The following is a 57,671-nucleotide window of genomic DNA, read 5'->3' on the forward strand; positions in this document are numbered from 1 at the left end:
CTCGCCGCTGGGTACACTGCACAACGGGTACGTTGAACAAAATTCCCCCATAGCGGCCAGAGGCCGCCCGATAGCGCACACTCGCCAGAGGCGAGCGAGGGAAGCTTCAGCAGGAGCGATCTTACACCCTATTCCCTTACCTTACTCTCCATTTCAGGGCTGTTTCATAAAAAAGAGGCTTAAAACAACTTGCTACCGGCAAGATAGGCCTGCCACCAGACACTTCTTCAATGCCGTGGCCAATCCTTTTATATAGAACTTTCCGTATAATGCACCTATGATCAAATTAACTTCCTCCCTCCTGCTGGGGTTGCTCCTGCTGGCTTCCTGTTCCAGAGACAACACCTCGCAGTATGAGACCAATCCGGTAGCCGAACAGGTGGTAGACGCGCCCTCAGTAGTTTCTTTTTCCAGCTTCGCGGAGGAACTGCCGGTTCTCTCCCTGCCGTTTACCGCTTCCTGTTCCTTTGACTATGCGGTGGGCGCCCGACTGGACACCACCGTGGCCGGCAGCTTCCTGCGTTCGCACGAGGTTCCGTACCGGCGATTTTCCGTCAGCAAAGAGGTAACGGCGCTGCTAGTGCTGTTCCCCACCGACCAGACACTGCCCAGGATCAGGACTTACAACCAGGCCGGAGTGATTCTGGACGAGCAGGACCTGAAGTTTAAGCCCTGCGGGGAAGAACCGGGCTTTGAGCATACCGAGCAGTACACCATTCAGAAAGACTTCACCATTGTGCACGTAGACAGTACCACCCGCTGGCAGGTAGACGCCCAGTACAATGAAGTCCCCAACACCAGAAAGGCCACCGTGACCCGCACGCGCTTCAAGATTAGGCCCACCGGCGAAATCTCTGAGGTAAAATAAGGAAAGGTGCCCGGCGCGGGCTTATCTTCACCCAAACGATGACCGCATGAAAGACTTTAAGAAATATTTCACCCTGCCGGCCACCCCGGAGGAGGTGTACATTGCCCTCACCAACCCCATTACCCTGGAGATCTGGACCGGCGACAAAGCCGAGATGTCTACCCAGCCGGGTTCTGAGTTCTCGCTCTGGGAGGGCAGTATTGTGGGCAAAAACCTGGAATTTGAGGAAAACAAGAAGATAGTGCAGCAGTGGTATTTTGAGGGCGAGCCCGAGGACTCCATTGTCACCATCAAGCTGCACCCGCACAAGCAGGGCTGCTCCATGGAGGTACGGCACACCAACATTCCGGACGAGGCCTACGAAGACATGGCCCAGGGCTGGGAAGAGCATTACGTGGGCTCCCTCATCGCGTTCTTTGACGAGCAGTAAGCCCCACGTTTCCGGGCCGATTTTCTTGAAACAGCCCTAAAACAGCAAAGGCCGGTGGAGTACCGGCCTTTGCTGTTTTAGAGACATATTCGCTCCCGCTAGTCTTTGTCCCACCAAACTTTGGAATACAGACCATCGGTGCCGCCCAGGCTTTGCAGGGCGTTTCTGTAGTTCTGGGTGTTGTTGGCGGCCTCGTTGGCGGGGTACATCAGCCTGAGGGGAATTGCCTTGCCGCCCGGCATGATCAGGTTGCTGGGGTAGCCGGTCCTTCTCCACTCGGCCCAGGCCTCGTACCCGTGCATAAACAGGTGCAGGTAGCGCTGGGTGGCAATCTGCTCCAGGCCACGGGCGGGGTCGTACGCCACCTCGGGCTTGGCCAGGAAGTCGGCCACGCCGGCGGTGCTTCCGGTCCACTGCTGGATGGATTGCCTGATGGCTTCCTCGTAGTTGGTCTTGGCTTCTGCGTCACCGCCGGCAATCCAGCCCAGTTTGGCAGCCTCGGCCTTGGCAAACAGGGCCTGGGCGTACGTTACCAGGTACACCGGGGCGTCTTGGCGCCAGATGTCTTCCCCAAGCATGGCATAGTCACCGGGCACGCCGCCCTCCAACTTACCGAAAGGCAGGCCCACGTACTCACCTTCCTCATTAGGGTCGGCAAACACGGGCAGGCGCGGATCTTCGGTGGGCTTCATGGTGTTCACCAGGGTTTCGCTCAGGGCCCACCAGAGACGTTGCTGCCTGCCTACCTGGCTGTACCAGTAGTTCTCGTTCACTTCCAGCTCCAGGTGCTTGAAGACCAGGTTGTCATTGTTAGAAGCCATGATGCCGGCGGCAAGCGCCTGGTTAAACTCGTCCTGCCCCTTGGTGGGGTTTACTTTAGACAAGCGCAGCGCCATAAGCAGGCGAATGGTGTTGCCCAGCCTTTTCCACTTGCCCATGTCCCCGGCGTAGACAATGTCATAGTCCCGGCTGATATCACCGGCCACGATCTGCGCATCGGCCTCCTTTAACAGGGCAAAGAGATTGTTGTAGATAGACTCCTGGGTGTCATAGACCGGGGTAAAATTGGCTTCGCCCTTCAGCGCCTCGGTGTAGGGTACATCGCCCCACCGGTCAGTGATGTTCCAGAAGTAATACGCCTTCAGGATCTTGGCAACGGCTTTCTGGTTCTGGATGGGGCCCTCGCTCCCGTCCAGGTCTTCGGCGTTGATCACCTCCTCCAGGTTCATGAGAGGACCCGTGTAGAGCCCGTAGAAGCTGGTGGCTCCCTCTGGGTAGAGCGAACCGCCCGGAAACTGGGTTTCTGACAGGTACTGGGCCATGAACTCGCCCTGCGGCGAGGAACTCAGGCCGGGCAGGGAGAGCATGGCGTTGGCCAGCAACTGCCCGCCAGAGGCCTCGCTGGGTTTGTTAGGGTTTACGTTTATATCGTCGTCAAACTCACAGCTTGCCAGGGCCAGGCAGGCGAGCAATAGTATATATAACTTCTTCATGTCTTCTCTCATTAAAAAGTGATGTTCAAGTTAACGCCGTATGAGCGGACCGTATTGAGGGCTCCGGTCTCCAGCCAGCTGAAGGAAGAGGCACCGGTGGCCAGCTCGGCGGGGTTCAGGCCGTCTGGGGCTTTCTGCCAGAGCATGGCGGGGTTGCGGGTGATAAACGCGATGCCAATGCGCTCCACGGGCAGTTTCCCCAGCTGGGCTTTGCCCAGGGTGTAGCCCAGGCGCACCTCGCGCAGCCTGATGTAAGACGCATCATACAGCCACTCTTCGTATACTCTGGTACCCAGGGTGGTTCTGTAGTACGCGCGGGCGTCTACGTAGCCGTTGAATTCCTGCCCGGCCAGCGGAGTGCCCGGACCATAGATGCCGTTGATCTTCACCCCGCCGCCCTCAGAAAGCGGGTCACGTACGTTCTTGCCGTTGTCGTTGAGCGCGGCAGTTTCCTCGGCCAAGCCGGCCTTCACGGCCAGCATGCGCGACCAGCTGAAGAACTGCCCGCCAAACTGGTAGTCAATCATGGCGCTCAGGTCAAACTGCCCAAACCGGAAGGTGTTCTGGAAACCACCGGTGGCGTCTGGGAGTACGCTCCCGAAGTTGTGGGTGGCGGTGGTGTACAGGGGCAGGTTGTTGGCCCCCAGCAAGATCTTGCCGGTGGCTTCATCGCGCTGGTAGGCCTGGCCCACCATTGTCCCGAAGGGCTGCCCCACGTTGGAGTACAGGTACACAGAAACGCCGCTGTAGGTGTTGGATTCAATCAGGCGCGACTCCAGGCCGGGATACAGCTCTTTCACCGTGCCCCGGTTTCTGGCCAGGTTAAGGGCTACATCCCAGGAGAAACGCTCGGTTTGGAGGGGCGTTCCCGTTAAGGCAAGCTCAATGCCCCGGTTCACGATGAGGCCGGCATTGATGAAGGAGGAATTGTACCCGCTGGCCCCCGACACGTTGAGCTCAATTACGTCGTTTTCGTTGCGCTGCTGGTAGTAGGTGAAGTCTGCCCCCAGGCGGCCGTTGAAGAACTTGAGGTCTACCCCCAGTTCATAGGATGTGGCGAAGGAAGGCTCAATGTTGGGGTTGTTCAGCACGTCTGGCACGTAGGAGGTATTGGTTGCGCCGTACAAGCCCCCCACCTCATAGTTGAGGGAAGTGGCATACACCGCCACATCATTCCCGGCCTTAGCGTAACTGGCCCGCAGCTTACCAAAGGAAAGCGGCTTCCAGTTCAGCAACTCACTGAACACGAACGAACCCGACACCGACGGATAATAGTAAGGATCTGGCAAGGTAGAGGAATGGTCTCTGCGCAACGACACATCAATAAAGTAGGTGTCTTTGTACCCAATGGTGGCCATCCCGTACACGCTTTGCAGCTGTTTTCTCAGAATATAGTTAGAAACGGTTGGCCGCTCACGGGAGCCCTCAATGTTGTAGAAGCCGGGGCTGGTGAGCCCGCCCACGGTGGCCTGCGACAGGTAGGTGTAGTCTCTGTCAAACAGGTTGGCCCCCAGGTTCACGTTGAAGGAGAAGTCGTTCCAGTCTTTGGTGTACTGGGCCAGGAACTCGTAGTTCATCTCCTTGTTCTGGTACTTGCCCACCGAGTAGGCATCGTCAAACCTGCCGCCGGCGGCCTCGCGGTGCTCAATGTTCTGCACGTAGATGTCTGAGCGCACAAAGCCGCTCAGCTTCAGCTCTGGCAGGACCTGGTAAGACAAGCCCACATCGCCGAAGAAACGGTCGCGGCTGTCGTTGTTGAGGTTCTCGTAGGCCTCAAAATAAGGGTTGTTCCAGTCAATGGGCTCGTAGTTGGTGATCACCCCGGCCGCGTTAGGCCGGTTGATGTTCCAGTGGTAGAAGGTGCCGTCTGGATATTTGTAGTTCTTCAGGCGGTTCATGTCCAGGTTGCGCTGGAACCACTGCGTGAAGTTGCGGGAACCTTCGTAGTACCCCTGGGCCGGACGCTGCGCCTCATTGGTGGCGTAGTTGATGTTGGTGGAAACGTTCCACTTCTCAGACAGGGCAAGGGAGGCGCTTAGCCCCAGGTTATTGCGCTTGAGCCAGGTATTGGGCTCCACCCCTTCAATGTAGGTGTTGTTGTAGCTCAACCGGAACGTGGTGTTCTCGTTCCCGCCCGATACGCTTACCCCGTTGTTGATGTTGAACCCGGTCTCAAAGAAGTCTTTGATGTTGTCTGGGTGCGCCACAAACGGCTCCAATTGTCCGTACATGGGGTCCTGCGGATAGAAGCTGTGCATGTGGCGCACGGGCGTGCCGTCCATTTTAGGTCCCCAGCTCTCATCGGTGCCGTCTACGTACTTCTCACCGTTCGCCAGCGTTCGCCAGGTCTGGCTTCCGCCGCCGCCGTACACGTTCTGCATGGGCATCAGGTTACCCACTCTTTCTACCGAGAAAGCTGAGTTGAGCTGCACGGTTACTTTTTTAGGGCCTTTGCTGCCTTTCTTGGTAGTAATCATGATAACCCCGTACTGGCCCCTGATGCCGTACAGCGCCGAGGCGGTTGGCCCCTTGAGCACGTTCACCGACTCAATGTCCTCGGGGTTGATGTCCTGCGCCAGGTTACCGTAGTCGGGTCCGTTACGGCCGGCGAAGTTGGCGTTTGAGATGGGCGTGCCGTCTATCACCACCAGGGGCTGCCCGCCGCCCGTCACCGAGTTCACGCCCCGGATCTGGATCTTCTGCGTACCGCCCATGCTGGCCCCCGAAGAGCCGGATACCTGCACCCCGGCCACTTTGCCGGCCAGCGAGCCAAGCACGTTCTGCTCTTTGGTGAAGGTGAGGTTCTCGCCGGTTACCTGCTGGGTGGAGTACCCCAGCGAGCGCTCACTCCGCTCAATGCCCAGGGCGGTCACCACCACTTCCTGTAGCTGCTGGTTGTCAGGCGAAAGCGGGATGTTGAACGAGGTTCGGTTGGCCACCGGCACCTCCTGGGACACGTAGCCCAGGTAACTGATCACCAGCACGGCCGTTTCATCTGGCACGCGCAGGCTGAAATTACCCTCCGCGTCGGTAGAGGTGCCGGTGGTAGATCCTTTGACCACCACACTCACGCCCGGCAGGGCGCTCCCATCGTCTGAGGAGGTGACTTTCCCGCTGATTTCGCGCTGCTGGGCATAGGCCATGCCCAACGCAGAAAGCAGCGTTAGTAAAAGAAGTAAGGTTTTTTTCATACTTTTTTGGTTAGTAGTTTGAGTTTGAAATAGACTATAGAGGGGGTAGACAGTACAGGCTTTACCCAAAGAAGTGCCGTTAAATATAAGGATTTCACTTTAAAGTAAAAGCCTAATATACGCTATTTTGCTAGCGGCCTGCCTCTGCAAGGCCGGGCTTACCCGAACAACGGCAAGCTGGCCACACAAAAACCGGGTAGTCCGTTTCAGGGCCGTTTTTGTTGAAAGAGCCCTGAAACAGACCACCCGGTCTGGCATACAGCAAAGTGATTTTTTATTGGTGGGTTCGCAGGAAAGGGCCTGGCGGCGAATGGTTAGAAGCCCCTCTGTGCCAAACCCGGTGGCAGTTCACCGGCCCGCCGCTCTTTGGGCATGGGGCACCGGACAGGCACAGATTGACCTTAAAACGTGTACGTTTGGAAAGGAGTGATCACGGCATCCAGGGTGAGGTCTTTGGCGTGCACATCGTCAATGCGCTCTACGGGCGGAAACAGGCTTACTCCCAGTTTCTGGCTTGTTTGGGGCAAAAGGGCCAGAAAACGGTCATAGTAGCCTTTGCCGTAACCTACCCGATGGCCCTGCAGGTCAAAGGCCAACAGCGGAACCAGCACCGTGGAGATCTCTGACTCGGGCAGCGGCAGGGCGTTCACCGGCTCGGGAATGCCCCATTTGTTTTCCTGCAGCTGGGTGTCTGGCGTGAACAGGAAATGCGCCATGGAAAAGTCTTCCACGTTGGCCACCGACACAGCCACCTGCACCTGCGGGTACTTCTCCCAAAGCTGTCGGATGATGGGCCAGGTGTTGATCTCCCCCTGGTGCAGGATGGGCAAAAAGGTATGCACCGTTTCGCCTGCGGTTGGCGCGAAGTCGGTGAAAAACCGCAGGGCAATCTGCTGGCTCATGCCGTCAATCTCCTGCTGGGTAAGGGCGCGCCGCTGCGCCAGAACCAGCTTACGCAAGTCTGCCTTCAACGCCATGCCTAGTCTTCCTGCAAGATGGTGAAGCGATAGGCGAACGGATCAAACGCGGCCACCAGTTCCTGGATGAAGTTGGGGTTATTGGTCTGGTAGGTAAGCAGGTTGTCTACCCGCTCCTGCAGCACGCCCGTGGGGAACAGCTTTTCCTTGAGGTTGGCCAATTGGTTGTAGGCCGTCTCGTTTTTGCTCTCAATGGCTTTGTTCAGTTTCTTTTCCAGCATCTGCAGGCTGTTCTGGGCTTTCTGCGCCTCTGCTCCTACCGCCTTCACCAACGTAGGGTCAATGGATTTAGCCAGTTCCTCCACCTGCCGGAACGCCTCTTCTACGGCAGTCCGTTGCTCTTGCAGGCTCAGTTCTTCCTGGTTCAGCAGCTCGGCCAGGCGTTTCTTGAGTTCGGGCAATTCTTTGAACATCTCCAGCACCGTAAAGCCCAGTTTCTCCATGCGCTGCCGGTTGGCTTTGTTGATGTACAAAGCCGAGTTCCGCAACATCACCGCCGGGTACGGCACGCCCAAGGCCTCAAACACGCCTTTCAGCTGGAACCAATAGGCCACTTCGGCCCCGCCGCCAATGTACGCCAGGTTAGGCAACACCAGTTCCTGGTACACCGGCCGCAGCACCACATTCGGGCTGATTTTCTCTGGTTGTTCCTGCACCAACTGCAAGATCTGCTCCTGAGTGAAATCCAGATCAGTGTTCAGCACTTTGTAGTGGTCACCCTCCTTCACGATGCGCTCGCGCAGGTTCTGGTCCAGGTAAAACAGGTTGATCTCGCGCACCATCACCTGTGGTTTGTAGTGTCTTTCCAACGCAGCGTTGGTTTGAGAAATAGCGTTGAAGCCTACTTGCTCGGTCAACTCACGCTGGGCCACCGGAACGAACGCCCGCTTCAAAGCCGGACTGTCTCCGTCCACGCACACCACCCCGTATTCGCCAAACAAGCCGTTCACAATCTGGCGCATGGCCTGGGCCAGGGTAGCACACTCGGTATAAGCCTGCTCAAACAGCGGATAATCCTCGGGCATCTCGTCCAGAAGCTCGTTCAAGCCGTCCGTGGCAAACCGCCCCACGGCACCTTTGGCATCGCTCTCCCAGGTATAGGTCTTCCCGAAAAGGGTGAAGTGGTTTACCTCGGCAAAGTCGTGGTCCTCGGTGGCCATCCAGTACACGGGGACAAACTTCTGGCTTGGGTAGGCTTTCTGCAGTTCCTGAGCGGTTTTAATTGCCGTCACAATCTTGTACACGAAGTACAACGGACCCGTGAACAGGCTGAGCTGATGCCCGGTAGTGATGGTGAAGGTATTTTCATCGGCTAGAGCCGCAATATTGGCCTGTACCGCCTCAGAAACCTCTAGGCTTCCATACTGCCGCTGCAGTTCCTCCACCAACGTCTGCCGCTGCTCCTGCGGAAAAGCGCGTTCTTTGATCAACGCCGGAAACGAGCTGATTTCAGGGAAATGGGCATAAAACGGCTGAAGCTTCGCATCCTTTCTAAGGTAATCCAACACGAGCGAAGAGAAGGCACCGGTGGCGCTATAGTCAATACAGGAAACGTTCATATCAAGGGCATGCCGGCGTTAAGCGCGCACGCCGTGCAAAGGTAAAATGTATTTTCAGAAATATACCGGTAGTACGTTCCTAAGCGCTTCAGGGATGGTGTAATGCAGGAAACTGCGCGGCTAAATTGGTTTTAGGGCTCTTTTCTGAAAAACTGGCAGGAACTGTGATTGGGAGCTTGAGGATAAACCCTCTATGGCGCGGAAGTTACCTCCGTGACTACCCTTCATAAGTCACGGAAGTAACTTATGAAGGGTAGTCACGGAGGTAACTTCCGCGCCATCATATGAAATAGGTTTTAAGGCTATTTTCTGAAAAGCGGCCAAAATAACAATGTTAATAAGAACCCCCTGGCGCGAGTCTCCATACTCGCGGCTCCGGATGACGGGTAGTCTCTGACTACCCTCGCTGCGCAGCAGCGAAACTACTTTGGCAGATTTCCCTGCCTGGCAGTAAACAGGTGCTTACCCAAGAACTCCATCTCATGGTTCCCGGCGAGTCTGGAGACTCGCATCATCCGGAGGCACGAGTTTGGAAACTCGCGCCAGTGATAGGAAGGAAGGCTGCACATAAAACAAGAAGACCTCACAGGTTTTGGAAACCTGTGAGGTCTTTAAAATGCTTCTGTTTTAAGCCGGATTTTGGGAAAAGAACCGAAAAACTGCTTAGTTCACGGCGGCGTCTTTGGCTACGGTGTGCTTGGTCTCGTAAGCATTTCCTACCACTTCGCCGTACAGGTCGAAGTCAGAGGAATCGGTGATTTTCACGTTGGCGAAATCGCCCAGGCGCACGTAGTTGGAATCGGCGGGAACTAACACTTCATTGTCTACCTCCGGGGAATCGTATTGGGTACGGCCCACGAAGTAACCGCTCTCCTTCCGGTCGAACAAGACTTTGTAGGTGTTGCCTACTCTCTCTTCGTTCAGCTCCAGGGAAATGCCTTGCTGCAGTTCCATGATGGCATCGGCGCGCTCTTGTTTCACCTCGTCCGGCACGTTGTCTTCCAAGGTGTGCGAGTGCGTATTTTCTTCGTGCGAGTAGGTGAAGATCCCCAGACGGTCGAAACGGGTTTCCTCTACCCAGCGGTACATCTCCTCAAAGTCCTGCTGCGTCTCACCGGGGTGACCGGCAATCAGCGTAGTGCGCAGAGCGATGTCTGGTACGCGCTGACGGATAGTGTCTACCAGTTCCAGCGTACGGCGTTTGGTGATGCCGCGGCGCATGGTCTTGAGCATGTTGTCTGAGATGTGCTGCAACGGCATATCCAGGTACTTGCAGATGTTCTCACGCTCTACCATTACGTCCAGAGCATCCATCGGGAACTGGCTTGGGTAGGCGTATTGCATTCTGATCCACTCAATGCCGTTCACGTCTGACAGGCGCTGTAACAGCTCGGCTAGTTTGCGCTCGCCGTAGTGCTGCAGGCCGTAGTACGTCAAATCCTGCGCAATCAGGATCAATTCTTTGGTGCCCATTTTGGCCAGGCGCGTGGCTTCCTGCACCAGGCTTTCCATTGGGCGGTCCATGTGCTTGCCGCGCATCAACGGGATGGCGCAGAACGAGCAGGGACGGTTACAGCCCTCGGCAATCTTGAAGTAGGCGTAATGCTTAGGCGTAGTGAGCAGACGCTCGCCAATAAGTTCGTGCTTGTAATCGGCTTCCAGGGTTTTCAGGAGCTGCGGCAACTCCAGGGTCCCGAAATAGGCGTCTACCTGCGGAATCTCTTCTTCCAGCGAGTCTTTGTAGCGCTGGGAAAGGCAGCCGGTTACGTAGAGTTTATCAATAGCGCCGGCTTCTTTGGCATCGGCGTAGCGCAGAATGGTGTCAATGGATTCCTGCTTGGCGTTGTCAATAAAGCCGCAGGTATTCACGATGATGATGTTAGCGTCATCTTTCTCTGAATCGTGCACCACGTCGCGGTCGTTGGCGCGCAACTGGCCCATGAGCACCTCAGAGTCTACCAGGTTCTTGGAGCAACCCAGCGTGATAACGTTGTATTTGTCTTTTTTAAGCGATCTTACTTTCACAGAAATGCAGTACGGTTAGTCCTTTGCCAACCAACCCTCTCCGGGAAAGGTTCGTTTTGAAAGGATTTGCAAAGGTACGATTTGTTTAGGGATTTTGGTAGGGGCGTATCGCATACGCCCTACACATTGCCGATCACGGAATCGGAACGATTGGGAACAATTGGGCGTATGCGATACGCCCCTACATATGATTTCGCAAATCCATGGGTGTTATGGCGTATAATGCAAATATTCACCAGAGACGTTCTATTCGGCTGAAAGGGTATGACTACGGCCAGGAGGGAGCCTACTTCGTTACGCTCTGCACAAAAAACCGCGCCCATTTATTTGGGGAAGTTGAGGGCGGCGAAATGAAGTTAAATCAGTTTGGCATGATTGCTTCTCAGGAATGGGCAAAGACGCCGGAAGTGCGGATGAATGTGGTGTTAGATGTTTTCATCATCATGCCGAACCATCTGCATGGCATCCTTTTTATCACAGAAAGCAAAACAGAAGCGCGTCATGATGATGTAACTCCGTTTCTGTCACCTTCCCAAACCGTGGGTGCTATTGTGCGTGGATATAAATCTGCTGTGACTAAGCAAATCAATGCGCTACTGCCAGAAGCGGAGAAAATGACCGTATGGCAGCGCAATTACCATGAGCATATCATTAGAAATGCACGGGCGCACCAGTACATCTCAGCCTATATTAGCAACAACCCCACCCGTTGGAAAGCAGACAGGTTTTTCTCGTAGGGGCGAATTGCATTCGCCCTAAGCATTGCTGATCATGGAATAGTAGATGGTCTTAAACAGCTCATCATGCTATTAGGAAACGATTGGGCATACGCAAGACGCCCCTACGGTATCAACAATACCATTCCTGATTTCGGCCTACTTTTTCAAAATCAGCCCCAAACAGCCTTTCCTATTTTTTAGAGAACAACGAGTCCACGAACTCGCGTTTGTCAAAAACCTGCAGGTCTTCCACGCGCTCACCTACGCCAATGTATTTCACCGGAATCTTGAACTCGTCTGAAATGCCTATGATCACGCCGCCTTTGGCCGTACCGTCTAGTTTTGTTACCGCAAGGGCGGTTACTTCAGTGGCTTTCGTGAATTCACGGGCCTGGATCACGGCGTTCTGGCCGGTACTGCCGTCCAGTACCAACAGTACTTCCTGCGGCGCGTCTTCAATCACTTTCTGCATCACGCGCTTGATCTTGGAGAGCTCGTTCATGAGGCCCACTTTGGTGTGCAGACGGCCGGCGGTGTCAATGATGACCACATCGGCCCCCATCTCTACGCCTTTGCGCACCGCATCATAGGCTACCGAGGCTGGGTCTGTGTTCATGCCGTGGTCAATCACCGGAATGCCTACGCGGTCACCCCAGATTTTGAGCTGGTCCACGGCGGCAGCTCTAAAGGTATCACCGGCGCCCAGTACTACTTTCTTGCCGGCTTTGTGGAACTGCGAGGCTAGTTTCCCAATGGTGGTGGTTTTGCCCACGCCGTTCACGCCTACTACCATGATCACGTACGGGTTACCACCGGTGTCTGGCAAGCTAAAGTCTTCGGCCACGCCGCCTTTGCTTTCCTCCATCAAATCCATGATCTCCTCGCGCAGGATACGGTCCAGCTCAGAGGTGCCCACGTATTTGTCACGGGCCACGCGTTTTTCAATGCGGTCAATGATCTTGACGGTGGTGTTGATTCCCACGTCGGCGTGCACCAGTACGGTTTCCAGTTCGTCCAGTACTTCTTCGTCTACCTTTGACTTGCCCACCACCGCTTTGCTGAGCTGGTCAAAGAAGCTGGTTTTGGTTTTCTCCAGACCTTTGTCCAGAGATTCTTTTTTCTCTTTGTTGAAGAAACCGAAAAGTGCCATAGCCGTGCTGGGTACTGTTGGTGGTAAAAAGGATTAAAAAGGGGCGAATACCAAAAAAGTCCCGCGTATGGAGGGACTTTTACAGGTATATCATTAATGCGATATCGGCAATTATTTTTTCAGGGCGTCCTGAACTTGGTCTACAGGCACCATTTCTTCTCTGAAGGTGTAAGCACCAGTCTTAGGAGACTTAACAGCTTTGATTACCTTCGCCCAGTCTTTACCGGTTGCGGTCTTCAGGGTAGCAACTACTTTCTTAGCCATGGTTATTTAATTTCTTTATGTACAGTTACTTTCTTCATGAAAGGATTGAACTTCTTCATCTCCAAACGCTCAGGAGTGTTCTTTCTGTTTTTGGTAGTGATATACCGAGACATGCCAGGTACGCCGGAGTTTTTCTGCTCAGTGCACTCCAAAATCACCTGAACTCTATTGCCTTTAGCTTTCTTTGCCATCGCGAAGTTGATTTTTTATTTAGGACTGCAAATATACAGGCCTAATTACTTAATTACAAATGCTTTTCTAGTTTTTTCTCTTTTGTAGCCGGTATTGCGCCCCAGGCCCCGGGATTTTTCTGGGGTAGGCTCCTATTTTAGGCCCGTTTTGGCAAAAGCCCCCTGAAAACGCCCTCCCCATCCTACTGCCTGCTACTCGCTCTATTTCAGTTCCGGCAGCTTGAAATTGTCCAGCGGACTGGGCTTGGCCATGGTGGCCTCAATCTCCTTCACCGTGCGGGGTGCGCCTACTGATAAATTCTCCCAACCTTTCTCGGTGATCAGAATGTCATCCTCAATGCGCACGCCTATGCCCCACCACTTCTTGTCACAGGGGCTGCCTTCGGGAATGTATATACCGGGCTCCACCGTAATCACCGTATTGGGTTTAAAAGCGCCGTAGGTGCCGCGGTCATGCACGTCCAACCCTAAGTAGTGCGACACACCGTGCATGGTGTAGCGCCGGGCTTCCGCCGGGTTCTTGATGATACCCAGTTTCAGCAGCCCTTCGGCGAGTACTTTCTGGGCAGCGGCGTTGGTGGCGTTAAACGGATTGCCCACTTTGCACTCCTTAAAGCCGGCTTCCTGGGCGGCATATACCAGCTCGTAAATCTGTTTCTGCTCTGCCGTGAACTTGCCGTTGGCCGGAATGGTACGGGTCACATCGGCGGTGTAACCGTGGTACTCGGCGCCCAAGTCCATCAAGACCAACTCATTGCCCAGCCTGGGTTTCTCGTTCTCTATATAGTGCAGAATACAGCCGTTGTTCCCCGCTCCTACAATGGACGGATAGCCCTCGTACTCGGCCCCGTATTTCTTATAGACGAACTCATGGATGCCCTGCACCTCGGTCTCAGACATGTTGGGGTGCATCGCTTTCATGACCTCCACCTGCCCGATGGCCGACATGACAATGGCTTTGCGCAGCAGCTTCAGTTCCTCCGGGGTTTTCACTTCCCGCATCTCGTTCAGGAAGCCCTCCAGAGTAGAGGTATTCACCTTTTCCTGGGGCATTTTAGCCACTACCGCCGCCCTAGCCGAGGCATCTTTGGCTGCCACATAGCTTTTCAGGAAGGTGTTGCTGTCCAGGGCTGGGTTGGCGGCCATCTGCCGCTGCACTTCCTGCTGTACCCGCTCGCCGGCCTGGGCATCATAGGTCTGAATGACTTTGTAGAGCTGCTGATGCGCCAGGTCCTGCCCCGGCTGCAAGCCTATCTTCTGCCGAAACTGCGCCACCAGATCAAACAGGTCGGCCTGGTCGCCGGGGTCGTTGCGCAGGTCGTGCGGCAGGTCCAGGAGGAGGATCTGGTCAAAGGCGGCGGTGTCTAGTTGGAAACCAGCGAAGGACGTGGCGGGCAACGCGTGCGTCAAGCCCAGGTGCTGCTTTACGCCTTCCTCGCCCAGGCGCTTCCCGGTCCAGGACTCGCGTTGCGGGTTGCGGGGCTGCGCGAAGAGCACCTCCTGCGTGGCCACGCCGTTTACCACGTGTTGTTCTGAAAACAGCAGCAAAACGGCATTGGGTTCGCGGTAGCCGGTGAGGTAATAGAAATCAGGGTGCTGGTGGAAGTGGAAGTCCACATCATTGGCCCGGTTGCGGAGCGGGTTAGAAAACAAAACGGCAACGGAGTTGGCCGGCAGCTGTTGCCGCAGGGCCTCTCTCCGTTGCCGGTGAAATTCTTTGTCCAGGAAATCAGTGGGTTTGTCCGGGCCAGTGTTTTGCGCGGTCACCCCTATCGGCAGCGACACAAGCAATGTTAAACATAGGTGTCGCAGTGCCTTCATGGCAGAAGCTTAGTAAACGATGTAGCCTTGTTCTTTGGCTTTCTTCAATACAGAAGAGATACCGTTTTTAGTAATGTTGCGCAGGGCAGACGTAGAAACTTTCAGGGTTACCCAAGCATCTTCTTCTGGGATGTAGAAACGCTTCTTCTGTAAGTTAGGGTAGAATCTACGCTTGGTTTTATTGTTAGCGTGCGATACGCGGTTACCCACCTGCACTCTTTTACCGGTTAAATCACAAACTCTTGCCATTTTATCTTTAGTATCGTTTATTTCAAAAGGGATGCAAATATCCATAAAAAGTTATGCAATGTCAAGGACACCCCGCAACTTTTTTCTTTAACCTATTCTTAAAAAGCCATTTATCCCGCTTCACCGGCGGTTTTGCTTCCATTTTCAGCGTCAGGATTGGCTTTTTTCCGGTAGCCGTAAGGGCAATGCCGGCAGCCGCTCTGGCAGCAGTATCCTCGCCGGCGATGGTATTGTTCCGTGAAAACCATCAGCCCCTGCTCATTGAAGTAATAATCGCCGGGTTCCAGCGGCAGCGGTTTCGCCTTCATGCGGCAAAGATAAGGGACCGCTGCTTAGCGGGAAAGTCAGGGCTTGGTTTTATGCGTTTAGAGGCTGTTTTGGGGAAATCAGGTCTAAATTCTTTGGTTGATGCCTTGGCTTTCTGTTTGTCTAAGGGTTTATGAGTTGTGCTGCTGCGTCTTTCCCGATAAGCGCTCACGGCCGCGGGGCCTCGTCTTCCCCTCTCGCACTGCCCTTGCGGCCCACGCTTGCAGTCTGCTCTTAGCAGCAGCTATCCAAGGGCCACAAGCGAGGCGCTCCAGGGAAAGACTGGAAACGGCGCAGGTAATAAAGTTATTCCAGCTTGAGACAGAGCGGCTTCTCTTAATAAATAAGCTAAAAGCTCTCTCCTTCCCCCTCCTGGCGCGAGTCTCCAGACGCGTGCCTAGGGGTGAATGGAGTCTCCAGACTCCCGTGTTCCAGCCCACGGTTCCCGGCGATAGAGGCTTGCCACACCTCAAACCACCAGGCTCAAGGCCCCACCGGTTCTTTTACGCTACAACTTACAACTGGTCCCTGGTCCAAAAGGCTTTGCGCCAGCAGGTCCTGCAAGGATTTCCTGCGAACCGTTTACCGGGTCTTTTCCAAAAATCGGCCCTAAAACAGTAAGGCATGCATCTGGCGACGGCAAGCGCTTCGGCTTTGAAGACTTTTCTTTACTTTTATCTCAGAGAGCAGCATTTCCCGTATGTCTAGCCATGGGAGGCTGCCGTCTTCCCGTTCACTAAAAACATCAAATAACATGAATACTTCCACCATTACCTCCAGCCAAGAGGCCATTGCCTTAGAAGAAAGATACGGGGCCCACAACTACCATCCCCTGCCCGTGGTGCTCAGCCGCGGCGAAGGCGTTTTTCTTTGGGATGTGGAAGGCAAACAGTACTATGACTTCCTGTCGGCGTACAGCGCCGTGAACCAGGGGCATTGCCATCCGCGCATCATTGGCGCGCTCACGGAGCAGGCCCAACAGCTCACGCTCACCTCGCGCGCCTTCTACAACGACAAACTGGGCCCCGCCGAAAAGTACCTGGCTGAGCTCTTCGGGTATGACAAAGCGCTACTGATGAACTCCGGGGCCGAGGCCGTGGAGACCGCCATCAAGCTGGCCCGCAAATGGGGCTACAAAGAAAAAGGCATTCCGCCGCACCAGGCCACCATTCTGGTAGCGGAGCACAACTTCCACGGGCGCACCACCGGCATCATCTCCTTCTCCACCGACCCCAGCAGCACCGTGGGCTTCGGGCCCTACATGCCGGGCTACAAAGTGCTGCCCTATGACAACCTGGAGGCGCTGGAGCAGGCCCTGCAGGAAAACGCCCACATCTGCGGCTTTTTGGTAGAGCCCATCCAGGGCGAGGCCGGCGTGGTGGTGCCGTCAGACGGGTACCTGACCAAGGCCAAGGCCCTGTGCGAGCAGTACAACGTGCTCCTGATCATTGACGAGATCCAGACCGGCATTGGCCGCACCGGCAAGCTCCTGGCTTCTCACTATGACGGCGTGAAAGCCGATATCCTGATTCTGGGCAAGGCGCTCTCTGGTGGCGTGTTGCCGGTTTCCGCGGCCCTGGCCGATGACCGCATCATGCTCTGCATCCAACCCGGCGAGCACGGCTCTACCTTCGGGGGCAACCCGCTGGCCTGCGCCGTGGCCATGGCCGCCCTAGACGTAGTGCAGGACGAAAATCTCACCGAGAACGCCCTGCGTCTGGGCGAGATTTTCCGGACCAGAATGAACCAACTGAAAGACCGCCACCCGGAACTGGTGAGCCTGGTGCGCGGCCGCGGCCTGCTCAACGCCGTGATCATCAACCCCACCCCCGATGGCCGCACCGCCTGGGATGTCTGCTTGAAACTGATGGAGAACGGCCTCCTGGCCAAACCCACCCACGGCGACATCATCCGTTTTGCGCCGCCGCTGGTGATCACCGAGGAACAGCTCAACGCCTGCTGCGACATCATTGAGAAAACGTTGGCAGAGTTTTAAGCCCTGCTCAATTCCCCAAACAAAAGGCTGCCGAAACCCGGGTTTCGGCAGCCTTTTGTTTGGGGTCTGTTTTTCAATAAAGGCCGTTAAAACGGGGTTGCCAGGAGTTTACCTGACAATCTCCACCCAGCCTTTGTAAGAATTTACCTGGTCGCCGGCCTTTACCTGCACCAGGTAGAAGTACGTGCTTTCAGACAGGCCCTCGCCGGCCCAGTTGTTCTGGTAATTGGCGTGGGAATACACCTGCTTGCCGTGGCGGTTGTAAACGGTGAGCCCAATGCTACTGCCCGGAGCACCGGCCACCTGCACTTCAAAGGCATCGTTCTTCTGGTCGCCGTTGGGCGTGATGATGTTGGGCACCTTCACGGTGAGGGGCGCAGGGGGCAGTTCTGGTTCTTCGGGCACTTCGGGCGTCTCCGGAGTTTCCGGGATGCTGAGCCTGGCCACGAACAGCTGCTCTTTGGAGGTCTCTACCGCCTGCCCACCGAAAAGCACGGGACCCAGGAGGCTGCCGGCAAAGGCTACTTCGTTCCTATGCCCCGCCGAGAGGGAGTTGCTTTGCTGAACGCCTGAGCCGGCTAGCGTGAAGAAGCTTTTCTCGGCCCCGGTTTTTCCTAGTTCCGCCACGTACACGGTTCCCGTTGGCGCCGGCGCCGTATAGGTTTTGTTCTGGAAGGTGGTCTGCCCGGTAAACATGCCGGTTACAAACAGCCGACCGGTATTGCTGAGCGTTAGGTGTGAGGCCCTGTCTGCCGTGGAGCCGCCCAAGGCCTTGGCCCACTCTACCTGGCCGTCTTGTTTCAATTTCAGTACCACCCCATCAGAACTTCCCTTGCTTTGCAGGGCAACTCCTGAGTTGACCATGCTCCCCTGGAAAACGCCGCTGACGTAGACCCCGCCCAGGCCATCGGCGGCAATCCCCGTGGCCGAATCGGGGGCGGTGCCGCCCAGGCGTTTCACCCATTGGGCGTTGCCGTTCAGGTCCAGTTTGCCCACAAATACATCTGAGGCGCCCGCGCTGGTGAGGCTTATGCCGTCAATCAGGGTAGCGGCCACCAGTTTTCCGGCCACGTAGAGGTTGCCTTGTTTCTCATCCAGGCTTACCCGGGCGGCCACCGCGTTGGCGTAGCCTTTTTTCCACTGCAGTTTGCCGGCGGGGTCCAGCTTCATGAGGTACGTGCCCACCATCCAGAGTGGCACGCCCACAATGTAGCTGTTGCCGGCGGCGTCTACCTGTAGGTTCACGTCTTTGCCGTAGTTCAGGCTTTCAATCTTCTCAGTGATCCACTGCACTTCGCCATTGGGTGCCAGCTTCATCACAAACAGGTCGCTGTTGCTGGGCAGCCCCATGGGATAGCCGGCAAACAGCACCTCATTGTACGTGTACCCGGCCACGTAGCAGTTGCCTTGCTGGTCAAGGGCAATACCAAAGCTCTGCATGGAGGAACCATACGGTGAGGAAGGATCGCTCCTTTGGTTTCCATGCGCCCACACTATATTTCCGGCGGGGTCATATTTGGCCACAAACATATTCCTGTCGAGTGGCAGCCCCGTAGAAAGCCGGGGCCGGCCTACTAGTTTGAAGGGTCCTAAGGTGAGTTCTTCAATAAACTCACCCGCCACGTACACATTTCCCTCCTTGTCAACCGCCACACTTCGGGCAGTGCTGGTGCCTCCGCCGTCGGCAGACCGCACCCAGTCTAGTTGCGGGCTTTGGGCCTGAACGGTCAAGGAGAGGTAGAAAAGCAAAAGAAACAGGAGCAGGAAGGGGCGCATGGGTAAACAGGCAAGGGTAAAAAGTTAGCGGGGATAAATGTAAGGATTTATAGGCTCATCCCCCGCTTGCCGGGCAAAAGCTCCCGAGAGCAAGCAGCAGGCCTATTCAGAAACCAGACCGCCGTTTCAGGGCCAATTTCCTGAAATCAGGCCCGAGACAGGCCCTCCGCGGTTCCTGCTTCTTTAGATAGCATCTGAGCAAGCCGTGCCGTACCTTTGCAGCCGCAGCGCCCGCGCCACCGGCCCCCTGAAATCTTTGGGGCACCGGGTACACTTTTCGCGGCGCTCTTTTGTTGTATCAGCAGCGAGCCACCGCTCTCAGGAGCCGGCTTGCCTAACCCAACTAGCTGCTATGAACCATTTAACCCGCCGGCCCCGCCGGAACCGTAAGTCGGAGGTAATCCGCAACCTGGTACAGGAAAACCACCTCACCTTACACGACCTTATCTTCCCCATCTTTGTCACCGAGGGCCAGAACGTAAAGCAGGAAATTCCGTCTATGCCCGGCATTGCCCGCTACAGCCTGGACCGCCTGGTAGACGAAGTGGGCGCTTGCGTGGAACTGGGCCTGAAGGCGTTTGCGCCCTTCCCCAATATCTCTGAGGACAAGAAAGACCGGTTCGCGCTGGAAAGCCGCAACCCCGAGGGGCTGTTCCTGAAGACCATTTCTGAGCTGAAGCGCCAGTTCCCCGACATTGTGCTGGCGACCGATGTGGCCATGGACCCCTACAGCACCGACGGCCACGACGGCATTGTGGACAACGGCGAGATCATCAACGATGCCTCGCTGGAAGTGCTGGGCCAGATGGCTCTGGCCCAAGCCCAGGCTGGCGCCGACATTGTGGCCCCCTCAGACATGATGGACGGCCGCGTGGCGCACATCCGCCAGATTCTGGACCAGCACGCGTTCTCCAACGTGGCCATCATGAGCTACACCGCCAAGTACGCCAGCGGCTTCTACGGTCCGTTCCGCGACGCGCTGGAGTCAGCGCCTAAGCACGGCGACAAGAAAACCTACCAGATGAACCCCGCCAACAGCCGCGAGGCCCTCATTGAAGCCGAGCTGGACACCCTGGAAGGCGCCGATTACCTCATGGTAAAACCCGCCCTCTCTTACCTGGACGTGATCAAGCTACTGAAAGACCATTCTAACCTGCCCATTGCGGCCTACAACGTGAGCGGCGAGTACGCCATGGTGAAAGCCGCCGCCCAGAACGGCTGGCTGGACGGCGAGAAGATCATGCTGGAAACCCTGCTGAGCATGAAGCGCGCCGGGGCAGACATTATCCTCACGTACTTCGCCAAGGAGTTTGCGCAGTTCACCAAGCGCTAAGCGTTTAGAGCCTGTTTTTTGCGAAATCAGCCTGAAAACACCTGCATAGAAAAGGGAGCCCAAGAGGCTCCCTTTTTTTGTGTCACGCTACATAATGAGGGCGGGTTCTACTCCAGCAACATCCGCTGGATGGCATTGCTCAACTGCTCCACCGTGCCGCTGTGGCTGCCCATGACCACCGTGCGGATGGTGCCTTTTTTATCAATCAGGAAGGTGGTGGGCCACCAGGAAACATGGAAGACATCGCGGGCCTGCTTGCCTGACTTCGGCAGGAAAACCAACCTGGAAGGGGCGCTATGCGGGGGCAGGTCGTCCACGGCCGGCATCAGGAAAAGGACTTCGGGCACTTCGGGGTTGGGCCTGAAGCGGCTGGCCACTTCCTCCAGCATTGGCCGGTCTTTGAGGCAAGGGTGGCAGTTGCCGTACCAGAAACTGAGCACTACTACTTTGCCGGCCAGCTCTGGCAGGCGATAGACCGTGCCGTTGCGGTCCAGAAAGGAAACATCGGGCACGGGCTTTCTCACCCAGCTTTGCCGGTAGCGTTTCCAGGCTTCCTCCCGGGCTTTCACTTCCTCCTCGGGCACCGGCACCCTCGCCGATTTGCGCATCACCAGCGCGCCGTTGGGCAACCGCTCCGCCGCCCCCACCTTTACCAGGCTGTCTAGCTGCGCCGGGGTGGTTTTCTTGTTCAAAAGATCCTCCCGGGGCCTTTGTTTCACGATTACCTGATCGGCGGCTGCGCCGGCCGCTACCTGCGCAGTTACAAAGGAATAGCTGCCCTTTCTGGCGGCGGGTTTAGGGCTCAGCTCCTGGGCACTGCCCGAAAGGCACCACAGCCACAGGGCAGCGCCCAGGACGCCTTTCCGGCTAAGCAAATCGTGAATATTCATAATTCAATATATTATATTTTTTTCACTCTGGACTCTAACTAAAAAGGGCCGGCAATTACATGGCCAGCCCTTTTTAAGCCTATTTCAGGAAATTACCGCAAAAACACGGTTCTACCGGTGTAGCGCTTGCCATCAACGGTGAGCTGGTACAGGTACGTGGCAGAGGGCATCCAATGCCCGGCGTGGTTTCGGCCGTCCCAGGTGACCTGGTGCTGGCCCGCCTGTTTTTTGCCGTTGACCAGGGTGGCTACCTCTTTTCCGGCAAGGTCATACACCACCAGGCGCACGCTGGCGGCTTTGGCCAGGGCAAACGGAATGGTGGTAGTCCCGCCCTGCCGGAACGGATTGGGGTAGCCTGGCTGCAGTCCGGGTTTGGAGGCGTTGGCAATTTCCTCTTTGGAGGCCAGCGGCCCGTTGTAGCGGCGGCTGTACACCCCGTTGCCGTGGGTGCCTACCAGCACCAGGTTGTCGGTGGTGCGGCTGATGACCATGTCTACCGGTACGTTGCCAATGAAGCTGGCGCCCTCCTGAATCCAGGTGGTGGCGGAGCCCTGCAGGTTGGCGGTGGAGTACAAACCGGTGCTGGTGCCCACAAAGTATTTGGCCCCGCCGCCCTGCTCCGGCAAGATAGTCACCCAGCGGGTAGACGGACCGTTGCCGGTGGTGGCGTTGCCGTTCTCTTCCAGGTTGCCCGACACCGCCGTCCAGGAGGTGCCCCCGTTGGTGGTGTAGAAGAGGCTTTCTACGCGGTAGTTGGTGAAGGTGACCACCACCTTGTTGGCGTCGCGCGGGTCAATGGCAATGCACCCAATGTTGGCGTTGGCCGGGAAATTAGTGCCGGTAATGTCTGTTCTCACCGGCATACCGGTCACCGAGGCATTCTGAATCTTGTAGAGCTTGCCGTTGCGCGTACCAAAATACAGCACGTTGGCGGGTACCTTGCTCACCGCCACCGAAGAGATGGTTTCCACATCCTCCAGGTCGGCGATCACCTCCCAGCCCGCGGCTGAATGCGTGCCGCCCGTGGGCAGCACCCGCACGTTCTTGTTCCGCCACAGAGAGTCGCCGGCCGGTATGTACACGGTGTACTCATTGTTAGGGTCTATGGAGTACGGATTGATGAACAGGTACCCTTTGGCCTTGGGCGGGTCAATGCGGGCGTAGGTAACGTAGTTGCCCGCGTCATTGAAGATAAAGCGGTACACGGTGCCGTTCTGCGACGACACAAAGAGCGAATGGGTGGTCACGGCGGTAAACGACCCGTCGCCGCCCAGTTCCTCATTCCAGAGGGTGGTGGCGTCAATATCACCCACCGACCAGGTGCCGTTGTCCTGCATGCCCCCTACCACAAAATCATCTTCGGTGTTCAGGTCCATGGCCACGGTGTAGAACTGCGTGGTCTGGTAACCCCGGTTCAACGACTCCCACTTCACAGAGTCTGCCAGCACGTTGCCGGTTCTGCTCACCCCGCCGTCATGGCCCGACAGCGTTTTACTAGGATTGGAAGGATAGTAGACAAACTCATGCTGGTCTGGGTGGTGGTTGGGGTAAAGCGCATAGTTGGCGTGTGACGGCGTGTACCCGCCAATCTTGCGCGTACCGGTGGTAGAGGTAAACCCGTTGGGGGAAAGGTACAGGTTGGTACCGCCCAGCACCACCACGTTGGGGTTATCGGGCTTCACCCGGATGACCATGTTGTAGCCGCCCTGCAGGTCCAGGTCACCCGATCTGCCGCCCAGCATGGGCAGGTTCGCCGAAAGGTTGGTCCAGACGCCTCCGGTCCCGCTGCCGTCGCCAGACAGGTACTCATACTTCCAGATGTTGGCTTTGGCGGTGGGGTTCTCGTCGGTGTACAGGAAGAAATACACGATGTTCTCGTTGGAAGGGGCCACATCCATGACAATGCGTCGGTACGTGGTGGGCCAGGTGGCCGGCGTGATGTTTACCCAGTCAATCCCGTTCAAGGACCGGAAGGCCCCTTTCTGGTCTGCGTTGTTGGTGGCCCCGGTGGCGTACTGGCTCATGCCGGCGTACTTCACCCCGCTGGGGCTCACCTCAATGTCGGTGTAATACGAGCTGGTACCGTACTTGCTGGCGCCCCCGCCCAACACAATGGCCCAGGTGTCGCCGCCGTTCGCGGAACGCCAGATGGCCGAAGGGGTGGCCGCGTAAACCTCATCCTGTTGGGCGCTGGGCGCCGTGGCTACCCGGTACACATACTGGAACACGTTGTTGAACGTGGTGGTGGTGCTGGTCTGCGTGCGGGGCAGCGGGTTCCAGGTAACGCCGTTGTCAATAGACTTGAAAATGCCGTTGCCCATGTAGCTGGCCCCAAGCTTGCTGGCTGAGTTGCCCAGGATCTCGCCGGTGCCGTAGTACCAGATGTTGCGTTTGCCCGCGCGCTGGTCCTGCGCAATGGTGGTCACGCTGTGCAGCTGGCCCGGGTCAGTGACTTTGGTCCAGGAAGTGCCGCCGTTGGTGCTTCGCCACAGCCCGCCCGAAACGCCGCCGGCCAGAATGTGGTTCTCATTGGCTACGTCCAGCGCCAGCGCCCGGGTGCGCCCGCCCACGTTGTAGGGCCCGCGTCTGCTCCAGGCAGAGGTGGCCAGCAGGCCGTACGGTTGCTTAATGCGCTCCACCTGCTCCACCGACGGGAGCGTAGAGGCATAGGCCAGCTCCAGTTCCCTGATGCCTGCGGGAATGGTGCCCGTAGCCGGGTCTCTGAGGCGGTCAAATTCATAGTCGGCGCGGGCCGCTGGTTTTTCCTTGGTGCCAATGGCCCCTTTCTTGTGCAGCCGTTCTGCCCGGGCTACCCGGCCTGCTTCTTTCAGGCCTGCGGCGGAAAAATGAGAAGATGGGTTCTTACCTGCCGGGAGGAGGGTGGCCAGGTACAGGAACGCTCCAAACAGGAGGAGCAAGGCGCCGGAATACCAAAATTGGCGCCGCCGATGCTGATGAGTCATTAAAGTAAAGTAGAAGGGTAAAGGTTCAGGTATAGCGCAGGTGTTAAATAGAACAGAAAAGATACAATTTCTAACGGAAAGATAAGGGAAATTTATTTAATTAATCTAATAACGCTATTCACTAGATACGCCTCATGTTCCTGCAGCGGGGCCTGCAGGTTTACCTCGGCCCGGTCCTGCGCCTGCATTTGCTTTCCGCCCTCCTTCAACACGCCCCTGGGGAAGTAAACGGTGATCTTTTGCCCATCGGCCAGGGCGTGGTTCATCCCGGCGCCGTACCCCGTGACGGACACAATCCGGGCTTCGGCCCTTTGCCCCGTTTGGGAAGTTGCGCCTTCCCCTGCCGGGGGCAGCAGCTTCTCAAGCACCAGCACGGCCTGCACACTGCCCGGGGCTATGGGCGCCGGAACCTGGATAGCAGGTCGGGGACGATGGGGAGAACCTTTGGACATAGCTGTTTGGGAAGTTTCGGGCTGCGGGGCACTGACCTCTGGCTTGTGGGCCTGTTGGCACGCAAAGCCGCCCAGCGCCAACGCCAGTCCCCAGAGTCTGATATGACAATTTACAGAAAGCATGCTTACCTCACGTATACGCCTATCCACCCAAAACCTCCCGCTTGGGCCGGAACAAAAGCGTTCTCCCCTATTTATTTTCTGGTTCTACGCCCGTTGCAGCAACTCTTGCCCATTAAACAAGTATAGAGAATGAACAATATAAAGAAATTTCTGCTCCATGGAAACACCCCACCTGTCTGCTTTCCGCAACTGGCTGGCTTTCTCAACTTTACTGTTGCTTTCGGCTTGTGACCTTTTCCAGTACCATCCTTACGAGGGCAACCTAAAATACAAAAACCTCACCGCCGCTAACGTGGACCGCATCAAAGCCCTGGAGGCGCAATACACCCCGCAGACCCCGCTGCGGTTTGCGTTTACCTCAGACACCCAGGGCTTTTTTGAGGAGACCAAGGACATGGTCAGGGACATGAATACCCGCGATATTGCCTTTGTGCTCCACGCTGGCGACCTCACCAACTACGCCTTCACCAATGAGTTTGAGCGCATGCACCAGGAGCTGGCCAAGCTGAAGGTGCCCTACCTGACCGTGGTGGGCAACCACGATTGCCTGGGCGACGGCGACAAGCTGTACAAAGAGATGTACGGCCCCCTGAACCATTCCTTCACCCTGGGGCCGCACAAGTTTATTTTCCTGAACACCAACTACCTGGAGTTTGACGAGCGCGTGCCCGACCTGGACTGGCTGGAAAACGAACTGAATACCCCGGCCACGGTGGTCAACAAGTTTGTGGTATCGCACATCATCCCCAACAACACAGACGCCAACGGGGCCAAGGAGCAGCGGTACGCCCAGCTCATGCGCGACCATCGCGTGCGGCTCTCCTTACACGGCCACACCCACTCGTACCGGGCAGACCAACTGTATGATGACGGCATCACGTACGTCACGGCGGCCGCCCCGCTCAAGCGCAGCTACGTACTGGTCACGGTGACGGGCACGCAGGCAGACTTTGAAAAAATTGATTTCTAACCTTGTATGCGTACTTTCCCGGCCCTTTCAACCCTTCTCTGCCTGCTCTTCCCGCTTGCCTCCCCCGCCCAGGACACTCCTGACCACCCAGCTAAGGCAGACCGGCCCAAAAACCAGTGGTACGCCCCAGACTATGTGGTGGTGCAGCACGCCGGGCTCATAGGTATTCTTTCTGCGGGCATTGGCTATGACTTTGGCCGGCATGACCGCACCAACGCCGAGCTTATGTACGGCTTCACCCCTAACTACGGCTTCAAGAACACCACGCACACGTTCACCACCAGAGTCTACTACCAGTCACACCCCAAGCCGCTGTTCAAAGGGTTCCAGATCAGCTGGATCAAGGCTGGGGCGGGCATCAGCATGACCATTGGCGAGCAGTTTGAGACCTTCTTCCCCAAAAAATATCCGCGCGGCTACTACATCTGGCCCACGGCCACGCGCATCCTGCCGTTTGTGGGCTCCTCCCTGGGCCGTCAGTTCCCGGGTAAAAAACGCCCCCACTACGGCGAGTTCTACGGCGAGATTGGCACCTCTGACGTGATGATTGTGGACAAGTACCGCAACAAAGGCATCTCGGTGCCCGATATCCTGAACCTGGCCCTGGGCCTGCGCTTCAGCCTTTAGCCGGTTTTAGGGCAGTTTCTGCAGAAACGGCCCTAAAACCCAGCACGCGCGTAGTATTCAGCAGCGGGGCCGGTAGGATTACCCAGCCTAATCTGCCATTTTTGCACCGCAATTCCTTTACTGCGTCCCCCGCCGGATGCCCTTATTATGGACTATAATTACCTGAAATCGCTGCACATCATCTTTGTGGTCACCTGGTTTGCGGGCCTGTTCTACATTGTGCGGTTGTTTGTCTATTACGCCGAAACGGCCCAGAAACCCGAGCCCGAGAAAGCTATCCTGCAGCGGCAGTTCGCGCTCATGCAGAAGCGGCTCTGGTACGGCATCACGTGGCCTTCGGCGGTGCTCACCCTCATTTTGGGGTTTTCTGTTGTTTATACTTTAAACCTGCATCTAACTTGGCCAGCTTGGCTGCTTTGGAAACTCGGCTTTGTGACAGGGCTCTTTGCCTACCACCTGTACTGCCACCGCATCTTCAAGCAGCACCAGCGCGGCGAGATCAGGCAAAGCTCCACCGCCCTGCGCATCTGGAACGAGGTGGCCACGCTGTTCCTGGTGAGCATTGTCTTTCTGGTGGTGCTCAAGAACGGGCTTAGCGCCACTTGGGGCGTTCTGGGCTTCATTGGTCTCTCGGTCCTGCTCATGGTGGCCATCATGGTCTACAAAAAGCTGCGGAAGGCCTGAACAATTTCCTTCAGGCACAAACCAATAAAGCCGAAACGGGGCTGTTTTCTGGAAAACAGCCCCGTTTCGGCTTTAGACGCTCCTGCTTCGCACCGGCTCTGGCCCAAGAAACAAGGCCTCCTAACGCAAAGCCCTGGGCACCGCCCCTTTCTGGATCGGCTGCTGCCGCTCGCCTGGTCAAGCTCCCCCGCATTGGTCTATTGCTTCGGCAAAGCCGCCTCGTTTCTGCCCTGTTTTCTAAAATTCGTTGCTGAAACGGAAGCGCTGGCCTGGCGGGCATAAAAAGGAAACGGCCCCAGAAGGGCCGTGTCTCTACTAACAAACCAACATGACGTGCGGCTATTGGTAAGCCGCAATAACTTTTTCGTATTCATAGGCCGAGCCCACGGTTTTGGCTGCCCGGGCATACGCTTCTTTTACTTTCTCATTGTCTTTGGGAAGGCGCGGGGCCATCTTGCGCAGGAGCTTGGCCTTCTCATAGTCTGACCCAATGCCCTCGCTGGCTTTCAGGAGGGGAAGGTACTGGCTGGTGCCCAAGCGGGTGTTGCCCAGCAGGCTGGTGTAGGCTTTGGTTTTCTCGTAGTCAGACCCAATGCCGGTGATGAGCGGCAGCACCTTGTCAAACGACTGCGCCACCTGCTGCTCATGGCGTAGGAGGCTGCCCAGGCCCTTGGCGCGCTCGTAGTCTGAGGAAACCGACTCAAGGGCCTCCAGTGCCAGGTCAAACTGCTGCCCGCTGAGGGTAGGCCGGGCCGTTAAGGCCGAGAGCACCTTTACCTTTTCATAATTGGAGTGCATGCCCTTGATGGCGGCGGCCGTTTGGTCCAGCGCCTTTTCCGGCAGTTCTTCCTGCTGGAGCAGGTGCTTGAGCGCGCGGCCTTTTTCATAATCAGAGACCAGGGCAGCACTGGCCTGGGCGTAGGCTTCGGCGGTTCTGGCGTGGGCCAGAAGACTGATTGGCACCTGGGTCATGCTTTTGACCGCGTCATGGTCTGTCCCTTTCTTCTGGGCAATCTGCTCCAGCAGCACCGCGGCGTCGTCGGCACTCAGGCCTGGTTTCTGGAGGAGGTGGTGGTACATTTTGGTGCGGCCGGTGCCAGGCTCCAGGGTGGCGGTATGCGCCAGCACGTTGCGGGCGCCGCCTTCCTGGTACAGCCGCTCGGCCCGGGCCTCGGCCCCCAGGCCAGTCCTGGACACCAGTTCGGGCAGGTGTTGGGCCAGCCAGGCCTTGCCGGCGGTAGCGTAGTCCTGTTCTTTGCCGCCCACCCAGTACCTTGCCTGCAGGGTACCGGCTTTGTTTTCCAGCTCCACCTTGTGCTCAGGGGCCCCTTTCTCCCGCCGCGCGAACTCAAAGTAGCCGCCCTCGCCCAGGCTGGTCACTGAGCGTTCATCCTCGCCCACGGTGACGGTGCCTCTGACAATTACCTGCAGTTTGAGGCCGTTGTCATCGGTGGTGATGTACACCGTTTCCCCTTTGCCACCCTTGGAGTAGGTGCCGTTGCTGACGGTGACGGAACCACCCGACTTGGCGGAGGCGCGGGCGCCCGTTGCCTGGGTCTGGCTTTGCGAAGCCTCGCCCGTTTGGGCCTGCACCGGCAAGGCCAGGTTCAAGCAGCCGATGGCCAGAAAGGAGGAAAGTAGAAAAGGACGCATAGCAGGATCTGTTTTTTTGTAAGCTTCTTCACCGGTACCCAACCCTCTTTTCTTACAAAGACAACCCAGTTCTTGCGGGGTTGCATGCGGGCCAGTAAAAAATCTTTCCCTCTGCTATGACAAGGCGCATGCCAAACATAGAGTCATTGATTACCAGCTACTTACAACTATCACCCAAGCATAAAAATGTCCGCTTCTGAACAACAGGTATTCAGAAGCGGACACTCGCTTGGGGTCTTTTGGGCCGGATTTGGCCAAAACAGGCCTAAAACAGCCCTGAGGTTGCCTAGTCTTCTTCCCGCTCCAGCAGCAACACCGCCGACTGGGGCACAATGAAGTATTTGTCGCCCAGGTAGTTGATCTCCACGGCATCGCGTTGCAGGTAGATGGCCAGGTCGCCCTCGCGGGCCTGCAAGGGAATGTAGCGCACCTGATCTTTCTCGTCCTGGTTCCAGATTTCGTCGTCCAGGCCGTAGTCGGCCGGAATGGGGTAGCCCGGTCCCACGCGCATCACGTAGCCTTCCTGCACTTTCTCTTTCTCCTGCACACCAGGGGGCAGAAACAGCCCACTCTTGGTCTGGTCTTTGGTACTTTTGGGCTTTATGAGCAGACGGTCTCCTACTACCATCAGTTTCTGGAGCTTGTTGGCGGGTGAGTCTTTGGTCATGGTACTACGCGTTAGAGGTAAACGGGGCTGCAAAGATAAAGCGCCTCACAGGTATTACGCCACTTAAAAACAGATGGGCGAATCTGCTCTATTTTATCCTGCTTCTGGCAAAAACGGGCCCTAAACAGAAAAACTGCCTGCGGCGACCCAACTGCCCCTCCAACCAGAGGCCAACCGCCGCCGCTCTTCGCCGGGGCTACACCGCCAGCGGTTCTGCGAGCGAAACCGCGGAGGCGGGCAGTTTCACCGTGAACACTGAGCCTTCGTTGATCCGGCTGTCTATCACCAACTCGCCCCCGTGCTGCCGGAGGAGGCCCTCGCAGATCATCAGCCCGAACCCGCTGCCGCGCTCATTGTGGGTGCCCTTGGTGGTGAAGTAGCTCTTTCGCCTGATCTGGTGCAGGGCTTCGGGGCCGATGCCTATGCCTTCGTCTTCTATGCGCACCTGCAGCCCTTGCGCTACCTGGGCCCAGACGGTAACGTTCCCGCCCTGCCGGGTAAACTTCACGGCGTTGGACAGCAGGTTACGGAAAACCACTCTCAGCACCTCAGGGTCGGCCTGCACCCGCAGATCAGGGTCCACTTGGTTCAGGATGGTGATGCTTTTGTGGAGGGCGGCCAGCTCCTGCTCCTCTATCACCTCTTGCAGCAGCGGCTTGAGCCGAAGCGTTCTGGGCCTGATCACATCGCCCTGCATCTGGCTCTTGATCCAGAACAGGACGTTCTCCAGCAGGGCCAGCGACCGCACGTACTGCTTCTCCAGTTCCAGCAGCAGGGGCCGGTATCTGGCCTCCTCCAGCTGACCGCTGTTGATGTGCTGCAGCAGGCCCTTGGTGTTGGTGAGCGGGGCTTTCAGGTCGTGGGAAAGGATGGAGAGCAGCTTGTCCTTCATCTGGTTGGCGGCCTCCAGGCTCTCGTTCTGCTGCGTGATGTTCTTGTTGAGCTGGTTCAGCGCCTGAGAGTGCTCCTCAATGACCTGGTTCTTGGTGGCAAGCTGCCAGGACGCCTGTTTGGCCCGGCGGTAGTTGCGGGAGGTAAGATAGGCCACCAGAACAACCGCCAGCAGCACAACCATGACAATGGCAAACGCGTACTGCGTGGTTTTGGCTTTCTGCTCGGCCAGCAGCGCCTCCTTCTCAAACAGCAGCTGCTGCTCCTGCTTTTCCTTCAGGATGTCCAGAAAACTCAGTGCGAAGGTCCGCTCCCGCTCAAACAGCTCCAGCTCTTTCTGGATGAGCGAATCCTGCCACGCCACCACGGCCACGGGCCGGGCCTGGGCTTTGTGCAGCTCTACCAGGTTCTGCATGGTCTCTACCTCCAGCTTGGCGGCATGGATGGCGCGGGCATCCTGCAGGGCGGCGGTAGCCAGCGCCACAGCCTGGGCATAATCTCCCTGTTGGCTGGCCACCAGGGCCAGTTTGTTCTTTGAAAGGGCCAGGCCGTACTTGTCATTTACCGCGCGGTCCAGCTCCAGGCTGGCCGTAAAGTGCCTCTTCGCCTTTTCCAACTCTTTTGTCTTAAGGTAAAGCAGGCCCAGGTGGAAGTGCGCCTTTTTAAAGCCGTACTGGTACTGGTTGGCCTGGCTTACCCGCAGGGCCTGGGTGAAAAACTCCTCGGCATGGGCAAACTCGTTTTCCTCCAGCTCAATCAGCCCCAGGCTGTTCTTTACATTTACCACATCGTCCCAGCGCTTGAGGGCCGTGTAGTTCTGCAGGGTCTTCCGGTAGATCTCCTCCGCCTTGGGGAGCTGCCTGTCGGCCAGAAAGGCACTGGCTATCTGCTGCATGGCCCGGGCAATATTAAACGTGTCTTTGGTGGCGTGGCTGATGTTCAGGGACTGGTAATAGAGCGACAGCGCCCGTTTGGTATAGCCGTTCTGCTGGTAGATGCCGGCCTCGTACAGGTAACAGGTGGCTCTTCCCTTCTGGTACTTGACGTTAGAGGCCAGCGCCTGCGCCTGCTGCAGCAGCTGCAAGGCCTTTTCCACGTCCTGGCGCTTGAGCTCAAACGCCAGCTGGCTCAGGGAGTCTACGGTGCGTTCTGCGGATGGCGCGGAGAGCGAGACTGGCCTTTCTGCCGTGGCCCCCAAAAGTCCCGGCAAGAACAGCGCGCAAAGCGCAACTATAATAAATTCTATTTTAAAACCATTCACCATACTCAACGCACAAAACAGAATAATTCCAATAGAACAGGCCTATTCTACCTTACCTAAGCAGAGGGCAATCACTTAAGCCTGTCCAATGTTTACTCACTTAATTGGGGGAATGCGCAAAGGTAAATACAATAACAACATCTACAACAGCGCCTACGCCTATTGCCATATAGTTATTGGCAAACTACAACTTAATAAAACTTATCAAAGAATACTGCGATTGGCACCTTTTCCCAGCAAAGGCCTACTGCGCTTTACAGGCCACTAACATTGTCTTAAAACTGGTTCAATCTTTGCAAAATGCAAACAGCCCTTTACGGGGCAGAGAGATACGCGCTGGCTCTCTGCCCCGCAAAGGGCTGCTTTAGGTTTGTTTTCCCGGAAATAACCCCTAAACGCTATTCCATCAGGTCGGCGGGCCTGGGGGCGTGCGGCGCAGCGGCCGGGTTCCAGCTCATGGGGTAATTCTGGTCCAGGAACTCCAGGGCATCGGTGGTGAGATAGAGGGGCTTGAAGGTGTCAATCATGACCGCCAGCTCATGCGTCTCCTTCTTCCCGATGCTGGCCTCCACGGTGCCCGGGTGCGGCCCGTGCGGAATGCCGCTGGGATGAATGGTGAACGACCCGATGTCAATGCCCTTGCGCGACATGAAGTTGCCCGCCACGTAGTACAGAATCTCGTCTGAGTCTACGTTGGAGTGGTTGTAGGGCGCCGGAATGGCCAATGGGTGGTAGTCGAACAGCCTGGGCACGAAGGAGCACACCACAAAGCCCTGCGTCTCAAAGGTCTGGTGCACGGGCGGCGGTTGGTGCACGCGGCCGGTAATGGGCTCAAAGTCATGGATGGAAAAGGCGTACGGGTAAAAGTAGCCGTCCCAGCCCACCACATCCAGGGGCGAAAAGTCATAGTGGTACTGGTGCAAAAAGCCTTCTTTCTTGATCTGCACCAGGTAGTCGCCGGGCTGGTCCTCCTGGATCAACTCATGGGGCGGACGCAGGTCGCGCTCACAGTATGGCGAGTGCTCCAGCAGCTGCCCGAAGTGGTTGCGGTAGCGGCGCACGGTCTCCACGGGGCTGAAACTCTCGGTGATGAGCAGGCGCACGGGGCCCTCGTTCCACTTCCACTGGTGGATGATGGTTCTGGGGATGACCACGTAATCGCCGGCTTCCACCACCAGGCGGCCCATCTGCGACCGCAGCTCGCCCGAGCCCTCATGGATGAACACAATCTCATCGGCCAGGGCATTCTTGTAGAAATAGTCCATGGTGCGTTGGCGCGGCAGGCAGATGGAGATGGTGCAGTCTTTGTTCATCAGGAGCGTCTTGCGGGCACCCAGGTAGTCTTCGCCGGTGGTCTCGCCCTTGAACGGACGCAGGTGGTACGGCGCCAGCGGCACGTCTGACTTCACCGGGCCATAGGGCACCGGCTCCTCTATGCGGGAGATCCTGGTGGGCGCGTTGCGGTGGTACAGCAGCGAGGAAACGCCTGAGAAGCCCAGCGTGCCCACCAGCTGCTCATGGTACAGACTACCATCTGGCTGCCTGAACTGCGTGTGCCGCTTGTGGGGAATGTTGCCCACCCGATGATAATATGCCATAGCGTTCTAATGCGTGAAGGAGTGAATGATGGAAGGCCTGAACGTTTCTGCCAGCAAGTGCCGCCCAAAGCGCAAATTTCCGTTTTAGGCCCGTTCTAGGCAAAACAGCCGTAAAACAGGAGCCCTGTACCAAGCCTGCGCCTGGGGGCAAGCTTGACCGGAGGTTGGGCAGAAACCCTCAATACCTTGAGAACAAGTTAAAACTTCCTCCCCACAAAGCAAAAGCGCCGCAGAAAATCATTTCTGCGGCGCTTTCAGGTTTATTTGCCTAAACTTATCTGCTTGGCCCGGTCAAAAAGCCCCAGGGCCCGCTGGAACTCGGGGTCATTCTCGTTCAGCACCGGGTAGAACCCCATCGCCTCGTACCGGCTGCGGGCAATGAATGCCTTTAAGTTGTTGCGGATGGTGCGCTCAGACCGTTTCAGGTCTTTGTTGTTCACCTTGATGTCGGCGCGCTTGGCTTCTTTGAGCAGGTCCTGCAGCATGGCATCCGTCACCTGGAACGTCTCCAGGAACCTGGGCAGCGGGGTGTTCTCCAACTCGCCGCGGTGCGCGCGGTAGTACTCCAGGGCGTATTCGCGCAGCACGTTCTTCTGGAACAGCTCGGTGAGCAGCGTGGTGTTGTCGGTGGTGTCGCGGGGCACAAACACGTCTGGCATGATGCCCCCGCCCCCGTACACAATGCGGCCGCGGCTGGTTTTGTATTTCAGGGAATCGTTGAACTTGATGCTGTCCTGGGTGAAGAACTCGCCGTGCTTGTAGCGGTTCATCAGGTCCATCTCATAGCTCTCCGTAGAGTCCGGGTTATACGGTTTCTGGATGGAGCGGCCGCTGGGCGTGTAGTACCGGGAGATGGTGAGGCGCAGCTCAGACCCGTCTGACAACGGAATAGGCACCTGCACCAAGCCTTTCCCGAAGGAACGGCGGCCCACAATCAGGGCGCGGTCGTGGTCCTGCAGGGCGCCGGCCAGGATCTCGGAGGCCGAGGCGCTGCCCTCGTTGATCAAGACAATCAGCTCGCCCTGCTCAAAATCACCTTTCACCTTGGCGTAGTAGTTGGCATCGTACTTAGAGCCTTTGCCATCAGTATACACCAGTTTTTTGTTGCCGGCAATGAACTCATCGGCCATGCGGGTGGCGTGATCCAGGTATCCGCCGGGGTTGTCGCGCAGGTCCAGGATCAGGCGCTGCAGGCCTTGTTTCTTGAGGGCGCTCAGTTTCTGCTTGAACTCCTCATAGGTACCGTTAGAGAAGCGGCTCACTTTGATGTAGCCGGTCTTGCTGTCTACCATGTACCCTACGTCTACCGACACCGACGGAATCTTGCGGCGGGTAACCGTGAACTGCAGCGGCTTGGGCTCATGGCCCCGCAAAATGGTCAGGTTTACCTTGGAGCCCCGGGGGCCCCGCAGCTTTTTGAACACGGTCTCGGTGGAGAGGTGTACGCCCGCAATGTTCTCGCCGTCTACCTTCAGGATCTTGTCGCCGGCCTGGATGCCCACCTGCTCAGAGGGCCCGCCGCTGAGGGGGGCAATCACGTACAGGGTATCGCGGAAGATGTTGAACTCCACCCCGATGCCGTCAAAATCGCTCTCCAGGTAAGACCGGGCGATGCTCAGGTCACGGGCCGGGATGTAGGACGAGTGCGGGTCCAGTTTCTCCAGCATCTTGTTGATGGCGAACTCAGAAAGGCGCTCGGTGTTCACGGTGTCTACGTACTCGCGGTCAATGTAGCTCAGGATTTCCCTGAACTTCAGGTAACCGCGGGCGGTACCCTGCGGATTGTTGGAACTGGGCTGGAACAGGGTGGCCCCCAGCAAAATGCCCACGGCCACCGCCAGCCCTAAGAACAAAGGCAAACGCACCTGAAAAGGCGAGTCCTCCACTTTCTTATGTTGTTTTTTTTCACTCATAGTACTCTGGTCACGTTTATGGCAACTTCTTACTTTTCCAGAAGAAGTACTGTTCAGGTATATCAATCCGCTCCTCTGGGGGAGCATTTCCTCGTATTTAGTACAAATTCTACGCCAGTAAAGTTGCCTTTACCGCCTACGCGTCCTGACCTAAGCGCTGCGCCATTTTCTTCAGCTCACGGGCGTAGATCTGGCGGTAGCTGCCGTTGCGGGTGGTGGTGTCTGTAGCTGAGGTAATAGGCCTGGCCTGCACCCGCTTGGCGGTGGCAAGCGCCACCTGCGCAATCTTCTTGCTGTCCCAGTGGCCGTTGAGGGCGCGCAGGCACTTGTAGATCAGCTCAGAATCTTCAGACTTGGCCTCCACCAGCTGCTCAGTGTAGTACCCAATGGTGTTGAGCACCGCGGTGTTGCCCTGGTCCTGGTAGTAATGCGGGAAGAGCTCATGGCGCAGCATCTCGTTGGCGCCCTGCTGCTGCAGCACAAACAGGTAATCTTCCTGCCCGTTCTGCAGGAGCACTCCCTTGATGTCGGCGTGTTTATCGGCCCAGTTGGGCTCGCCCTCGTGGGCCTTTATGATGTTGGGAATCTCCTCAAATGGGTTGGACTTGGCCCCGGCCGGTGGCGTAAGCCCCGCGTATTTAGATCCCTTGGGATAGGTGATTTCGTACTCAGGTTCTTTGGCTTGTGTGGCACCGGCGGCGGCGCCTTCGCTGGCAGCGGCGGTGGAGTCTGCCGACTCTTGCTTTTCGGTGCCGGTGCTGGTTCCTTTCTCACAGGAGGCCAACCCTATACCACTTACAAAGGCTAGTGCCATCACGGCACGTTTAGAAAAAAGATAATGCATGAAAACTATGTATAAAGCTATAAATACAAGACAGTTAGAACAGCAAAACACCCTAACCGCCACGCCTAAAGTACTACTTTAGGCCAGTTACTTGAAAGATTGACCCCAGATTCTTTATCCACCTACTTTTCCACCTAGGCTCTGCGCTGCAGGCGGCTGCCCATTTTCTGCAGCTCGCGGGCGTAGATTTGCCGGTAGTACCCGGGGGCGCTGGTGGTGTCTACCGTGGTTTTCTCTGCCCGCGCCTTTACCCTGGCCGCCGTGGAAAGCGCCACTTTGGCTAAACGCTCCTGGGGCCAATAATCTTTTAACGCCCGCAGGCACATGTACACTAATTTGGCGTCTTCAGACCTGGCCTCCTCCAGCTGCTGGGTGTAAAAGGCAATGGCAGCCAGCATGTTGTGATCAGTGGGGTCTGTGTAGTAATGCCGGAACAGCTCCTGGCGCAACATCTCATTGGCCGCCTGCTGCTGCAGCACAAACAGGTAGTCTTTCCCCTGGTGCGCCAGCAGCAACTGCCGCATGTCAGTGTCTTTGGCGGCGTAATCTAAGGTGCGGCCATGCTCCCGACTGATGCGCTGCACTTCCAGAAACGGGTTGGGCGCTACTCCTTTGGGCGGAGTCAGGTCCTGGTACTCTGAGCCCTCGGGAAACGTGAGTTCCCATTCGGGGGCTTGGGGTTTGGTGGGCTGCGCCGAGGCCCTCAGTTCCCGGGAGGTGGTGGTGGATACCGTCTGCCTAGAGTCTGTGTGCTGGGCGGGCAGGACAAACCGTTGCACCACCAGCGTAGCCAACCCCAGCGAAATCAGGAATACATCTATCTTGGAAACACTTTTCATGCGTTGGTTCTCCTGTCGTCATGCCCTTGTTCGCCCTGCGGCTCGCGGTTCTCCTTACAAGATGCGTTTTACGCCCCATTTTCACAAAACTCCCCTAAAAACAGCTTTGGCTACTGCTCCCGGGCCTCGTGCTCGCCGGTCTGGAACTCTATGTTGTCCTGCTCCAGTTGCTGCCGTTGCTGGGGCGTGAGCGGGGCCAGCTGCCTCAGGTCAGGCTGGCCGGCGTCTACCCAGGCCGTGTACCAGTAACTGGCCACCAGATGCGTCGCCAGCCTGATCTGCCGCTCCACCTGCCCGCGCAAACCCCGGCTGTAGGCCTGGCTGAACTCCCGGGAGTACACTTTCACCGTGCTGGCGCCCCGCTCCTCCAGGCTGTACTTCTTGTCTTCAGGGAAGGTGGCGCTGAGTTGCTTTTCCAGGGAGAACACGGTATCCAGGGCGGCGTGCGAGCGGGCCACAATCTCCCAGGCGGTGCGGCCGGGGTGTTGCAGGTACTGCGGCGGCCCAATGAGGAAATCGTATTCCAGGCTGAAGAGTTCCGGCAGGCGGCTTTCCCACAGCCCATGGATGCCCCGCTGCCCGGTAAACTGCCCGTTGTAGTTGCGGGTGGTGTGCAGCGGCACGCAGGCATCGGCCACGTAGTGCCCCAGCTCGGCCGAGAGCCGGAGGATGCGCTCCAGGTCATGCTGCCGGAACGCCTGGGTGAGCTGGTACTGTACCAACCCGATGTGCCAGGGCACAATGCCGTGCCGCTGCAGGGTGTCTGGGGTAAGCTGCTGCACGGCATCGTCCCAGCGGCGGGGCAGCTTGTGGGCAGCGCTGTCGCCGTACACGTCCAGGTCAATGAAGTGGCGGGGCCCTTCCTCAGGCACGGCGTAGCGCCTTTTGTCGGGGGCCACGGCTTGCTGGGTAATGTAGGCCAGGTGCTGCTTGTAGAAGCCTATCATCTCGGGCGGCAGCGTGAACACGGCCTGCCGGTTGATGCGCTGGTGGGCATAAAAGCCCCAGGCCCCCGCCAGCGGGCGCACAAGCAGCAGCAGCAACAGGAGCAGGAAGGTACATTTTGGGGCCATTCGCCTGTATACGAACAAGTTGCCCGCATCAGTTTTCTGCTTTTAACCCCGTTCCCGGAAAACAGGCCCAAAAAAGCCGTAGGCAAGTCTAGCCCGGCTTTACCGGAACGGCCTCGCATAAAAAGAGCATCGCTTTTGCTCTGCGGGCACAAAGGCGATGCTCCTACAGGCAGTATGTCCAAAATTCCAGAACCCATCAGACAGATGGGTTTTCCGTTTTAGGTCCTATTTCCCAGAAATAGGCCAAAAAGGCCCCATGCCGCTTTCCCCTTCCCCGACAGGCGTGTACCGGAGGTGCCTTGTGGCTCCACGGGTTTACAGCCGGGCGTTCTTCTTGGCGGACAGGTAGTCTTCTTTGGCGAAGATCTTGATGCCGTAGTAGTCAATCTGCTTGTAGTCATAGAGGCGGGCCACCACCAGGTCATCGGCGTAGTCGGTGTAGGCGTCCAGGAAGTCCAGCCCCTCGGCCTGCTCCCCTTCCTCCAGGAGCGCCATGTCTCGCTGCCTCACGTTCTTCCTGATCTTCTCAAAGGTATCGCCCTGCGCGTTGTAGAGGATGCGGTTGGGCCGGCCCTGGGCGTAGTACAGAATGCACCAGGCATCGGCGCCCTCGCCCTCCGGGTTGAACGCCCACACCGCCTTGCCCAGCTTTTCCTCCTGGGGCGCTGTGTCTGATTTAGGGGTCCAGCCCTTCTCCTCCAAGAAAAGGCCAATCTCCTGCTTGCCCATGCTCTGTAACTTCAGGAGCTGCGCCAAATTCAGGCTCTGCCCCATGCCGGCAAAAGAGAGCAAGATAAATATCGGATAAAGAACGAGCTGCTTCATACTCTTTTCCTGATAACAACTGTATGTCAGGAAGATACATAAATAATTTAAGAAATAAAAGAAGTAAAGCAGTTTCCATCTTGTGCTCTCTGCCTTGTGGCTTGGTACCTTTTACTTTTTCGCCAGTCAGCAGACAAGCCTTTACTTGGGTGGGGCTGCGCCACTACACCAACCGTATTGAGAAAAGGGTTTAGCGGGCGTAAATCCGGTACCCCTTTTAAAGAGAGACTTCGCGCGTAAGAAGCGTAGTTAGAGTTGTTGGTGAGAACACCAACAACGGCGGCGAACGGCGGCAATGTTGCTGGTGTTTTCACCAACTTCGACGGAAACCTTCAATCTTATCTGGCAGTGCTTCTTCTTGGCGTAATTTCCTTTCTGCATACAATAGCTATACAAACAATAAAATCCCGCCCCCTCGCTCGCCTCCGGCGAGTGTGAGCTATCGGGCAGCCTCTGGCTGCTATGCGGCACATCAAAAATCACTTAGCTCCTTCCCTAGTGGCCAGAGGCCACAGAATAACGTACACTCGCCAGAGGCGAGCGAAGGATGGAGGAACATCACAAGGGAACAACCTGAACAGCTCTGTTTCAGGCCTACTTCCGCCAGAACACTCCAAAAACAGAAAACCTCACAGGTCTGGCAGCCCTGTGAGGTTTGAAAAGCTAACCGGTAGTTTATTACCGACGGCCGGCGGCGGCAAACTTCATGCGGTAATCGGCGTCCACGTCTCCTTTGGAGATCTTGGTGAGTTTGCCTTTGAGGAGGCGCTTCTTCAGGGCAGAGAGGTGATCGGTGAAGAGGATGCCTTCAATGTGGTCGTACTCGTGCTGGATCACGCGGGCGGTCACGTCATCGTACTCCTCCTCGTGCTGCACCCAGTTCTGGTCATAGTACCGGATGCGGATGCGCTCCTGGCGCCATACTTCCTCGCGTACGCCGGGAATGCTGAGGCAGCCTTCGTCAAACGCCCACTCGTCGCCGGACTCTTCCAGGATCACCGGGTTGATGAACGCTTTCTTCACGCCTTTGTCTTCTTCGCCCTCGTCCATGAACGGCTTGGAATCAATCACGAACAGGCGGATGCTTTTCCCGATCTGCGGGGCGGCCAGGCCTACGCCGTGCGCGTGGTACATGGTTTCAAACATATCCTCAATGAGCTTGTCCAGCTCCGGATAGTCCTGGGCAATGTCTGTGGCTTTGGTGCGCAGCACCGGATCGCCGTAGGCAACTATAGGGTAGATCATAGATATTGTCTGCTCTCTAAATAACTCTGTAAAATGATGGTGGCGCTGATCTTGTCCACGGTGGCTTTGTCGGCGCGGGCTTTCTTGCCGATGCCGGCGTCTATCATGGTCTGGAACGCCATTCTGGACGTGAACCGTTCATCGTGGGTCACCACTTTCTTGCCGGGGAACTGCTTCTGCAGCTTCCGCACGAAGCCCACCACGTGCTGGGTGTTGTTGGTGTCGTTCCCGTCCAGGTGCTTGGGCATGCCTACCACAAACTCGTCCACCTCCTCTTTCTGGCAGTACTGCGCCAGGAACGTCAGCACGTCTTTGGCGTGCACCGTGTCCAGGCCCGAGGCGATGATCTGCAGCGGATCTGTGACCGCCAGGCCCACCCGCTTCACTCCGTAATCTATGGCCAGTATGCGCCCCATGTTTCTGTTTTTACGATGATTTCCGGAAATCAGCCCGAAAATGGCGGCGGAGCCCTACCTTCTGGGGCAGTTTTCAACGCAACACCACTGCAAAGGTAGCGCATTCTTCTGGAAAACCTTTTCTCTTGCGGGTACTCCCGTTTTCAAAGCGAGGTGCTTTTGTGTAACTTACGCGTTAGAATTACACCTTATTCCATGTCTGACAAACCTTTTGGCCGGACTTACCGGCTTTTGCTCCTGGCGCTGTTGCTCTGGAGCACCGCTCTCCCCTCTTTTGCCCAGGTTGATTTCCAGAAGCTGGATGCCTATTACCAGAAAGCCATCAAAGACTGGAACGTGCCCGGCATGGCCATCGCCATTGTGAAGAACGATTCAGTGGTATTTGCCAAAGGCTACGGCGTGCGCGATGCCCAGAAAGGCGGCACCGTGGATGCCAACACCCTCTTCGGGATTGCCTCTAACTCCAAGGCCTACACTGCCGCGGCCCTGGCCATGCTGGTAGACGAAGGCAAACTGAAGTGGGACGACAAAGTGACCCAATACCTGCCCTACCTGCAACTCTATGACCCGTACGTGACCGAGCAACTCAACATAAGAGACCTGCTGAGCCACCGCGTAGGTTTGCAGACCTTCTCCGGCGATTTGCTTTGGTACAACACCACCTTCAGCCGCAAAGAGATTCTGCAACGGGCCAGGTACCTGAAGCCTACTTACCCGTTCAGGGGCGGTTACGGCTACTCTAACCTCATGTTCATTGCCGCCGGCGAGGTGATTGAAACCATTACCGGCAAAACCTGGGAGCAGTTCATCCAGGAACGCTTCTTCAAGCCGTTGGGCATGACCAACTCCTACACCTCGGTGAACCAACTGAAAGGGGTAGACAACGTGGCCAGTCCGCACGCCAACCCAACCACCGAGGGCGGAAAACCGGTACCTACGGTATTCACCGCCTGGGACAACTGGAACCCGGCCGCCGGTATCTTCACCAGCGCCAATCAGCACGCCCAATGGATGCGCCTGCAACTGAACCGCGGCACCTACAAAGGCCAGCGCCTGTTCTCTGAGGCCGCTTCGCACACTATGTGGACCATGCACAACCCCTTCCCCATCGCGCCGCAAGCCGAGGCCCTTACTCCTTCCACCCACTTTTCCGGCGCCGGTCTGGGCTGGATGCTGAACGATTACCAGGGACGCAAAATAGTTACCCACAGCGGCGGCCACGAAGGCATGAACAGCCGCACCATGCTGGTGCCCGAAGAGAAACTGGGCATCGTGATCCTGACCAACAGCATGAGCAGCATTATGACGCCTATGGCCTACTACACCGTAGATCAGTTTCTGGGCATTAAAAACGGCCGTGACTGGAGCAGGTTCACCTTAGACCTGGCCGCCAAAGGCCGGGCCGCTGAGAAAGCCGCCGAGGCGAAGAAGCCCAAAGAGAAAACCGCCAAAGCCAAACTCACCCGCGACCTGAATGCCTACGCCGGTACTTACCACAGCCCGCTGTACGGCGATGCGGTAGTTTCTGTCAAGAACGGCAAACTGGTGCTGAGCCTGCCATCGGCCCCGGCGCTGGGCGGCGAACTTTCCCTCTGGAAACCCGACATCTTTTACTTGGCCTGGAAAAACAATTTCGCGTTGCTCACGCCTACCAAAGCGCGTTTCCTGCCCGGGCCAGACGGCACCGTTCAGGAACTTCGGTTAGATTCTGACAACCCAGATTTCCACTTCTCTGAACTAGAATTCACGCGGGTTCCCGGGGCCGGTAACCAGACGTTTTAGAGCACCCGCTATCCCACACATCATTTAACCCACAAATTCTAGCAGCTTTCAGGGAACTAGAAGCCCCCGGCAGGCATTTGTCTGGCGGGGGCTTTATTTTAGGGGCGTTTTAAGAAAAACAGAATAAAATCAGCCAAGTCTGTAATATTTGGCCGGGCAACCCGACCAATGCCGCACCGCTAAAAACAAACAACAGTAAGGTTCCTGCCTTCAGCATTAGGATCAGTGATTTACATACGCTTGCAGCCAATTCTCCCTTAAGAGAAACTTAATCAATACCTTTTCAAGAGAATCACCCTTTTTCCAAACTAAAACAAGCCTGTACCATGTCTAAAAAGAGTACCCTGGCAATCTTGCTGGCCGCCGCCATGTTAACGCAGGCCCAGGCGCAGACAACCAAGAAAGCCGCCCCGGCGAAGAAAGCCACCACCACCGCTGCCAAAGCAAAGACCGGCACCCGCCTGGTAGAGAAAGTTACCCGCAAGGGCAGCGAACTGGTTATTCCGTATGAAAAATACGTGTTGCCCAACGGCCTTACCGTGGTGGTACACGAAGACCACTCAGACCCTATTGTGCACGTGGACGTGACCTATCACGTGGGTTCGGCCCGCGAGGAAGTGGGCAAGTCGGGTTTTGCGCACTTCTTTGAGCACATGATGTTCCAGGGCTCCGACAACGTAGCCGATGAGGAGCACTTCAAGATCGTCTCGGAGGCCGGCGGAACCCTGAACGGCACCACCAACCGCGACCGCACCAACTACTTTGAGACCATGCCCGCCAACCAGCTGGAGACCGCTCTTTGGTTAGAAGCTGACCGGATGGGCTTCTTGTTGGATGCCGTAACCCAGCAGAAATTTGAAGTGCAGCGCGAGACCGTGAAGAACGAGCGCGGCCAGCGCGTGGACAACGCCCCATACGGCTTGTCTTACGAGAAAGTGAGCGCCGCTTTGTATCCATACGGTCACCCGTATTCCTGGACCACCATCGGGTACATTGAGGACCTGAACCGCGTGAACGTACAAGACCTGAAAAACTTCTTCCTGCGCTGGTACGGGCCAAACAACGCCACTTTGACCGTGGGTGGTGACGTAACGCCAGAGCAAGTAGTGAAGCTGGCCGAGAAATACTTCGGTTCTATCCCTAAGGGCCCGGAAGTGAAGAACATGAAGCTGCCTACGCCGGTACTCACCCAGGACCGCTACATCTCTTACGAAGATAATATCCGTTTCCCTGCTGTTCAGATTACCTTGCCAACCGTGCCGGCCAACCACCCAGATGAAGCCGCCCTGGATGTGCTTTCTGATATCATTGGCGGCGGCAGAACGTCTATCATCTACCAGAACATGGTGAAAACGCAGAAAGCCAACCAGGCCGGTGCGTACCACTCTACTTCTGAACTGGCGGGAGAATTCACGCTTTCGGCGCGGGTACTGCCTAACCAGAACCTGGCTGATGCCGAAAAACAACTGCGCGATGCCATCGCGGAGTTCGAGAAAAAAGGCGTGACCGATGAAGACATCGCCCGTTACAAAGCTTCACATGAGGCCAGCGTGATCAACAGAATGTCCAGCGTGTCGGGTAAAACGTCTACCCTGGCGGCCTATCAGTTCATGACCGGCAACGCGAACTTCCTCACGCAGGAACTGAAGGCTGTGCAGAGTGTGACCAAAGCCGATGTACAGCGGGTGTACAACCAGTACATCAAAGGCAAAAAAGCCGTGATCCTGAGCGTAGTGCCCAAAGGCAAAGGCGAACTGGTGGCCAAAGCCGATAATTTCAAAGTAGACCCCAGCGGCTACAAAGCGCCCGCCGATCAGTATTCTGGCTTGAAGTACGTAAAAGCCAAAGATACCTTTGACCGCAGCAAGCGTCCGGCCGCCGGAGCCAACCCCACCATCACCGTGCCTCCGTTCTGGAAAGAGACCTTCGCCAACGGCATCAAGGTGATCGGGTCGAAGAGCGATGAGGTACCAACCGTAACCCTGCTGTTCACGCTGCAAGGCGGACACAAACTGGAGGCCAACGATCCGTCTAAAGCTGGTCTGGCTTCTCTGACCGCTTCTATGCTGAACGAGTCTTCGCAGAAATACACCGCCGAGGAAATCAGCACCGAGCTGGAGAAACTTGGTTCCTCTATCAGTTTCGGAAGCGGGGCCGAAAACATGACTGTTTCGGTTTCTTCGCAGGTGAAAAACCTGGATGCCACGCTGGCCCTGCTGGAGGAACGCATGCTCCGTCCGCGCTTTGACCAGGCCGAGTTTGACCGCATCAAGAAACAGCGCCTGGAGGCCATCAAAAACCAGAGCACGCAGCCTACCGTGGTAGCCGACAATGTGTACTTAAAAATGCTGTACGGCGAAGGCAACATCCGTGCGGTTCCTACCGTGGGTACCGTACAAACCGTGGAAAGCATCAGCCTGGATGACGTGAAGAAATTCTACCAGAACTACTTCTCTCCATCCGTGACCAACCTGGTGATAGTGGGCGATGTAGACCAAAAGCAGGTAATGCCTAAACTGGCCTTCCTGAACAAGTGGGCTCCCAAGCCAGTGACTATGCCGGCTAACGTCAAGGCGGCCAGCATTGACAAAACCAAGATCTTCATCGTGGACAAAGAGAAAGCCGCCCAGTCTGAGATCAGAATCGGGTACATGGCCCTTCCTTACGATGCCACCGGCGAGTATTACAAAGCCGGCCTGATGAACTACGTATTGGGTGGCGCTTTCAACAGCCGCATCAACCTGAACCTGCGCGAAGACAAAGGCTACACCTACGGCGCTCGTTCCGGCTTCAACGGCACCGAGGAAGCTGGTCCGTTCACCGCTATGGCTGGCGTACGTTCCAACGCGTCTGATGCTTCGGTGGTGGAGTTCATGAAAGAGATCAAGCGCTTTAGAGAAGAAGGTATCACTGATGCTGAATTAGCGTTCATGAAGAACGCCATTGGCCAAGCCGATGCCCGCCGCTATGAGACGTCGTTCCAGAAAGCGGCCTTCCTGAACAACATGCTGCGCTACAACCTGACGCCCGACTACGTGGCCAAGCAGAACGAGATCCTGCAGAACATCACCAAAGAGGAAATCAACGCGCTGGCCAAGAAGTACCTGCCGGTAGATAACATGAGCATCATGCTGGTGGGCGACAAAGCCGCCATTAAACCCGGTCTGGAGAAACTGGGCTACGAAGTGGTGGAACTGGACGCCGACGGCGCTCCGTTGGCCGCCAAGGTGGAAGCCCCAGCAGCCCAGGCAGAGCCCAAGAAAACCGAACCCGTGAAAGGCCGCAAAGCCAAGAAACAAGGCCGCGTTTTCTAAGCGATTTTGCTGAATCTTCCTGAAAACAGGAGGAACCCATTTTAAAGGCGTTTTCGGGAAAAAGCCCCGGAAACGCCTTTTTTTTTATGATACCCAAACCTGCGGCTATCACAGCACTACTTGTCACATGGTTTTAATGGCTTTCTGATGAAGCAAGCGTCCGCACGTACTTTATCTGGAACGCGTGCGGACACGAGCCGAAGGCTCGCGCCAGCGAAGGTATGTGCCCTCTACGTGGTGCTGTCCATACCAAGATTATCCCTCGCTCGCCTCTCGGACGCCTGTGAATCATTGTTCGGCCTCAGGCCGAAATGGAAAAATGCTGAACGTTTCACATAATGGCAGAACCCGTAAGTTTCTCACTCCAACAATCCTCCACCTTCCTGAAAAGATCTTGGGCAGGCCAAAAGAACAGTGTAGAAGCACTGCCACCATCCATGCACAGGATTTTGCCAGAAAATCAAAAAGAGATGTGCCTTCGCTGGCGCGAGCCTCCGGCTCGTGTCCGCACGCATTCCAGAATATAAACGGTTTCCGCCTTTCAGACCTTCAGTACTCTTACTTTCCACCTCAGGATGTCCCAACCTACTTTGTCATCTTGGAAAGATCTTGTGGGCGAACTAGAAAAGCATGGAAGCCACGACACTACCGTTCGCTCACAAGATCTTTCCAAGATGACAGAATGAGGAGGAGCATGCGGCCATGCGTGCGGACACGAGCCGGAGGCTCGCGCCAGCGAAGGTATTTTCGGGGAAAGCCCCCGGAAACGCCTTTTTTATTTCCGCTCTAAACCCCATTAATTTTCCTGTAGACCAACAGGTTACCTACCGCCAACATCTGGAATTAAAGAGAAACAAAGCAGTTACAGGTATGCGAGTCCTTCTCTCCTTTTCCTTTCTTCTGTTGGCCGTTCTACAGGCCTGCTCCTCTGACCCTGAACTGCAGTTTGAGCAGCCTCAGCCGCTTTTGGGCGAAGAGGAAAAAGCCATTCCGGCGGCTCTTGAGGGGCAGTACCAAAATCCGCAAGACAGCAGCCTGTTGCTCATCACGACCAACGCCTTAGTGCAGCAGGAACAGTTCATCTGCCCTACCGCAATTCAGGAGCTTACCAAAGACTCTGTGGAATACCGTATAGAGAAAGGACACTTCTATTCCTCAGAAAACCCCGAAGGGGTACCCGTGCTGCGACAAACACCCGATTCACTGTATCTTCTTCTCCGTTTGCAAGACACGCTTTATTCTGCAGAGGACCGCTACCGGCTCAGGAAATTCAAGGGCTTGTACGTTCTGAACAAGCAAGTAGCGCCCAAGCGGTGGAAAGTGCTGCTCCTGAAACCGAACGGCAGAAAATTCCTGCAACTACAGCAAGTGGCAGACTCACTGGACCGGGTGAAACTACAGGAGATTATCACGCTGCGCGAAGCCGAGAACCTGTTTCTGGCCAACCCGTCGCAGAAAGAGCTGCGCAAGTTTCTGCGGCAAGGCGGCTTCCGGCAGAGAACAACGTTTCTGCGCGTAACATACCCGGCACAACCAGCCAGACCTGCCTTGTCTTCTGCTGCTTCTCAGTGAACCATCCGGTGTTTTCAGCCTGATTTCAGGAAAACAGCTTAAAAACTCTTTTTCAGCTGCACGCCTCCGTAAAAATTGCGGCCCGGCGCAGCCTGGAAGTAGCGATTCCCGAAGGCGTTCAGGTCATTGCCCAGGCTGTAGTCACGGTCTGTGGCGTTGTCTACCCCGCCGTACAGGTCCACGCTCCATTGCTCCAGGAACGTGCGTCGGAAACCGGCTCTGGCGCCCAGGATGAAGTAGTTTGGAGCGTACACAGTATTGGCATCGTTGAGCGGAATTTCATCTGAGTAGTTGGCGGTGGCATTCAGGTAGAAACCTGGATTAGTTTCCACGTCCAGCCCCATCACGGCTACGTGCGGCGCGGTACCCGTGAGGCGGTTGCCTGAGAAATCATTCTCGTTCTGTTGATAATTCCTAAATCTAAAGTGGTTGTAGGTGTACGTACTCCAGAGTCTTACCAGGCTCAAAGCTTCTTCGGGAGCCTGTACAAACGCATACCCAGCCGCCACTTCCACGCCTTGCTGGCGGGTGGCTCCGGCGTTGGCGAACACGGCTACCCCGCCCAGGGTAGTGCGGCTCACAATGGTTTCCTTCAGCTTGAAATGGAAGGCCACCACGTCAAAGGTGAAGCGTTGGTTCAGCAGGTTTCCTCTTACGCCCACCTCGTAGTTGGTGCCGCGCTCAGGCTGTAACCCGAAGTTGATGCTGGCGTCTGAGGGACGCACCTCGGCCTCAGTGGGGGGCGAGAACCCGGCACTCACACTGGCGTGCGCCGATAACGTGGGCGAAATCACTTTCACCAGTCCAATGCGGGGCGAAAATTGTGCGTCAATTTTGCGGGTCAGTTGATAATTGGGGTTAGTGGCGGCTTCTGAGACGCGGGCGATGTCATAGCGCAGGGAGTTCACACTGGCTCCCAGGGAGAGCAGGAAATCCAAGGGTAAATCCACTTCGGCCTGCCCAAAGACAAAGCCTTCTTTCACGGTCACCTCATCGTCATAATTCAGCTTGCCGGGCGTACCGGCATTGTTCACGTACTGACGGGCATTGATAAAGCGCCGGTGCGCCTCGGCTCCCAAAGTAAACCGGGCCGGAAAGTTTCCTACCATCGTCCGGTAGGTGGTGCGGGTGCGCCCCCCGAAGCTCTGGTTCGTGTTCCGCTCGTAATCGGTGACGAAGGGATGGTTGAGGAAACTGAATACGCCAAAGAAAGAGGTAGTGTTGCTCCAGCGCTCATTGAACTGGTAGTTATGCACAAAGCCCAGGTTCAGGCCTTCCACGTTGAGCGAAGCGTTCTGGTCTTTGTTCAGTTGGCGGGCGGCGCGGGGATTTTGATCAAACTGCTCGCGGGTGAGGGCACCGGGCAATTCATAGAACAGATCAGAGTACAAGGCGTGGAAAGAGAAGTATTGCTTCTGATTTGGGTAAAACTGCCCGGAAAGCAGCAGGGTTTTACGGTCCATGGCGCTTTGCTCGCGGTAGCCGTCCAGCGTCTGGCGATCAAAACGCAGAAGCAGGTTAGATTTCTCGGAGGCTACGCTGGCTCCTACAAACCCTCGGCGCAAGCCGTAGGAGCCTACCAAACCACCGGCCATGACGCTGCTCTCGGTGGGTCTTACCGTTTCCAGCAAGACAGTACCGCCCGTTCCGGCCCCGTACACGCTGCCGGCCGGACCTTTGATCACTTCCACGTTGCCAATGGTGGCGGCATCCAGCATGTTCAGCGGAATGGTACCGTTAGCTTCCACTAAAGGTACCTCGTTCAGGTAGATTTTCACGTTGCGTACGCCGTAGGGTGCACGCAACGAACTGCCTCTAATGGAAAGCCGGTAACTGGCCGTGGCGCGTTCTTCCATGCGTACGCCGGGCAAGGTATTGAGCGCGGGAACCAAGGTAGTCTGCGGAAAGCGCTCCAAATCCCGGGTTGAAAGCAGACCAATGGCACCGGCGGTTTTCTGCAAAGGCCGGCGGGTTTCAAAGCCCCTTACCACCACTTCCTGCAAAGCCACGGCCAAAGGCTCCAGCATGATCACCCATTGTTTGCGGCTCTGCGGCACCAGTAATTTTTGCATCCGGTGGGAGGTAGGGCGCTGCACCACCACAGTATCAAAGCGCGAAGCCAGCACAAGCCTGAACTGGCCCGAGGCATCGGTGAAGGTTTGGCTGCCGGTTCTGGCATCGCCCACCACCGCGCCTTCCAGGGGCTGTTGGCTGCGCGCGTCCAGCACCCGCCCCTCCACGGTCAGTTGGGCTTGGGCGGGGAATATTGAAACCAGCAGCAGAAAAAAGAAAAGGTATTTCATAGTCTGTCAATCAAAGAAAGGGCCAGGCGTTGCCCAAGGTCATTGGGCAACCACCCCGGTAACGATACCGGTGGCCGATACCGTGCAAAAGTACGCAATCTGCACCAGCCCGCTCTTCTTACGGAAGTTCCCCCCAGGAGACTACCCTTTTTTGCCACCAGACTTGCCCTACCAGGTACGAGACAGAGCCCACTGCTTTTCGCCTCTAAAACAAACGCCCCGGCTTGTGTGCCTGGGCGCTTGTTAGACTCGTTTTAGAACTGCTTTTAAGAAAATAGCCCCGAAACAAGAGCGTCGCTCCTTTCTTCCAAGCCTCGCCTCTAGGGCCGTTACGTTCTACATAAAAGCCTTAAACGGCGGAGAAGTCCGTTGCCAGTCTGATCTAATTTGAGGCTATTGCCTCACTGATTTGCAAACTTCAGTTCTTTTTAGGTTCAAGTTTTCAACTTGAACCATCCATATTTTAAGAACTTAACGGCCTCCCCTCGCTCGCCTCTGGCGAGTGTGCACTATGGGGCGGCCTCTGGCCGCGTTGCAGGAAATTACGCTTGTTAATTTGTTATGGCTTTAGGTGGGGGGTTATCTGTTTTAAGGCTTTTTCTACGGAAATAGGCTGAAATCAGGAAATAGTAAGAAGGCACGGAAGAAATCCACGCTATAGTAATTTCCTTGTACTGCAATGTGTAATGCAATGCGGCGAGACGCCGCCTAATGACTCACACTCGCCAGAGGCGAGCGAGGGATTAGTTGCAATTCACTTCGGAAAGAAACAGCGTACCAAAAGGATGAGCCGTACCCAAAATGGGGAGCACAGGCAGGAACCAATGGCCTTAACGGGCGGAAACAGCAGGACAAGTCTGCCGTACCGTAGCCCTACGGCGCCACCGCTTTCCTGACAGCTGGGGCTACCACGGTGCCCAGTAGCTCAATGGCGTGCATGACCTGGCGGTGGGGCATGGTGCCTACGCTGATGTGCAGCAAAAAGCGGGTGTTGCCAAACAGCTCGTGCTCCCACAGGATCTTGTCAATCACCTGCTGCGGACTGCCCACCAGCAGCGATCCTTCGGGGCCCCGCATCAGGTCGTACTGCTCGCGGCTCATAGCCGACCAGCCGCGCTCCCGCCCAATCTGGCTCATGAGGTAGGCATAGGGGCCGTAAAATTCATCGGCGGCTTTCTGGGAGTCATCGGCCAGGTAGCCGTGCGAATTGATGGCCAGTTGTAGCTTCGCCTGGTCGTGTCCGGCTTTGCGGTATACCTCCTTGTAGAGGTTGGTGAACGGCACAAATCGCTCCGGCGAGCCGCCAATGATGGCCAGCGCCATGGGCAGACCGTTGCTGGCCGCCCGCACCACCGACTCGGGGGTTCCGCCCACGGCTACCCAGATGGGCAGTTCCTGCTGGTGCGGCCGGGGGTACACGCCCAGGTTGTCAATGGCGGGCCGGTGCTTGCCTTTCCAGGTCACTTTTTCGCTTTTGTTGAGTAGCATGAGCAACTCCAGCTTCTCAGAGAACAACGAATTGTAGTCTTTCAGATCTTGCCCGAAAAGCGGAAAAGACTCAATAAACGACCCTCGCCCGGCCATGATCTCGGCCCGGCCGCCGGAGAGCAAATCCACTTGCGCGAAGTCCTGGAACACCCGCACGGGGTCATCTGAACTGAGCACCGTCACGGCGCTGGAAAGTTTTATGTTTTTGGTCTTGACGGCCGCGGCGGCCAATACCACCGCCGGCGAGGAGACAATGAAATCGGGGCGGTGGTGCTCGCCAATGGAGAACACATCCAGGCCCACCTGGTCGGCCAGTTCTATCTCCTCCATCAGGTTGCGCATGCGCTCATGCGGCGCTAGCAGTTGGCCGGTCCCGGGGTCTGGCGTATTTTCTACGAACGTGGTAATGCCTATTTCCATAAACCAATGTTACTACATCTTTTTAAACCAGAAAAGCCGGTGGTGCCTTGCTCTTACGTACCCAGGCGGCAAAGGCTGCCCCAACACCTCGCGCGGCCACCGGCCAGGAGCCGGCGCGGGCCAACTTTCTGCTTGCCATTCTGGCTGGAATTTAGTTCTTTAAAGTAACAAAAAACCAACCTTGTTATGCTGGACCTTGTCATTGAAGCCCGTAAAGCCTCGCTGGCCCCCGGAATGGATGTGCGCCGGATTCTGCCCTTCCGCCTGCGCCGCATGGTGGGCCCGTTCATCTTCATGGACCATGCCGGTCCGGTAGACGTGCAGCCGCCCCTGGTGCAGTCCCTGGATGTGCTGCCGCATCCGCACATCGGGCTGTCTACGGTCAGCTATCTGTTCGGCGGGCAGGTCACGCACCGCGACAGCCTGGGCGTGGAGCAGATCATTAGGCCCGGCGAGGTGAACTGGATGACGGCCGGCAGCGGCATCGCGCACTCCGAGCGCTTTGAGGACCCGGCCACGCTGGCGGGCGGCGAACTGGAGATGATCCAGACCTGGGTGGCCCTGCCCGAGAAAGACGAGGAAGCCGCGCCCGCCTTTGACAACTACAAGCCCGAGCAACTGCCCATCTACACCGATGCCGGCGTGTGGATGCGCCTGATTGCCGGCAACGCCTTCGGGCTCCGCAACCAGGTGAAGACCCACTCGCCGCTCTTTTACCTGCACGTGATCCTGGACCAGGACGCGCGGTTCGGGTTGCCCCAGGAACACGCCGAGCGCGGCATTTACATTGCCAAAGGCAGCCTGGAAGTGGCCGGCAGAACCTATACCTCCGGGCAGATGCTGGTGTTCAACAAGGGCGTAGACCCGGTGCTTACCGCCAAGGAACCCACCACGCTCATGATGCTGGGCGGCGAACCGCTGGGCGAACGGTTTATTTGGTGGAACTTCGTCTCTTCCCGGAAAGACCGCATTGAACAGGCCAAAGCCGACTGGAAGGAAGGACGCATCCTGCTTCCGCCCACCGACAACATTGAGTTTGTGCCCCTGCCCGAAGACAAATCCCGCCCCGCCGGAAGCCCCTCGCCGCAGGCGCTTTCCTGAAGTTCCCCTCCGGCACGCCTTGCCCCATGAAGCGCGGTCACTGCCCAAAGCTATTTTCAGGCTTTTTAGACGCTACCCGAATGATTCATTTCAAGGCAGTTTTCAGGAAAAGGGCCCTGAAACGGCAAAGGCTGCATAGTTAAAAACCTTCACCTGACAAGAGACTTTGTTTCTCTAAAAGCCCGTACTGGTTTACAGTTTCTTACCCATGACCGGCACGGGCTTTCACGCTACATGCCCTACTAGTTGCGGCTCTACTCAGTGCGTCATGCCTGGCCCCATCTCATACCCTGAGGAAGCGGTCAAACAGGGCCCCCGGAACTGTCTTCATCTGATTTTAACGAAACTAGGCCATAAACACAAACCAAAGAGCATCAACAATTTACTACCTAAAACTAACCTGTCCCACTGGTAGTTATCTCTGGTTTTATTTACTACATTCACCTATTCCCCTTGCCCTCCTGCTGGTGTAGGTAGCCGAACGCTGTAGCCCCTGGTTCGCGACCTATTATTCCATCCTTTGCTCCCGCTGCTTATACTCATTTGATCAAGCCTAAAGTGACAGGTATGAAAGGGATTGTTGTTGCGCTTGCATTGGTGTTTTGGGTTTCTACCGCCCATAGCCAGGATATCATAGACCCGGTAGACCCTAAGCAGGAGCTCCTGACATTAAGCCGCAATCAGAAGTCGGCTGGTTGGGTGTTCCTGGCAGCGGGACTTGGGCTGATCGGCTCGGCCGGGGCGGTGTATAAACCCAATGTAATTACCTGGCCGCCTGCAGAGAAGGAAGACAACACCCTCTCGGCTGCCTTGGCTGTTGCTGGCATTGGCTCCCTGATTGGAGGCACCAGCTTCCTGATTGCAGCCAGACGAAACAAAAAGAAAGCGATGTACCTGGAAACCGGCTACACCCCTCTTCCAGTTCTACAGCGCGGGCAGTTGACTTCCCAAGCGCAGCCCACCCTGAGCCTGAAGGTAAGTTTTTAACAGTGCCTGACATTTGATTCAATGTCCTGCATCACTAAAAACTGCAAAAGAAGGCACGAGCTGCAAGCTCGCGCCAGCGAAAGCAGTCCTGGAGCTTTGTCTCACTGGGTTACAAACCGCAGGTAAGGGTAAGTACGCTTCACAGACTTGAACTTTGGGAGGGGTGAAGAGATAAAAGTAACTACAGGTAGACACTCGCAGGTCTGGAAGACACTACGAGGTCTTCTGGGTAGGCGGTATTGCGGCGGCAGGCGGAGTAGACCCACCCCTGCCCCTCCCGGGAGGGGAGTTTTGGTTCATGGCGGATACTGGGGCAGGGCTGCTGTTCACATGGTTATTAAGCCGGCCGAAATTTAGCTGCATAAATGGATTGTCAATGCAGTTTTCCTACTCGTGCAGATGACTCCCCTCCCGGGAGGGGCAGGGGTGGGTCTACTTCTGCAGAACTTTCGTTACTACCAGCAAAGCTTCCACTGCCACCCAGCAATAGGCTTTGCTATTCGCACCTATTCCAGTCTTTGGCTCGAGCGCCTCGCTTGTGGCCCCTGGATAGCTTCTACTAAGAGAAGAATACAGAGGTGGGCCGCAAGGGCAGTGCGAGGGGCAAAGACGGGGCCTCGCGGCCGTGAGCGCTTACCAGAAACTATGAAACAACACAGCCCATAAGTTCATAGACAAACCGCCGCTACGCCAGCAAAAGCCCAAACAGCCAATAGCTCTAAAAGCCAAAGTCAAGCATCATTCCACCAGAGAAATCTAAACAGAAAAAACCTCCCCAAAACCATAGTGCGTTTTGAAGAGGTTTTTCCAAAATCAGCCTGAAAACAAGCAGGCGTTACAATCCAGAAAAGCTTATTTGTTCAAAGCCAAGGTGCCTTCCACGGTTTTCTTGCTCTTTTTGGTAGCCGCATCGGGCTGGCCTCCGCCTACGCTGATGGTCACGTTGCCGGGCAGGTGCCGGGCGGTACCGTCCACGTCAATCACGGTGAGGTCTTGCGGACGAAGCGTAAATGATACCACTTTGCTTTCGCCGCGTTTCAGGGCAATGCGCTCAAAGCCTTTGAGGGCTCTGATAGGTGTTTTGTAGCCGTTCACCTGACGAGTGAGGTAGAGCTGCACCACTTCCTCGCCGTCGCGCTTGCCGGAATTCGTCACGCGCACCTGCACGGTTACCGGGGTGTTCACTTTGCTTTCTTTAGGCAGCTCCAGTTTGTCATAGGTGAAGGTGGTGTAGCTCAAGCCGTGCCCGAAGCCGTAGAGCGGTTGTCCTTTGAAGTAGCGGTAGGTACGGTTCTCCATAGAGTAGTCCCCAAAGCCTGGCAGATCTGCATCGCTTTTGTAGAACGTCACCGGCAGACGTCCGGCTGGGTTGTAGTCGCCAAACAGCACATCGGCGATAGCGGTACCCGCCGATTGGCCGGCGTACCAGGCGTTCACGATGGCCGGGATGTTCTGGGCTTCCCACGGAATAGCAATGGCGCTACCGGTCATCATCACGAACACCACCGGCTTGCCGGTAGCTTTCAGTTCTTTCATCAGATTAGTCTGCACTTTGGGCAACAGGATAGACGTGCGGTCGCCGCCGTTAAAGCCGGGTTCGTTCACTTTCATCTCCTCGCCTTCCAGCTGCGGCGAGATACCACCCACGTAGATGATGGCATCGGCGTCTTTCACGCGGTTAGCCAGGGCCTTAAAGTCTGACTTGGCCAGGTTACCGGCGCGTAGCTGCACCATGGCTTTGCCGCCGTCCTGGTTGTATTCCAGCACCAGGCGGTAGGTTTTGCCTTGCTGCGTAGCCAGTTTGAAGCTTTTGGCGCCCCAGCGGTTGCGGGTCCAGGCGTTGAGCTGTTCTTTGCCGTCTACCAACAGGCGGTAGCCGTCGTCGCCTTCCACTTCCAGGGTAATGGAGCCGGTGTTTTTGGCGGTGAAATCGGTGGTGTAGCGGGCCGAGAAGTTATAGGCTTTCATGGTGCCGACCACGGTCTCGCCTTCCTGCCAGAAGTTGTTGATCTCGGCTTCCTGGCGGGTAGCTACCGGCTGGCCTTTCAGCTCGGCGTTGTTGAAATACTCGGCCTTTACGCCGGGTTTGCCTTCAAAACTCAGCTGCGACTTAATATCGGTGTACACCAGCAGCGTGTCTTTGGTGAAGGTAGAAGCCCGCTCGTACACCACTTGCGTACCGGCGCCCACTTTGTTTTTGATGCCTTGCAGGGCAGTCACAATCTCAGAAGGAATGCCGTTGTAGTTCCCCAGCACGGCAATCGGGTTATCGGCATTCGGACCAATCACGGCAATCTTCTTCAGATTTTTCTTTAGCGGCAGGGTGTTCTTGTCGTTTTTCAGGAGCACCATAGACTGCTGCGCCATTTTGAGCGAGTGCGCTTTGTGTGGAGCGCTTTCCAGCACATCGGGCGAAGTCTGCGCGTATTTCACCATGGCGGCCGGGTCAAACATGCCCAACCGGAAACGGATGGTGAACAAGCGCTTCACCGATACATCAATCATGCGCTCGGTGATCTTGTTTTCCCGCACGGCTTGTACCAGGGCTTTGTAGGCATCGGTACCGCAGTCAATGTCGGTGCCGTGCATCACCGCGTCAGCCGAGGCCGAAGCAGCATCTGGGTGGGTTTTGTGGTTCTTGAAGAAGTCGTCAATGGCCCAGCAGTCAGAGGTGACGTAGCCGGTGAACTGCCACTGGTTGCGCAGGATGTCGTTCATGAGCACATCGGAACCGCAGCAGGGCTGGCCTCTGAAGGCGTTGTAAGCGCACATCACGCCCGCTACTTTGGCGTTCACCACCAGTTCCTCAAAAGCGGGCAAATAGGTATCCCAGAGGTCATAGTTGGTGGCGGTGGCGTTGAACACGTGGCGCTCGGGCTCCGGACCGCTGTGTACGGCGTAGTGCTTGGCGCAGGCCGCCGCTTTCAGGTACTTAGGGTCATCGCCCTGCAAGCCGCGCACGAACGCCCGACCCAGCATGGCGGTGAGGAACGGGTCTTCGCCGTAGGTTTCCTGCCCGCGGCCCCAGCGTGGATCCCGGAAGATGTTAATGTTAGGCGTCCAGTAGGTCAGGCCTACGTAGCGCTGCCCGCTTTTGCCTTCCTGAATGGCTTTGTTGTAAATGGCGCGGCCTTCCAGGGCGGAGTAATCGGCCATGACCTGCAGGGAAGTGGTGTCAAACGTGGCGGCCATGCCGATGGCCTGCGGATACACGGTCACTTTGTAAGGCGTACGGGCCACGCCGTGCAGCACCTCGTTCCACCAGTCGTAACTGGGAATACCCAGGCGGTCAATGGCCGGGGCCGAGTTGAGCATCTGCGCCACCTTCTCTTCCAGGGTGAGGCGCGAGACCAGATCGTTCACCCGGGCCTCAATGGTGAGGGACGGGTCCTGGAACGGGTACGCATATTTTTCTTCTTTTTTCGCCGACGTGAACGCCGCTATGCCAACGATGGCACTGAGAAAGACAAAGAGGACCGCTTTTTTCATGAAACAAGGGAAGGTTAAGCCAGAAAAGGTTGATTGTCCCGTAAGTTGGCAATTTTTTCAAAAACTTCCGCTAAAAAGGGAGTGACATTGCAGAAATAGCAATAGCGTTGCGGCCTTACCCGCTTTTTAGAACTGCTGCTGTGGCTCTGGTGTTTCGCGCCCGTTTTCCAGAAACGGGGCTTAAAGCAAGTAGCCTACAATACCTCATCCTGTGGCCGTGGTTCCCGTACCAATGAAAGAAAAGCACTCTTATTTACTCAACGCAGCGCCGGGCATCCGCAAGAGCCCGGGAACTTACTTAGGGCGAAAGCGCTACACACTCCAGGCCAGTTGGCACCAGCAGTTGCTTGCTCCAAAAGGAAACTATAACCGAAATCTATCCACCAAATCAATCCTCACATTGTCATGACGAACATAGGAATCTTAGGCGCGGGCAAGATAGGGTTGGCCTTCGCGCAGCACACGGCCAAAGCCGGGTATGCCACTATCCTGAGCAACAGCCGCGGACCGGAGACTTTGCAGGAGGCGGCGGCGCAAATCGGGCACGACGCTAAAGCGGGCACCACCCTGGAGGCCGCCGCCGCAGACATCGTGTTTTTGTCGGTGCCCTGGCCCCGTCTGGAGGCAGCCGTCGCGCCGGTTAAAAGTTGGGAGGGCAAACTGGTGATAGACGCCACCAACCCCGTGCTGCCGGGCCTGCTTCCCGCCCCCTTAGACGGCAAGCCCTCCAGCCAGGTAGTCGCTGAACTGTTGCCCGGTGCCCGGGTGGTGAAGGCCTTTAACACCCTGCTGTACTCGCTCCTGGCCTCGGACCCGCGGGAAGCGGGCGGAAACCGCGTGGTCTTTTATTCGGGCGACGACCTGGAGGCCAAACAAATCGTGCTGCAACTCATCACCCGCCTGGGCTTTGCCGGCGTTGATCTGGGTACCCTG

43 protein-coding genes (1 of these 43 only partly in view) are annotated in these 57,671 nt (G+C 56.5%); 15 read left to right on the forward strand and 28 right to left on the reverse strand.

What is annotated here, in order from left to right; genetic code table 11:
- Positions 1 to 277 precede the first annotated feature (277 nt).
- Positions 278 to 868 (forward strand): hypothetical protein, encoded by a 591-nt coding sequence (locus tag JT718_RS03100; protein WP_205500287.1) that lies wholly within the window; start codon positions 278 to 280, stop codon positions 866 to 868.
- 46 nt (positions 869 to 914) lie between these two features.
- Positions 915 to 1,298 (forward strand): SRPBCC domain-containing protein, encoded by a 384-nt coding sequence (locus tag JT718_RS03105; RefSeq protein WP_205500289.1) that lies wholly within the window; start codon positions 915 to 917, stop codon positions 1,296 to 1,298.
- Positions 1,299 to 1,396: 98 nt separating this feature from the next.
- On the opposite strand, the gene JT718_RS03110 is transcribed toward JT718_RS03105, so the two are convergent.
- The 5 genes from JT718_RS03110 to rimO all read right to left on the reverse strand — a co-directional run bounded on the left by JT718_RS03110 (position 1,397) and on the right by rimO (position 10,543).
- Positions 1,397 to 2,791 carry a SusD/RagB family nutrient-binding outer membrane lipoprotein gene (locus tag JT718_RS03110; RefSeq protein WP_205500291.1) on the reverse strand — a complete coding sequence of 465 codons (1,395 nt, stop codon included), beginning with the start codon at positions 2,789 to 2,791 and terminating at the stop codon, positions 1,397 to 1,399.
- An 11-nt stretch (positions 2,792 to 2,802) separates the two neighbouring features.
- Positions 2,803 to 5,982, reverse strand: a complete 3,180-nt coding sequence (locus JT718_RS03115; RefSeq protein WP_205500293.1) for a SusC/RagA family TonB-linked outer membrane protein — start codon at positions 5,980 to 5,982, stop codon at positions 2,803 to 2,805.
- Between the two features lie 401 nt (positions 5,983 to 6,383).
- Positions 6,384 to 6,959, reverse strand: coding sequence for a 5-formyltetrahydrofolate cyclo-ligase (locus tag JT718_RS03120; protein ID WP_205500295.1), 576 nt, complete (start codon positions 6,957 to 6,959; stop codon positions 6,384 to 6,386).
- A gap of 2 nt (positions 6,960 to 6,961) precedes the next feature.
- Entirely contained in the window at positions 6,962 to 8,518 is a 1,557-nt protein-coding gene (gene bshC, locus JT718_RS03125; RefSeq protein WP_205500297.1) for a bacillithiol biosynthesis cysteine-adding enzyme BshC, read from the reverse strand.
- A gap of 663 nt (positions 8,519 to 9,181) precedes the next feature.
- Positions 9,182 to 10,543 carry a 30S ribosomal protein S12 methylthiotransferase RimO gene (gene rimO, locus JT718_RS03130; protein ID WP_205500299.1) on the reverse strand — a complete coding sequence of 454 codons (1,362 nt, stop codon included), beginning with the start codon at positions 10,541 to 10,543 and terminating at the stop codon, positions 9,182 to 9,184.
- 212 nt (positions 10,544 to 10,755) lie between these two features.
- Here rimO and JT718_RS03135 point away from each other — a divergent pair, with 212 nt between their 5' ends.
- Positions 10,756 to 11,280 carry a transposase gene (locus tag JT718_RS03135; protein ID WP_205500301.1) on the forward strand — a complete coding sequence of 175 codons (525 nt, stop codon included), beginning with the start codon at positions 10,756 to 10,758 and terminating at the stop codon, positions 11,278 to 11,280.
- 172 nt (positions 11,281 to 11,452) lie between these two features.
- On the opposite strand, the gene ftsY is transcribed toward JT718_RS03135, so the two are convergent.
- The 5 genes from ftsY to rpmB all read right to left on the reverse strand — a co-directional run bounded on the left by ftsY (position 11,453) and on the right by rpmB (position 14,937).
- Positions 11,453 to 12,412, reverse strand: coding sequence for a signal recognition particle-docking protein FtsY (ftsY, locus tag JT718_RS03140; protein WP_205500304.1), 960 nt, complete (start codon positions 12,410 to 12,412; stop codon positions 11,453 to 11,455).
- A 111-nt stretch (positions 12,413 to 12,523) separates the two neighbouring features.
- Positions 12,524 to 12,676, reverse strand: coding sequence for a DUF4295 domain-containing protein (locus JT718_RS03145; RefSeq protein ID WP_071885388.1), 153 nt, complete (start codon positions 12,674 to 12,676; stop codon positions 12,524 to 12,526).
- Between the two features lie 2 nt (positions 12,677 to 12,678).
- Positions 12,679 to 12,867 (reverse strand): 50S ribosomal protein L33, encoded by a 189-nt coding sequence (rpmG, locus tag JT718_RS03150; protein ID WP_062543030.1) that lies wholly within the window; start codon positions 12,865 to 12,867, stop codon positions 12,679 to 12,681.
- Positions 12,868 to 13,068: 201 nt separating this feature from the next.
- The gene (locus JT718_RS03155; protein WP_317195466.1) at positions 13,069 to 14,652 is read right to left on the reverse strand and encodes an aminopeptidase P N-terminal domain-containing protein; all 1,584 of its coding nucleotides are present in this window, start codon (positions 14,650 to 14,652) and stop codon (positions 13,069 to 13,071) included.
- A 45-nt stretch (positions 14,653 to 14,697) separates the two neighbouring features.
- The gene (rpmB, locus tag JT718_RS03160) at positions 14,698 to 14,937 is read right to left on the reverse strand and encodes a 50S ribosomal protein L28 (protein WP_205500663.1); all 240 of its coding nucleotides are present in this window, start codon (positions 14,935 to 14,937) and stop codon (positions 14,698 to 14,700) included.
- Positions 14,938 to 14,990: 53 nt separating this feature from the next.
- Here rpmB and JT718_RS20815 point away from each other — a divergent pair, with 53 nt between their 5' ends.
- Both JT718_RS20815 and rocD read left to right on the forward strand, forming a co-directional pair.
- Positions 14,991 to 15,380: a hypothetical protein gene (locus JT718_RS20815; RefSeq protein ID WP_445380962.1), complete on the forward strand. Its 390-nt coding sequence runs from the start codon at positions 14,991 to 14,993 to the stop codon at positions 15,378 to 15,380.
- 617 nt (positions 15,381 to 15,997) lie between these two features.
- Positions 15,998 to 17,239 (forward strand): ornithine--oxo-acid transaminase, encoded by a 1,242-nt coding sequence (gene rocD / locus JT718_RS03170; protein WP_205500310.1) that lies wholly within the window; start codon positions 15,998 to 16,000, stop codon positions 17,237 to 17,239.
- 108 nt (positions 17,240 to 17,347) lie between these two features.
- Here the strand turns inward: rocD and JT718_RS03175 are convergent, their stop codons facing one another.
- Complete coding sequence (locus tag JT718_RS03175; protein WP_205500312.1) at positions 17,348 to 19,015, reverse strand: SBBP repeat-containing protein; 1,668 nt, start codon at positions 19,013 to 19,015, stop codon at positions 17,348 to 17,350.
- 352 nt (positions 19,016 to 19,367) lie between these two features.
- Between JT718_RS03175 and hemB the strand changes: the two genes are divergently transcribed.
- A complete protein-coding gene (gene hemB, locus JT718_RS03180) occupies positions 19,368 to 20,348 on the forward strand; it encodes a porphobilinogen synthase (protein WP_205500314.1) in 981 nt (326 codons plus the stop codon).
- Between the two features lie 107 nt (positions 20,349 to 20,455).
- Here the strand turns inward: hemB and JT718_RS03185 are convergent, their stop codons facing one another.
- The 3 genes from JT718_RS03185 to JT718_RS03195 form a co-directional block, all read right to left on the reverse strand.
- Positions 20,456 to 21,238: a TlpA family protein disulfide reductase gene (locus tag JT718_RS03185; protein WP_205500316.1), complete on the reverse strand. Its 783-nt coding sequence runs from the start codon at positions 21,236 to 21,238 to the stop codon at positions 20,456 to 20,458.
- A 92-nt stretch (positions 21,239 to 21,330) separates the two neighbouring features.
- A complete protein-coding gene (locus tag JT718_RS03190; protein ID WP_205500318.1) occupies positions 21,331 to 24,201 on the reverse strand; it encodes a FlgD immunoglobulin-like domain containing protein in 2,871 nt (956 codons plus the stop codon).
- Positions 24,202 to 24,293: 92 nt separating this feature from the next.
- On the reverse strand, positions 24,294 to 24,776 hold the full coding sequence (locus tag JT718_RS03195) for a hypothetical protein (protein ID WP_205500320.1): 483 nt from the start codon (positions 24,774 to 24,776) through the stop codon (positions 24,294 to 24,296).
- Positions 24,777 to 24,933: 157 nt separating this feature from the next.
- Between JT718_RS03195 and JT718_RS03200 the strand changes: the two genes are divergently transcribed.
- The 3 genes from JT718_RS03200 to JT718_RS03210 all read left to right on the forward strand — a co-directional run bounded on the left by JT718_RS03200 (position 24,934) and on the right by JT718_RS03210 (position 27,057).
- Positions 24,934 to 25,746: a metallophosphoesterase family protein gene (locus JT718_RS03200; protein WP_205500322.1), complete on the forward strand. Its 813-nt coding sequence runs from the start codon at positions 24,934 to 24,936 to the stop codon at positions 25,744 to 25,746.
- A 6-nt stretch (positions 25,747 to 25,752) separates the two neighbouring features.
- Positions 25,753 to 26,373, forward strand: coding sequence for a hypothetical protein (locus JT718_RS03205; RefSeq protein WP_205500324.1), 621 nt, complete (start codon positions 25,753 to 25,755; stop codon positions 26,371 to 26,373).
- A gap of 147 nt (positions 26,374 to 26,520) precedes the next feature.
- Positions 26,521 to 27,057 (forward strand): CopD family protein, encoded by a 537-nt coding sequence (locus JT718_RS03210; RefSeq protein WP_205500326.1) that lies wholly within the window; start codon positions 26,521 to 26,523, stop codon positions 27,055 to 27,057.
- A 339-nt stretch (positions 27,058 to 27,396) separates the two neighbouring features.
- Here the strand turns inward: JT718_RS03210 and JT718_RS03215 are convergent, their stop codons facing one another.
- From JT718_RS03215 to ruvX, 11 genes are all read right to left on the reverse strand, one after another.
- On the reverse strand, positions 27,397 to 28,710 hold the full coding sequence (locus tag JT718_RS03215) for a hypothetical protein (RefSeq protein ID WP_205500328.1): 1,314 nt from the start codon (positions 28,708 to 28,710) through the stop codon (positions 27,397 to 27,399).
- A 286-nt stretch (positions 28,711 to 28,996) separates the two neighbouring features.
- Positions 28,997 to 29,377: a co-chaperone GroES gene (locus JT718_RS03220; protein ID WP_205500330.1), complete on the reverse strand. Its 381-nt coding sequence runs from the start codon at positions 29,375 to 29,377 to the stop codon at positions 28,997 to 28,999.
- Between the two features lie 196 nt (positions 29,378 to 29,573).
- Entirely contained in the window at positions 29,574 to 31,478 is a 1,905-nt protein-coding gene (locus JT718_RS03225; RefSeq protein ID WP_205500333.1) for an ATP-binding protein, read from the reverse strand.
- A gap of 449 nt (positions 31,479 to 31,927) precedes the next feature.
- On the reverse strand, positions 31,928 to 33,127 hold the full coding sequence (locus JT718_RS03230) for a homogentisate 1,2-dioxygenase (RefSeq protein WP_205500335.1): 1,200 nt from the start codon (positions 33,125 to 33,127) through the stop codon (positions 31,928 to 31,930).
- A gap of 260 nt (positions 33,128 to 33,387) precedes the next feature.
- The gene (locus tag JT718_RS03235; protein WP_205500337.1) at positions 33,388 to 35,040 is read right to left on the reverse strand and encodes a S41 family peptidase; all 1,653 of its coding nucleotides are present in this window, start codon (positions 35,038 to 35,040) and stop codon (positions 33,388 to 33,390) included.
- Between the two features lie 136 nt (positions 35,041 to 35,176).
- Positions 35,177 to 35,854: a hypothetical protein gene (locus JT718_RS03240; protein ID WP_205500339.1), complete on the reverse strand. Its 678-nt coding sequence runs from the start codon at positions 35,852 to 35,854 to the stop codon at positions 35,177 to 35,179.
- A 164-nt stretch (positions 35,855 to 36,018) separates the two neighbouring features.
- Complete coding sequence (locus JT718_RS03245) at positions 36,019 to 36,723, reverse strand: hypothetical protein (protein WP_205500341.1); 705 nt, start codon at positions 36,721 to 36,723, stop codon at positions 36,019 to 36,021.
- A gap of 110 nt (positions 36,724 to 36,833) precedes the next feature.
- Positions 36,834 to 37,796, reverse strand: coding sequence for a zinc dependent phospholipase C family protein (locus JT718_RS03250; RefSeq protein ID WP_205500343.1), 963 nt, complete (start codon positions 37,794 to 37,796; stop codon positions 36,834 to 36,836).
- A gap of 315 nt (positions 37,797 to 38,111) precedes the next feature.
- A complete protein-coding gene (locus JT718_RS03255) occupies positions 38,112 to 38,621 on the reverse strand; it encodes a hypothetical protein (protein ID WP_205500345.1) in 510 nt (169 codons plus the stop codon).
- A 678-nt stretch (positions 38,622 to 39,299) separates the two neighbouring features.
- Complete coding sequence (gene def, locus JT718_RS03260; protein WP_205500348.1) at positions 39,300 to 39,866, reverse strand: peptide deformylase; 567 nt, start codon at positions 39,864 to 39,866, stop codon at positions 39,300 to 39,302.
- On the reverse strand, positions 39,863 to 40,282 hold the full coding sequence (gene ruvX / locus JT718_RS03265) for a Holliday junction resolvase RuvX (protein WP_205500350.1): 420 nt from the start codon (positions 40,280 to 40,282) through the stop codon (positions 39,863 to 39,865). Before ruvX ends, def begins: the two co-directional genes overlap by 4 nt.
- Before the next feature lie 195 nt (positions 40,283 to 40,477).
- Here ruvX and JT718_RS03270 point away from each other — a divergent pair, with 195 nt between their 5' ends.
- The 3 genes from JT718_RS03270 to JT718_RS03280 all read left to right on the forward strand — a co-directional run bounded on the left by JT718_RS03270 (position 40,478) and on the right by JT718_RS03280 (position 46,950).
- Positions 40,478 to 42,064, forward strand: a complete 1,587-nt coding sequence (locus JT718_RS03270; protein WP_205500353.1) for a serine hydrolase — start codon at positions 40,478 to 40,480, stop codon at positions 42,062 to 42,064.
- 326 nt (positions 42,065 to 42,390) lie between these two features.
- On the forward strand, positions 42,391 to 45,378 hold the full coding sequence (locus tag JT718_RS03275) for a M16 family metallopeptidase (protein ID WP_205500356.1): 2,988 nt from the start codon (positions 42,391 to 42,393) through the stop codon (positions 45,376 to 45,378).
- Between the two features lie 870 nt (positions 45,379 to 46,248).
- Complete coding sequence (locus JT718_RS03280) at positions 46,249 to 46,950, forward strand: hypothetical protein (protein ID WP_205500358.1); 702 nt, start codon at positions 46,249 to 46,251, stop codon at positions 46,948 to 46,950.
- A gap of 38 nt (positions 46,951 to 46,988) precedes the next feature.
- Here JT718_RS03280 and JT718_RS03285 read toward each other — a convergent pair whose 3' ends face one another.
- Positions 46,989 to 49,253 (reverse strand): TonB-dependent receptor, encoded by a 2,265-nt coding sequence (locus JT718_RS03285; RefSeq protein ID WP_240336893.1) that lies wholly within the window; start codon positions 49,251 to 49,253, stop codon positions 46,989 to 46,991.
- A gap of 873 nt (positions 49,254 to 50,126) precedes the next feature.
- Complete coding sequence (locus JT718_RS03290) at positions 50,127 to 51,161, reverse strand: LLM class flavin-dependent oxidoreductase (RefSeq protein WP_205500361.1); 1,035 nt, start codon at positions 51,159 to 51,161, stop codon at positions 50,127 to 50,129.
- 186 nt (positions 51,162 to 51,347) lie between these two features.
- Here JT718_RS03290 and JT718_RS03295 point away from each other — a divergent pair, with 186 nt between their 5' ends.
- Together JT718_RS03295 and JT718_RS03300 are read left to right on the forward strand one after the other, a co-directional pair.
- Positions 51,348 to 52,262, forward strand: coding sequence for a pirin family protein (locus JT718_RS03295; protein ID WP_205500363.1), 915 nt, complete (start codon positions 51,348 to 51,350; stop codon positions 52,260 to 52,262).
- 567 nt (positions 52,263 to 52,829) lie between these two features.
- Positions 52,830 to 53,249: a hypothetical protein gene (locus JT718_RS03300; RefSeq protein WP_205500365.1), complete on the forward strand. Its 420-nt coding sequence runs from the start codon at positions 52,830 to 52,832 to the stop codon at positions 53,247 to 53,249.
- Between the two features lie 852 nt (positions 53,250 to 54,101).
- Here JT718_RS03300 and JT718_RS03305 read toward each other — a convergent pair.
- Positions 54,102 to 56,738, reverse strand: coding sequence for a glycoside hydrolase family 3 C-terminal domain-containing protein (locus JT718_RS03305; RefSeq protein ID WP_205500367.1), 2,637 nt, complete (start codon positions 56,736 to 56,738; stop codon positions 54,102 to 54,104).
- Between the two features lie 405 nt (positions 56,739 to 57,143).
- Between JT718_RS03305 and JT718_RS03310 the strand changes: the two genes are divergently transcribed.
- Positions 57,144 to 57,671 carry the 5' portion of an NADPH-dependent F420 reductase gene (locus JT718_RS03310; RefSeq protein WP_205500370.1) on the forward strand. It continues 75 nt past the right edge of the window, so 528 of the gene's 603 nt are visible here — the first part of the coding sequence; the start codon lies at positions 57,144 to 57,146; its stop codon lies beyond the right edge, outside the window.

The organism is Rufibacter psychrotolerans, from assembly GCF_016924645.1.
Classification (GTDB): Bacteria; Bacteroidota; Bacteroidia; order Cytophagales; family Hymenobacteraceae; genus Nibribacter; species Nibribacter psychrotolerans.

Excerpts from the sequence above, each read along its gene's own strand:
- JT718_RS20815 (WP_445380962.1), top strand. The coding sequence starts at position 14,991 with ATGCAATGTCAAGGACACCCCGCAACTTTTTTCTTTAACCTATTCTTA.
- JT718_RS03210 (WP_205500326.1), top strand. The coding sequence starts at position 26,521 with ATGGACTATAATTACCTGAAATCGCTGCACATCATCTTTGTGGTCACC.
- JT718_RS03200 (WP_205500322.1), top strand. The coding sequence starts at position 24,934 with ATGGAAACACCCCACCTGTCTGCTTTCCGCAACTGGCTGGCTTTCTCA.
- ruvX (WP_205500350.1), bottom strand. The coding sequence starts at position 40,282 with ATGGGGCGCATACTGGCCATAGATTACGGAGTGAAGCGGGTGGGCCTG.
- JT718_RS03145 (WP_071885388.1), bottom strand. The coding sequence starts at position 12,676 with ATGGCTAAGAAAGTAGTTGCTACCCTGAAGACCGCAACCGGTAAAGAC.
- JT718_RS03285 (WP_240336893.1), bottom strand. The coding sequence starts at position 49,253 with ATGAAATACCTTTTCTTTTTTCTGCTGCTGGTTTCAATATTCCCCGCC.
- JT718_RS03185 (WP_205500316.1), bottom strand. The coding sequence starts at position 21,238 with ATGAATATTCACGATTTGCTTAGCCGGAAAGGCGTCCTGGGCGCTGCC.
- JT718_RS03230 (WP_205500335.1), bottom strand. The coding sequence starts at position 33,127 with ATGGCATATTATCATCGGGTGGGCAACATTCCCCACAAGCGGCACACG.
- rocD (WP_205500310.1), top strand. The coding sequence starts at position 15,998 with ATGAATACTTCCACCATTACCTCCAGCCAAGAGGCCATTGCCTTAGAA.
- JT718_RS03120 (WP_205500295.1), bottom strand. The coding sequence starts at position 6,959 with ATGGCGTTGAAGGCAGACTTGCGTAAGCTGGTTCTGGCGCAGCGGCGC.
- hemB (WP_205500314.1), top strand. The coding sequence starts at position 19,368 with ATGAACCATTTAACCCGCCGGCCCCGCCGGAACCGTAAGTCGGAGGTA.
- JT718_RS03175 (WP_205500312.1), bottom strand. The coding sequence starts at position 19,015 with ATGCGCCCCTTCCTGCTCCTGTTTCTTTTGCTTTTCTACCTCTCCTTG.
- JT718_RS03280 (WP_205500358.1), top strand. The coding sequence starts at position 46,249 with ATGCGAGTCCTTCTCTCCTTTTCCTTTCTTCTGTTGGCCGTTCTACAG.
- JT718_RS03190 (WP_205500318.1), bottom strand. The coding sequence starts at position 24,201 with ATGACTCATCAGCATCGGCGGCGCCAATTTTGGTATTCCGGCGCCTTG.
- JT718_RS03235 (WP_205500337.1), bottom strand. The coding sequence starts at position 35,040 with ATGAGTGAAAAAAAACAACATAAGAAAGTGGAGGACTCGCCTTTTCAG.
- def (WP_205500348.1), bottom strand. The coding sequence starts at position 39,866 with ATGATCTACCCTATAGTTGCCTACGGCGATCCGGTGCTGCGCACCAAA.
- bshC (WP_205500297.1), bottom strand. The coding sequence starts at position 8,518 with ATGAACGTTTCCTGTATTGACTATAGCGCCACCGGTGCCTTCTCTTCG.
- JT718_RS03205 (WP_205500324.1), top strand. The coding sequence starts at position 25,753 with ATGCGTACTTTCCCGGCCCTTTCAACCCTTCTCTGCCTGCTCTTCCCG.
- JT718_RS03220 (WP_205500330.1), bottom strand. The coding sequence starts at position 29,377 with ATGACCAAAGACTCACCCGCCAACAAGCTCCAGAAACTGATGGTAGTA.
- JT718_RS03195 (WP_205500320.1), bottom strand. The coding sequence starts at position 24,776 with ATGCTTTCTGTAAATTGTCATATCAGACTCTGGGGACTGGCGTTGGCG.
- JT718_RS03245 (WP_205500341.1), bottom strand. The coding sequence starts at position 36,723 with ATGAAAAGTGTTTCCAAGATAGATGTATTCCTGATTTCGCTGGGGTTG.
- JT718_RS03270 (WP_205500353.1), top strand. The coding sequence starts at position 40,478 with ATGTCTGACAAACCTTTTGGCCGGACTTACCGGCTTTTGCTCCTGGCG.
- JT718_RS03295 (WP_205500363.1), top strand. The coding sequence starts at position 51,348 with ATGCTGGACCTTGTCATTGAAGCCCGTAAAGCCTCGCTGGCCCCCGGA.
- ftsY (WP_205500304.1), bottom strand. The coding sequence starts at position 12,412 with ATGGCACTTTTCGGTTTCTTCAACAAAGAGAAAAAAGAATCTCTGGAC.
- JT718_RS03290 (WP_205500361.1), bottom strand. The coding sequence starts at position 51,161 with ATGGAAATAGGCATTACCACGTTCGTAGAAAATACGCCAGACCCCGGG.
- JT718_RS03275 (WP_205500356.1), top strand. The coding sequence starts at position 42,391 with ATGTCTAAAAAGAGTACCCTGGCAATCTTGCTGGCCGCCGCCATGTTA.
- JT718_RS03115 (WP_205500293.1), bottom strand. The coding sequence starts at position 5,982 with ATGAAAAAAACCTTACTTCTTTTACTAACGCTGCTTTCTGCGTTGGGC.
- JT718_RS03215 (WP_205500328.1), bottom strand. The coding sequence starts at position 28,710 with ATGCGTCCTTTTCTACTTTCCTCCTTTCTGGCCATCGGCTGCTTGAAC.
- JT718_RS03135 (WP_205500301.1), top strand. The coding sequence starts at position 10,756 with ATGGCGTATAATGCAAATATTCACCAGAGACGTTCTATTCGGCTGAAA.
- rpmG (WP_062543030.1), bottom strand. The coding sequence starts at position 12,867 with ATGGCAAAGAAAGCTAAAGGCAATAGAGTTCAGGTGATTTTGGAGTGC.
- JT718_RS03255 (WP_205500345.1), bottom strand. The coding sequence starts at position 38,621 with ATGAAGCAGCTCGTTCTTTATCCGATATTTATCTTGCTCTCTTTTGCC.
- JT718_RS03110 (WP_205500291.1), bottom strand. The coding sequence starts at position 2,791 with ATGAAGAAGTTATATATACTATTGCTCGCCTGCCTGGCCCTGGCAAGC.
- JT718_RS03240 (WP_205500339.1), bottom strand. The coding sequence starts at position 35,854 with ATGGCACTAGCCTTTGTAAGTGGTATAGGGTTGGCCTCCTGTGAGAAA.
- JT718_RS03105 (WP_205500289.1), top strand. The coding sequence starts at position 915 with ATGAAAGACTTTAAGAAATATTTCACCCTGCCGGCCACCCCGGAGGAG.
- JT718_RS03305 (WP_205500367.1), bottom strand. The coding sequence starts at position 56,738 with ATGAAAAAAGCGGTCCTCTTTGTCTTTCTCAGTGCCATCGTTGGCATA.
- JT718_RS03100 (WP_205500287.1), top strand. The coding sequence starts at position 278 with ATGATCAAATTAACTTCCTCCCTCCTGCTGGGGTTGCTCCTGCTGGCT.
- JT718_RS03250 (WP_205500343.1), bottom strand. The coding sequence starts at position 37,796 with ATGGCCCCAAAATGTACCTTCCTGCTCCTGTTGCTGCTGCTGCTTGTG.
- JT718_RS03300 (WP_205500365.1), top strand. The coding sequence starts at position 52,830 with ATGAAAGGGATTGTTGTTGCGCTTGCATTGGTGTTTTGGGTTTCTACC.
- rpmB (WP_205500663.1), bottom strand. The coding sequence starts at position 14,937 with ATGGCAAGAGTTTGTGATTTAACCGGTAAAAGAGTGCAGGTGGGTAAC.